This window comes from Erwinia persicina (assembly GCF_014838825.1).
In the GTDB taxonomy this organism is placed as follows: Bacteria; Pseudomonadota; Gammaproteobacteria; order Enterobacterales; family Enterobacteriaceae; genus Erwinia; species Erwinia persicina_A.
This window is the reverse complement of record NZ_JACYMO010000001.1, coordinates 626,593-684,263: the sequence shown is the minus strand read 5'-3', so window position 1 is coordinate 684,263 and position 57,671 is coordinate 626,593. Positions and strand designations below refer to the sequence as shown.

Sequence of the window (57,671 nt, the reverse complement as noted above, 5' to 3'; positions counted from 1 at the left end):
CATGCCAACACCCCTTCGCTGATCCGACACTACCGCGTGCTGGCAGGGCTGCGCATCCGCCTGTCCGATCGCGAAGCGCTGGGCTATTTGTCGATTGGCGTGATGGTAGCGCTGCTGTTTGGCCTGACCCTGATGCACATGGCCCGCAGCGGAGGGACCGACGCCGGACATATCTATTCGGTAATGACCTATATGTGGATGTTTGCCATGAGCCTGGACGATGGTCCGCAGCTGCTGGAGAAGTACTCCCAGCTGAAGGACATTGGCAAACGGGTGAATACCGGACGGCTGTAAGCGTCTAGCCGGACTCTCTCAGCACCAGCTCACCCGACACCACTATGCGCTGGGGTGGGAGCGCGTTCTGCCCGATTTTACGCAGGATCAGCGCGGCGGCCTGGCGGCCGGTTTCATCGCTGGCCGACGACACATAGGTAAAGGAAGGGGAGCTGAGGTTGATCTGCAACATATCTTCGAACCCGAGCAGCGAGACCTGCTGAGTCAGAAACACGTCTTTGCCGACGGTACGACCCACCTGATGAATACCGTTCAGGCAGCCAATGATCGCATGAGAAGAGTGGCACAGCAGGGCGGTGATCTTATTATTGCTCTCCAATAGTCGCCGGGTTGCCAGGCGTGCTGCATCTGTCTCCTCCCGGCAGGCGGGTGTGAACTCTTCCTTATAGACCAGACCATAATGCTGCAGGGCCATACGGTAGCCCGCCAGCCGCTGGTCGCGGATCAGGTCGTTTTCCTCACCGCCGATATAGGCGATATTACGGTGGCCGCGCTCGATCAGATAGCGGGTCGCCTGCGCAGCGGCCTGGCGGTTGTCGCGCATTACCAGATCGTACTGCCCCTCGATCATCGCCTGAGAAACGGTCACCAGCGGCAGCGCACAGTGGCGAACCGCCCCGGGCAGGGTTTGCCGGGTAACGCTGCTGGTCAGGTAGATCACCCCGGCAACCCCCTGACGGGTGAACGAGAGCAGACACTGTTCCAGCCGCGCCTCATCATCCTGGGGATGGGCCAGAAAAACCATATAACCCTGCTGCTCCAGCGCCTGGACAATGCTGGTGATCACTCTCAGGTTAAAGGTGTCGCTGAAGTCGCGGACAATCAGGCCAATCAGATTTGAGGTGCTGGCACGCAGGTTAGCTGCGGCCACGTTGTGTACGTAGCCCAGTTCAGCGATAGCGGCCTGGACCTTTTCAATGGTCTGCGTTGAGATCTTCCCTTTTTGGCGCAGCACCAGCGACACCGTGGAAACGGAAACACCGGCCTGTTTTGCCACATCAACAATGCTGACCTTCTTCATTGTATTCCTTGTAAAAAAATCGTCTCCCGTAGCATACAGGAGACGATAATTTGTGCCAGCTAGCGCCCGGTCACTGGGGCCATCTGTTGCGCAATAAACTGTGCTCTGGCCCCGAAGATTATCTGGATGCCATTATCCCCGACAAACACCACCCCGCGTGCGCCGAGGTGGTAAAGCCCGTCTTTGTCCACCAGTTCACTGTTTTCAACTTCCAGCCGCAGGCGCGTGATGCAGGCACCCACGCTGCTGATATTATGACTGCCACCCAGCAGACCGGTGATCTCGCTGGCCAGCTCTGCATCGCTTTTGTCACCGGCATTCGCCGTGATATCTGTGCGCCCCGGTGTTTTAACGTCAAAGCGGCGGATCACAAAGCGGAACACGACGTAGTAGATGGCCGCCATCGGCACGCCCACGATCACCGCGCTGAGATAGTGAGTCTGGAAGCCGTTAAAGGAAGGCAGGATGCCAAACGAGATATAGTCGATCAACCCGGCAGAAAATGACTTGGCAATATGCGCATCCAGCAGGTACATGCACATATAGGAGAGGCCCGCCATGATGGCGTTAAAGACATACAGGATCGGTGCCACAAAGATAAAGGTGAACTCTACCGGCTCTGTGATCCCGGTCAGGAAGCAGGTCAGCGCCGCCGAAAACAGGATACCTGAAGCGATTTTTTTGTTTTTGGTGTTGGCTTCATGGTACATCGCCAGACAGGCGGCTGGCAGGGCGAAGAGCATCAGCGGGAACTCACCCTGCATAAACTTACCGGCGTTCTGGTAGGTATTGCTGCTAAAGGATTTGGTGCCTTCTTCCAGCATTTTGAACCAGATGGTCTGATCGCCGTGAATAACCTGTCCGGCCTGGGTGGTGTAGTCACCGAAGGAGTACCAGAAAGAGGGGTACCAGATGTGGTGCAGCCCAAGAGGGATCAGCGCACGCTCGACCAGACCGAAGATAAAGGTCGACAGCGCCTGATTATCGCCGTTCACCACCACCGACAGCGCATCAATGCCGGCCTGAATATGCTGCCAGATGTGTGGCAGTACCAGCCCGAGCAGGAAAGAGAGGAAGGCGGTGGCAATGGCGACAAAGCGTTTACCAGAGAAGAAGCCGAGAAACTCAGGCAGCTGCAGTGTATGAAAACGGTTATAGCACCAGGCCGCCAGCACGCCACAAATCAGCCCGCCGAACACCCCCATCTGTAAGGTGGGAATGCCGATAACCATCGCGTATTTCCCACCGCTGGCCGCCATTTCCGGGGTGATTTGCATCACGGTGCCGATGGTCATATTGGTGATCAGGACGGACACGGTGGCGGCCAGAGCGGCAATGCCGGATTCAGACGCCAGGCCGACGGCAGAGCCGACGGCAAAAAGCAGCGGCAGGTTATCAAAGATCACACCGCCGGCATTCATCATCAGTGGCAGATGAAACTTATCCCCGAACGCCAGCAGCAGGCCCGCCGCTGGCAGCAGTGAGATCGGCAACATCAGCGCACGGCCAATCATTGATAATCTGGAAAGCGATTTAAAGAACCCGGTAAAAAAACGCATAGTGTCTCCCGCTGGGACAGAGTTTTAAGAGTAAAAGGGCAGGTGTGGTGCAAGTAGAACGTTTTAGTAGAACGTTCTACCTATAGTTATTGAGCGGGTTTACTTACGCAACGAAAATGTCACATTGGGTCAGATCAAATTGTTATTTTATGACGCAGCTCCGAAAAGAGCCGCGTCATAACAGGGATCAGCCGCGCGCCAGCTTAACGGTAAGCGCCACCGCGCCAAGGGCAATGATCACCAGAAATGCGCCGACGGCAATCATGGAACCGAAACCAAACTGATTAAACAGCATCAGGCCCGCGATGCCGCCGGTCAGGAAGGAAAAGATGGTGATCAGGTGGGTGATAAACTGTTTGCGCTGCGCGCTGACCTGTTTTGACGGGTCGTGGCGGAAGAGCACGGCCAGTAAAGAGCCGAGCGCAATGCCCGCATCCGTCAGCGTGCCGGTAATATGGGTGGAACGCACGCGTCCATTGGAGAGCTGAGTAGAAGTGGCGTTATGGATCCCCATTAAAAACCCGAGGAAGACGATCACTTCACGGTTATTAGCTGAAGAGTAGTACAGCAGTTCAAAGGCTGACATCGCTATCAGCAGAATCCCCTCCACCAGCAGGATAAGACTGAAGATGGTGCGTATATTTTGCCGGATACCGACAATCACCAGCAGGCGTGCGCTGACGCAGCCGCTGACAAACGCAACGATCATGGACAGCAGAAACGTCATATCGCGGATATCCACGCTGGACACCTCCGAGGAGAGCTGCGAGGTATTCCCTGACATATGGGACGGAAAAATGCCAAAGGCCCCCAGCGCCATCGCATTCAGCAGTCCGGCGCTGGTGGCCAGCACCAGCGCCAGGTAGCGATCTTCCGTATGCCGGCGCTGGCGTTTTCTTTTTATCATCATGTCTAACATTGGTATCAGGCCCCCTGAGAAAAATGACGGCGCGTCCGTCAGACCGCCGCCCTGGTGTTCAGGCAATGTAGCGCATCAGCGCGCAGCCTGTGGCTTCCATCAGCGATTTTTCCCCGATTCCAGACGGCTCCGAACGTGACGGTGAAGTTTCGTCTGCTTTATTCAGTTTCTGTCAGCCGAACCGGCACGCTGGCGCGGTATTCCACCGCCTTATCCGGGCCACACATCCGTTCTGAAGACGTGACCGTGGGCACATCTGGCGTCAATGCAGGCCGATAATCCGCCGTTTCACGTCAGCATCCCGCAGGTTTTTTGATCATCTGCCGATAGTGATCAGGGAATGGAATTCATACTGTCAGGGGGAGAACCGGATGATCATCAGTATTGCAGTGAATGAACTGCAGACAGGGATGTTTTTGCACAAGCTGGACGTGTTCTGGCTTAAGCATCCGCTGGTACACAATGAGATGCTGCTGACCGAGACGCGCCAGGTGCGGGCCATTCAGGAAAGCGGCGTGCGCGAGGTATGGATTGACCTGTCTCGCGGACGGTCCCCTGAGCTGTGCATCATGGCGGAGGAGGGGACACCACCGTCAGATCCTGACCACGCGGTCGCGTACGTTTCGCCGTCTGCAGACGCAGACAGTGCAGTGACCATGCACAGCGAAATGGCCCAGGCGCAAAAAATCTGTCTGGCGGCCAGGGGCCCGGTGATGACCATGTTTGGCGATGCCCGGCTCGGGAAGACGATTGATGCGCGAAGCACCGTTCCGCTGGTGAACGATATTGCCGGTTCGCTTAATCGTCATCCGGCGGCGCTACTCAGCGTGGTGCGCCTGAAGTCCCATGACGATTACACCTATCTTCACTCGGTAGCGGTGTGTGCGCTGATGCTGTCACTGGCCGATCAGCTGGAACTGGACGAAGCGCAGAAGAAAAGGGCGGGAATGGCAGGTCTGCTTCATGACGTCGGTAAAGCGGCGATTCCGCTGGCCATCCTGAATAAACCCGGCAGGCTGACGGAGGAGGAGTTCGATCTGATGAAGTATCACCCGGTGGCCGGTGCAGAGATTTTACGGCGCAGCGGAGCCGAAGATGACCTGCAGGATGTTGCTATGCATCATCATGAAAAGGTGAACGGCAGCGGATATCCCCATGGATTGCGCGCCGGGGCGATTACCCTGCTGTCGCGGATGGCCGCGATCTGCGACGTCTACGATGCCGTAACCTCCGACCGGCCCTACAAGGCAGGGTGGAATCCGGCCAGCGCCATGCACCAGATGGCCAGCTGGCCCGGGCATTTTGACCGTAAACTGCTCTACGCGTTTGTGAAAGCCGTCGGTATCTATCCGGTCGGATCGCTGGTCCGCCTCTCCTCCGGGCGGCTCGGGGTGGTGACGGAACCCGGGGAGCACTCGTTACTGCAGCCTAAAATCTGCGTTTTCTTTTCACTGAACAGCGGGAAGCGGCTGACGCCACATATTATCGATCTCGCCAGTCTCTACTGTGAAGATCATATTATCGGCCCGGAAGAGGCCAACCACTGGCCGGATATTGATGTGAATTCTCTGTGGCAGCAGCCAGTTAGCGCATGATTTCTGGCAGGTTCTGGAAACCCCGCTATACTTTAGGCTGATGTTGTCTGCACTGAGGGCTGACGCCGCCGTACTGCTGCCCTCGACTACGTCTGACGACAGGCTTAACACCACCGCCGCTCGTCAGACGACCGCTGTCCCCCTCATTGTCAGCAGCATCTCCCGATCGTTAACTCAGGAGGAATGTGTGACAACCCAAACAGATTTCGTTCCCCCCCTGCTGGCGGCCACCCGCTATGCCTTTTTCTTCGACGTGGACGGCACCCTGGCAGCGATTAAGCCACGCCCTGATGAGGTCTCTATTCCGGCACAGGTGCTGGATAACCTCAACCGGCTGGCACAGCGCTGCGAGGGGGCCGTGGCACTGATCTCCGGTCGTCCGATTGAACAACTGGATGCGCTGGCGTCCCCGCTGGTACTGCCGATGGCCGGTGTTCACGGTGCGGAGCGACGCGACAGCGAAGGGCAGATCACACGTCTCCGCCTGCAACCTGCCACCGTGACCGCGCTAAGTCAGGCGCTGAACACGGCCATGGCGGTACTGCCGGGCACCCAGTTGGAAAGTAAAGGCATGGCGTTTGCCCTGCACTACCGACAGGCCCCCCAGCACCAGCAGGCCGTGGAGCAGCTGGCCGACTCGCTGGTGGCGCGCTTTCCTGAACTGGTGCAACAGCCGGGTAAATGCGTGGTCGAACTGAAGCCGCGCGGCGTGAACAAAGGCGCGGCCATTGAAGAATTTATGCAGCACCCTCCTTTTGCCGGACGCGTTCCGGTCTTTCTGGGAGATGATTTGACCGACGAGGCAGGGTTTAACGTGGTCAATGCCATGGAGGGCATATCAATTAAAGTCGGTGCCGGAACCAGCGCAGCGCAGGGCCATCTCAGCGATGTTGCCGCCGTGTATCACTGGCTGGAACAGGCACGAATAAAACTAGATGAAGACGTGATAACGTCAGTAAGGAGTTAAGGTTATGAGTCGCTTAGTTGTCGTATCTAACCGTATTGCTATCCCGGATGGCAGTAAGGCCAGTGCAGGAGGGCTCACCGTCGGGATCGTCGACGCGTTGAAGACTACCGGGGGCGTGTGGTACGGCTGGAATGGAGATATCACTGAAATTGGTGAAGATGAAGAAGAGCTCAGTATGCTGGAGCAGGACGGCATCACCTATGCCTCTTTCGGTCTGAACCAGAACGATTATGACCTCTATTACCTGCAGTTCTCCAATGCCGTGCTGTGGCCTGCTTTCCACTATCGTCTTGACCTGGTCAATTTCCAGCGTGAGGCCTGGGATGGCTATCAGCGCGTGAATACGCAGCTGGCCCAGCGTCTGGTACCGCTGCTGCAGGAAGACGATGTGCTGTGGATCCATGATTATCATCTGCTGCCGTTTGCCGCTGAACTGCGCAAGCTGGGGGTGAATAACCGTATTGGATTCTTCCTGCATATTCCCTTCCCGACGCCAGAGATTTTCAACGCACTGCCGCCTCATGCCGATCTGCTGGAAATGATGTGTGATTACGATCTGCTGGGCTTCCAGACGGAAAGCGATCGTATGGCGTTCCTTGAGTGTGTGGCACTGCAGACCACGCTGAACAGTGAGGGTAAACAGCACCGGGCATTCGGCAATCGCTTCACTACGGAGGTCTATCCGATAGGGATCGAGCCCGACAGCATCAAAGAGATGGCAGAAGGGCCGCTGCCGCCGAAGATGGTGGCGATGAAAAAAGATCTCGGTGATGCAAAAAATATCATCGCCTGTGAGCGTCTGGACTACTCGAAGGGATTGCCGGAGCGCTTTCTTGCCTACGAAGCGTTGCTGGAGAACTACCCGGAGCATCGCGGCAAAATCCGTTATTCACAGATTGCCCCGACGTCGCGCGGTGACGTGCAGGCCTATCAGGATATTCGTCATCAGTTGGAAACGGAAGCCGGGCGGATCAACGGCAAGTACGGCACGCTGGGCTGGACGCCGCTGTACTATCTGAATCAGCATTTTGATCGCCGTCTGCTGATGAAGATTTTCCGGCTGACGGATATCGGCCTGGTGACCCCGCTGCGTGATGGCATGAATCTGGTGGCAAAAGAGTATGTCGCTGCACAGGACCCGGACGATCCTGGCGTGCTGGTGCTGTCACGCTTCGCCGGGGCGGCTAACGAACTGACGTCGGCGCTGATTGTTAACCCTTACGATCGCGATGAGGTAGCCGCTGCACTGAATCAGGCGCTGACCATGTCACGCACGGAACGTATCTCCCGCTATAACGACATGATGAACGTGCTGCGCCAGAACGACATCGCCCACTGGCGGGAAAGCTACCTGCAGGACCTGCAGGCGCTGCCGATTCAGGGGAGGGCCATTGAAAAGGAGAATAATGTGGCCGCTTTCCCGAAACTCGCCTGATCAGGCGGTCCAGTATAAATAAGAAAGGCAACTGAAAGGGGGCGTCGCCCCCTGTTTTTTTCCCGCCCCGCTTAACCATCCTTCATCGTCTCTACGTAATTTATGCGGTTAATTGTCGAAAAAACAGACACCCGGACCACAGAAAATCAAATAAATCTACTTTTCGCTAAAGATTCTACGCGGGTTGTCGATAATCATAAGGTTATTCCTAGTGTTTCCACCTATTCATTCATATCGCTTATGTAACGGCTGTTTACATCTTCTGGCAGACCCTAAACATAAGGGGTGAACTGCTTACAAACCGTTATCACTTCCTTTAAAAAACCTGAGCTGTGTCACATTTCTGCCTTCATGTAGTGGTCAAATATTCACCGTGAGTAACTAATCCTTACTGCCTTCCCCACGCCATTAATTAGCATAAAACTCTGCAAAAATACGCTTAAGTTATTATTATTCTCTATCAACTCGTCAGGCGACCGCTTGGCTTCGCTTTAATGTTCCATCTGAGGTTGTTTTGCCTGGCTAATGGTTGCTCACGGGGTGAAATTTACAAAAAATGAGCATAATGATTAGTTAGTGAGCTAATCAACAGCGTTACTGATGGGTTTTTGGGAATTATTTGCCTTAAAAGTGTGACCTGCGTCACACTTTATCTAAAATTTGGCTTGGCTCTCGTTGTATGTCGCGATCAGAGGGGATAGAGTTGCGTTGTTTTAGGAATAGTCCTAAAAGAATGTAACAAGAAGTCACGGAAGAAGTCAGGGATGAGATGGCTCAGGAATGGCCACTGGCAAAATGAATTCATGATTATTTCCTGGCTTGGTTCACCGAAAACAAGACAGCTTATTTATACGTTTGGCGTTTGCCACTAATTTTTTGCCATCTTTAGATTTACCAACCAGCAACCATGGTAGCGGCTTAAGCCGCACACGTTAAAAGTAGTGTCAGTCAGGATGGAAAAAAAAATGGGTACATCAGAATTACTCAAACATATTTACGACATCAATTTGTCTTATTTATTACTCGCACAACGTTTAATTAACCAGGAAAAAGCCTCTGCAATGTTCCGCCTGGGTATCGATGAGCCAATGGCCGATGCTCTTGCAGGTCTGACGTTGCCTGAAATGGTCAAGCTGGCAGAAACCAATCAACTGGTGTGTCAGTTCCGTTTCAACGATCACAAATCAATTAGCCGTTTAACTCAGGAATCACGCGTGGACGACCTGCAGCAGATCCATACGGGAATTCTGCTCTCCAGCCGTTTATTACGTGATGTATCGAAAGATGCAGAACCGAAAAAGAGGGCGGCAAGCTGATGAGTGAGAAAAGTATCGTTCAGGAAGCACGCGACATTCAGTTGGCGATGGAACTCATTACATTGGGTGCCCGCCTGCAGATGCTCGAAAGCGAAACGCAGTTAAGCCGCGGCCGCTTAATCAAACTGTATAAAGAGTTACGCGGTAGCCCACCTCCAAAAGGAATGCTGCCGTTCTCTACCGACTGGTTTATGACGTGGGAGCAGAATATCCATGCTTCTATGTTCTGTAATGCCTGGCAGTTCCTGGTGAAAACCGGGTTATGCACCGGGGTTGAGGCCGTGATTAAAGCGTACCGCCTCTACCTGGAGCAGTGCCCACAACAGGACGAGGGCCCACTATTAGCGCTGACACGCGCCTGGACCCTGGTCCGGTTTGTTGAAAGTGGAATGCTGGAATTAACTGGCTGTAAGTGCTGTGGCGGAAGCTTTATTAATCACGCCCATCAGCCCGTCGGCAGCTTTACCTGCAGCCTTTGCCAGCCCCCATCCCGGGCGGTAAAAAGACGTAAACTTATCGCAGAAACTGCCGATAACAATTCACAACTGCTGGATGAACAGGTTAAACAAGCCGTTTAATAGTGTTCGCCACGTGGAGTGAATCCAGCAGCGGTCTTTGACCGCTGCTTTTTTTTTGCCCACGCCTGGTGTCCCTACCTGAATAATCTGGCTTTCACCCACCCACACGTTTACAGCGTAAGGATTTTTCGTGCTGATTATATTGGGTTACATCCTTGTCCTCGGGTCGGTGTTAGGCGGCTTCGCAATGGTCGGCGGCCACCTCGGCGCGTTATACCAACCCTCAGAAGTGCTGATCATTGTCGGATCGGGCATTGGCGCATTTATCGTCGGTAATAACGGCAAGGCGATTAAAGCGACGGTAAAAGCGTTACCCCTGCTGATGCGCGGCTCGAAATATAACAAAGCCGTGTATATGGATCTGATGGCTCTGCTGTATCGCCTGATGGCGAAATCACGTCAGCAGGGCATGCTGTCGCTGGAGCGGGATATCGAAAATCCACAGGAAAGTGAGATTTTCGCTAATTACCCGCGCATTCTTGCCGATAAAAGATTAGTGGACTTTATTACCGACTATTTACGCCTGATGGTCAGCGGCAATATGAATGCCTTTGAGATTGAAGCGTTGATGGATGAAGAGATCGAAACCTACGAACACGAGTGTGATGTGCCGGCAACGGCACTGGCCACCATGGGGGATTCCCTTCCGGCCTTCGGGATTGTTGCTGCGGTAATGGGGGTCATCCATACCCTGGCGTCTGCAGACCGACCCGCGGCAGAGCTGGGTGCGTTGATTGCGAACGCCATGGTGGGAACCTTCCTCGGGATTTTGCTGGCGTACGGTTTTATCTCTCCGCTGGCGGGGGTATTACGCCAGAAGTGTGCAGAGAACACCAAGATGATGCAGTGCATTAAGGTCACGCTGCTTTCCAGCCTCAACGGTTATGCCCCGCAGATTGCGGTGGAGTTTGGTCGTAAGACGTTGTATTCGACCGACCGACCGTCGTTTACCGAGCTGGAGGAGCATGTCCGTAATGCGAAATCCACTAAGCAGACTTCGGACCAAGACGCATGAAGCATAACAATCACCCCATTGTGCTGGTAAAGCGGAAAAAGTCGAATAAACATGCCGGCTCGCACGGTTCATGGAAAATCGCCTACGCCGACTTTATGACGGCCATGATGGCTTTTTTTATGGTGATGTGGCTGATTTCTATCTCTAGTCCTCAACAATTGATTCAGATTGCCGATTACTTTAAGACGCCACTGAAAGTGGCGTTAACCGGCGGGCAGCGCAGCAGTGACAGCTCAAGCCCGATCCCTGGCGGTGGCCAGGACCCGACGGAAAAGAGTGGTGAAGTGCATAAAGTTGTCGATATGGATGCGCAGAAACGCAAGCTGGAGGAGATTCGTCTGAACCGCCTGCGTGAAAAGCTGGATCAGCTGATTGAAGCCGATCCCCGTCTGCGGGCGCTGCGTCCACACCTGATTATTAATATGGTTGAAGAGGGGCTGCGTATTCAGATTATCGACAGCCAGAACCGACCGATGTTTAAAACCGGTAGCGCAGAGGTTGAACCCTATATGCGCGATATTTTGCGCGCCATTGCCCCGATTCTGAATGATATTCCGAACCGGATCAGCCTGGCGGGCCATACCGATGATTTTCAGTATGCCGGGGGCGACCGTGGCTACAGTAACTGGGAACTCTCTGCTGACCGCGCCAATGCGTCGCGGCGCGAGTTGGTCCTGGGAGGGCTGGACGGTGGCAAGATGCTGCGCGTGGTGGGCATGTCTGACACCATGAAACTGAAAAATCGCGGCGGAAACGACTCGGTAAATCGACGCATCAGTCTGCTGGTGTTGAACCACGACACTGAAGCTCAGATTGAGCGGGAAAATGCCGAAAGTGATGCGGTACAGATTAATGATGCAAGTAGCCTTAAACAGATAGCGGCGCCGGAAGTTCCTTCCACAGCCACAAATAACCAAGACCCTCAACAATCACAGGCTGAGTCTGTCAGTACTGCTGCACCGGTAACCTCGTTACCGGCCGCACCGGCACCAACGACCCAGACCGATCGCGACTCACAGCCGAGGTGATACCGTGAGCATGGATATCAGCGATTTTTACCAGACGTTCTTTGATGAAGCCGATGAATTGTTGGCGGACATGGAACAACACCTGTTGGGTCTTGACCCGCAGGAACCAGATTCGGAACAGCTTAACGCTATCTTCCGTGCGGCCCACTCGATTAAAGGCGGGGCGGGTACCTTTGGTTTTACTGTGTTACAGGAAACCACGCATATTCTGGAAAACATTCTTGACGGTGCGCGCCGCGGCGAAATGCAGCTCAGTACCGATATCATCAACCTGTTTTTGGAAACCAAAGATATTATGCAGGAACAGCTGGATGCGTATAAAACCGCCTCAGAGCCCGATGCCGCTACGTTCGCCTACATTTGTCAGGCTCTGCGCCAGCTGGCGCTGGAAGCGAAAGGTGAAGCCCCGGTGTCTGAAATTTCTGCGGTGCCTGCGGGAGGAACGGCTTCCGTTGCTTCCAACGGTCTGCGTATTAAGCTGACAGCGCTGAAGGCGAACGAAGCCGACCTGATGCTGGAAGAGCTGGGTAATCTGGGTACGGTTTCTGATGCGGTAAAAGGCGCAGACTTCCTGGAAGCCACGCTGGACTCCTCCGTCGGTAAAGACGATATCGTTGCGGTGCTGTGCTTTGTGATTGATGAATCACAGATCCACTTCCCGCAGGCCGATGTGGTGGATATCGCCACCGCGATGGCCGACGCACCTGCTGTTGAGGCTGAAGCAGAGATGGAGGTCGCCGCGGAACCTGAGCTGGCTGCCGTCAGCGATGTGGTTCAGCTTAAGCGTGAACCTGCGAAGAAAGCGGCTAATCCCAAAGTCAGTGAGTCGACCAGTATCCGCGTCGCGGTAGAGAAGGTCGATCAGCTGATTAACCTGGTCGGCGAACTGGTGATCACCCAGTCGATGCTGGCGCAGCGTTCGGGTGAACTTGATCCGGTTAACCACGGCGAGCTGCTGAACAGCATGGGACAGCTGGAGCGTAACGCCCGCGATCTGCAGGAATCGGTCATGTCGATTCGTATGATGCCGATGGAATACGTTTTCAGCCGTTTCCCGCGTCTGGTGCGTGACCTGGCCAGCAAGCTGGGTAAAGAAGTGGAACTGACCCTGATGGGCAGCTCGACCGAACTGGACAAGAGCCTGATCGAACGCATTATCGACCCGTTAACGCACCTGGTGCGTAACAGCCTTGACCACGGTATTGAAACGCCGGAAAAACGTCAGGCGGCAGGGAAACATGCGGTCGGGAATCTGACGCTGTCTGCGGAACATCAGGGCGGCAATATCTGCATCGAAGTTACCGATGACGGGGCCGGCCTGAACCGCGAACGTATTCTGGCGAAAGCGCTTTCTTCCGGGCTGCCGGTTAGCGAATCCATGAGCGATGAAGAAGTCGGCATGCTGATCTTCGCGCCGGGCTTTTCGACCGCCGAGCAGGTTACGGACGTCTCCGGCCGTGGCGTTGGCATGGACGTGGTGAAACGTAATATCCAGGAGATGGGTGGGCACGTTGAAATCGCGTCCCGACAGGGTAAAGGCACGACGATCCGCATCCTGCTGCCGCTGACGCTGGCAATCCTTGACGGGATGTCCGTACGCGTGGCAAACGAAGTGTTTATCCTGCCGCTGAATGCCGTGATGGAATCCCTGCAGCCACTGGCAGATGACCTGAAAGCACTGGCAGGCGGTGAACGCGTGCTGGAAGTCCGCGGTGAATATCTGCCGCTGGTTGAGCTGTGGAACGTCTTTGAGGTCCAGGGGGCCAAAACCGAAGCCACGCAGGGGATTGTTGTCATCCTGCAGAGCGCCGGGAAACGCTATGCGCTGCTGGTCGATCAGCTGATTGGTCAGCACCAGGTGGTAGTGAAAAACCTGGAAAGCAACTATCGCAAAGTGCCGGGCATCTCCGCCGCTACCATCCTGGGTGATGGCAGCGTAGCGCTGATTGTGGATGTCTCTGCACTGCAGTCTCTGAACCGTGAAAAGCGTGTGGCGGGAGCCGCAGCCTGACAATAACTGATTAAGGGTAGAATTATGACTGGAATGGCCACTGTCACTAAACTCGCCGGCGAAACCGTGGGTCAGGAGTTCCTGGTGTTTACGCTGGGTGACGAAGAATACGGTATTGATATCCTGAAAGTTCAGGAGATCCGCGGGTACGATCAGGTGACGCGTATTGCTAACACCCCGGCGTTTATTAAGGGTGTGACTAACCTGCGCGGTGTGATCGTGCCGATTATTGACCTGCGCATCAAGTTCGCACAGCCGGGTGTGGTCTATAACGACAACACCGTGGTCATTGTGCTGAATCTGGAACAGCGCGTGGTGGGCATCGTCGTGGATGGCGTGTCTGACGTACTGTCCCTGACGCAGGATCAGATCCGGCCTTCCCCGGAGTTCGCCGTCACCATGTCGACCGAATATCTGACCGGTCTGGGTGCGCTCGGTGAGCGTATGCTGATCCTTGTCGATATCGAGAAGCTGTTAAGTAGCGAAGAGATGGCGCTGATGGATACACTGCGCAGCGCGTAGTAGCGAGAAGGGCGGATCGACGATCCGCCCTTTTATTATCCTCATCCCTTTTGTCACTGACCTTAACACCGAAAGAACAGACCTCTCCCTGACCCCCTCCTTGCTGTATTTGTCTTCTCCTGTTTTATTCCGTTGATATCTGAGTGTGGTCTGAGGTTTCGTGACAGGGTGAAAATATGCTCTGCGATGCTGTTAAATGCACCTTTTTGTCCCTGTAAATACAGGGTGTATAGGCGGAGTCAGTCCCAAAAAAGGAGGAAAATTCGCGTCTCTGCCTCTTTTAGTTAATTAACCCTTCACAACATAAAGATCGCCGTCTCCCGACCGATACCCCCAGTGTTATTCCATAAATTACACCAAAGGTTACCTATGTTTTCGCGTATTAAAGTCGTTACCAGTCTGATTCTGGTGCTGTTGATCTTCGGCATTCTCCAGCTGGCCGCCGGCGGCCTGTTTATCAACGCGCTCACCCACGATAAAAACAGCTTTGCCGTGTCCAAAACGGCCAATGATAATGTCTCCCTGTTTACCGATGCCTGGGTGACGCTCAACCAGACGCGTATCACGCTGAACCGCGGCATGTTGCGGATCCAGAGCGAAGCCGCCAACAGCGGCAGCAGCGCGTCCCTCGCCACGCTGAGCGCACAGGCCAAACAGCAGCTGATTGCCGCGCAGAAATCGTATGATGCGTTCCAGGCAACCCCGCCGACGCCGGGCATCGATCCACAGCTGACCGAACGCCTCCAGCAGCGCTATGCTGATTACGTTCAGGCGCTGGAAGTGATGACCGGGCAGATGGAGAACAAGCAGCTGGATGCGATGTTCAAACAGAACATCGAGAAGAAGCAGATCGCCATGCAGGGCGTCTATACCGAATGGCGTAATCTGCAAAATGAACTGAGTGCCAAAGGAGCCGTGCAGAACCAGCAGGCTTACGTGCATATGCTGTGGACCATCGGTGCCGTGATGGTGCTGGTGATGGCCCTGATTGTGCTGTGCTGGTTTGGCCTGCGTAACATCCTGATCCGTCCGCTGCAAGCCACCATTGGCCACATCCGTAACATTGCTGAAGGCGACCTGACGAAGCACATTGAAATCAGCGGGCGCAATGAAATGACCCAGCTGGCGTCCAGCCTGCATGATATGCAGCAGGCGCTGGTGAAAACGGTCAGCGTCGTGCGCGACGGCTCCGATGCGATTTATACCGGGGCCAGTGAAATTGCCGCCGGTAACAATGATCTCTCCGCGCGTACCGAAGAGCAGGCGGCCTCGCTGGAGCAGACCGCTGCCAGCATGGAACAGCTGACCGCGACGGTAAAACAGAATGCGGAAAATGCCCGTCAGGCCTCGCAGCTGGCGCTGAACGCGTCGGTGACGGCCCGTAAGGGTGGCCAGGTGGTCGATGGCGTGGTGAAAACCATGAATGACATCGCGGGCAGTTCGAAGAAGATTGCTGATATTACCAGCGTGATTGACGGAATTGCTTTCCAGACCAATATTCTGGCGCTGAACGCGGCGGTAGAAGCTGCCCGCGCCGGTGAGCAGGGCCGTGGATTTGCAGTGGTCGCGGGTGAAGTCCGCAATCTTGCCCAGCGCAGCGCCCAGGCAGCGAAAGAGATCAAGAGCCTGATTGAAGATTCTGTGGCACGCGTGGACAGCGGGTCAGTGCTGGTGGGTACCGCCGGTGAAACCATGACGGATATCGTCAACGCGGTCAGCCGCGTGACCGACATCATGGGCGAGATTGCGTCCGCCAGCGACGAACAGAGCCGCGGTATTGACCAGGTCGGCACGGCAGTGACTGAAATGGACCGCGTCACCCAGCAGAATGCCTCACTGGTTGAAGAGTCTGCCTCGGCAGCCGCTTCCCTGGAAGATCAGGCCAGCCGACTGACTCAGGCCGTCGCCGTCTTCCGCATTGCCCGCCAGGGAAGCGTGGCTCCGGCCCCGCTGAAGCGGCCAGTACTGAAACCTGTCACCGTCGGTAAGCCGCAGGCCGCCGCTGCTGCCGCGTCTGACAGTCACTGGGAAACCTTCTGACCACCCGTTGAACCGCAGAGGGCGGCCCGTTCGGCGGCCGCCCCGCACGGTGGATTACCCTGGCAATATGCGGGGAGAGAAAGGATAACGGAGGGTTTCATGCCTCTCTCTGCCAGATAACTGACTACCTTAACCGCAACGCGACCACATAAAGATCCGCAGCCGCCTGCCGATAACAGCAGCGTCAACTGTTTAATAAGGAACATTATGTTTAAGCGTATGAAGGTCGTCACCAGTTTGATTCTGGTGCTGGTGTTTTTCGGTTCATTACAGCTCATCACAGGGGGCTTGTTCTTCCAGGCCCTGAAAGGCGATAAAGACAACTTCGCCGTCTCCCAGCAGCTTCGTCTGCAACAGTCCGCACTCAACCAGTCATGGATCGCGCTGATTCAGGCGCGTAACACGCTCAATCGATCGGGGATCCGCTATACCCTGGATGCTAACCGTGAAGGGATCAGCGAGGCGGTGAAGCAGCTGCTGAGCGAGGCTCAGGGGCAGTTGACCCTGGCAGAAAAAAATTATGCACTGTGGCATTCCCGCCTGTCAGAACAGGGCAAAACGGCCGACAACGTACTGGCTATCCAGAAAAATTATGACATCCTCCACTCGGCGCTGAGCGAACTGATCCAGCTGATGAACGCCGGGAAAATTAATGAGTTCTTTGATCAACCGACCCAGGGCTATCAGGATGGTTTTGCTCATGCCTATGATGCCTGGCTGACGAATAATGACGCACAGGCCGCTGCGGGGGCAGAAGAAAACCTGCGCGCTTACGGGCAGGCGATCTGGATCCTCGGCCTTGCTCTGGTGGTGTCGCTATTAGTGATTACCGGTGTATGGAGCGGCATTCGCCATATCCTGCTGCGTCCGCTGCAAACCAGTATTGAGCATATCCGCCGCATCGCCAGCGGCGATCTGACGCGTCCCATTGCTGTGGAAGGGCGTAATGAAATGGCCCAGCTGGCGGCCAGCCTGCAGCATATGCAGGAGGAGCTGATCCGAACGGTCAGCGTGGTGCGCGACGGTTCTGACGCCATCTATACCGGGGCCAGCGAAATCTCCGCCGGGAATAACGACCTATCCTCCCGTACCGAACAGCAGGCCTCGGCGCTGCAGGAAACTGCCGCCAGCATGGAGCAGCTGACCGCCACGGTGAAACAGAACGCCGAAAATGCCCGCCAGGCCTCTCAGCTGGCCCTCAGCGCCTCGGAGACCGCGCAGAAGGGCGGGAAAGTGGTGGATGGTGTGGTGAAAACCATGAGTGACATCGCCGGCAGTTCGAAGAAAATCGCCGATATTATCAGCGTAATCGACGGTATTGCCTTCCAGACCAATATCCTGGCACTGAACGCGGCGGTGGAAGCCGCCCGCGCCGGTGAGCAGGGCCGTGGTTTTGCGGTGGTGGCCGGGGAAGTGCGCAACCTCGCTGGTCGCAGTGCCCAGGCGGCAAAAGAAATTAAGGGCCTGATTGAGGATTCTGTCTCGCGGGTGAATACCGGTTCGGTGCTGGTGGAAAGCGCCGGAGAGACCATGAATGATATCGTCAGCGCGGTGACCCGCGTCACCGACATCATGGGCGAAATCGCCTCCGCCAGCGACGAGCAGAGCCGCGGTATCGACCAGGTTGGCACGGCCGTTAACGAGATGGACCGCGTCACCCAGCAGAATGCCGCTCTGGTGGAGGAGTCAGCTTCCGCTGCCGCGTCGCTGGAAGATCAGGCCAGTCGGCTGACCCAGGCCGTGGCCGTGTTCCGCCTCAGTCAACAGAAAACCATACCGGCGGCTGTGCTGAAACGGCCCGCACTGAGCGCCTCTGCTGCGCCGAAGCTGGCGGCACCTGCTGCCACCGGGGATCACTGGGAAACCTTCTAGCAATACAGATGGGGCTGTTCTCAGCCCCGATATGCTTAAAAAAAAGACGAACACCTCCTCTGGCCCGCTATTCTGCGGGCTTTATTCATAACCTGGTAAAGATCCCGCTATCACTGCCGATAAATCACAGTAGCTATCCAACTGGGGAAAGGTATGTTCAAGCGTATGAAAGTGGTGACCAGCCTGGTGCTGGTCCTGGTAATATTTGGCTCTTTGCAGTTAATTTCTGGTGGGCTGTTTTTCCAGTCTCTGAAAGGGGATAAGGAAAACTTCAGTCTGACACAACAGATTCGCCGGGAGCAGGCCAATCTTACCTCCGCATGGATAGCACTGGTACAAACCCGTAACACACTGAACCGCGCCGCCACGCGTTATCTGCTGGATGAAAAAGGGCAGGGAACCGGCTCAACGGTACCTGATCTGGTTGCGCTGGCGAAATCGCAGCTGGCGACCGCAGAGCAGGAATTTGCCGAATACACCAAAGAACAGCCGGCGGATGTGGTTAACCTGCCGCACGTGCAGGGTGTGAATGACAACTACAAAATTTTGCACGCCGCCTTAACCGAGCTGATTCAGATGCTGACCAGCGGAGATTTTAAAGGTTTCGTGGACCAGCCAACGACGGGCTTCCAGAACGGGTTTGAGCAGGCGTATACCGTCTGGCTGAAAAATACCGATGCCATGCTGGCAGCCGGTGCGGCGCAGAATGAGAGCGCCTATCAGCGTGCCATCTGGGTACTGCTGACCATCCTGCTGGTGTCGGTGATCATCATTGCCACGGTCTGGACGGGGATCCATCAGATCCTGCTGCGCCCGCTGAAAGCCAGCATTGACCATATCCGTCATATCGCCAGCGGCGATCTGACGCAGCAGATCGATACAGAAGGGCGCAATGAAATGGCTCAGCTGGCGGTCAGCCTGCAGCATATGCAGCAGGAGCTGGTGAAGACGGTGAGCGTGGTGCGCGACGGATCTGACGCCATCTATACCGGTGCCAGCGAAATTGCAGCCGGAAATAACGATCTCTCCTCCCGTACCGAAGAGCAGGCGTCCGCGCTGCAGCAGACCGCTGCCAGCATGGAGCAGCTGACCTCCACGGTGAAACAGAACGCCGAAAACGCCCGTCAGGCGTCGCAGCTGGCCCTCAGCGCCTCTGAGACCGCGCAGAAGGGCGGCAAAGTGGTGGATGGCGTGGTGAAAACCATGAATGACATCGCCGGCAGTTCGAAGAAAATCGCCGATATTATCAGCGTGATCGACGGTATCGCCTTCCAGACCAATATCCTGGCGCTGAATGCGGCGGTGGAAGCGGCCCGCGCCGGTGAGCAGGGCCGTGGTTTTGCGGTGGTGGCCGGGGAAGTGCGTAACCTTGCCCAGCGCAGCGCCCAGGCGGCAAAAGAAATTAAAGGCCTGATTGAGGATTCCGTGTCACGCGTGGATACCGGCTCGGTGCTGGTGGAAAGCGCGGGAGAAACCATGAATGACATCGTCAGCGCGGTGACCCGCGTCACCGACATCATGGGTGAGATCGCCTCCGCCAGTGACGAACAGAGCCGGGGCATCGACCAGGTTGGTACGGCCGTTAATGAGATGGACCGCGTCACTCAGCAGAATGCGTCCCTGGTGGAAGAGTCGGCTTCCGCAGCGGCATCGCTGGAAGATCAGGCCAGCCGGCTGACTCAGGCCGTGGCAGTTTTCCGAATTCGTAAAGAAAATGTCACCGCGGCCGTTAATAACAACAGGGCGCAGGTTTCTCCGTTGCTGTCACCTCCGTCAGCATCGCGTAAAGCGCTGCCGGCCAGCAAATCAGATGATAACTGGGAAACGTTTTAATTCCTGAAGCGGGCATCACGTCACAAAGGGCCAGCCCGGTTAACGGGCGGTCCGATGAAAAAGAATCATTTTTGTTGCCTGTATCAGGTGACTTTCCGGGGAGTGCGCAATGTTAGGTCGTTTACGTATATCTGGCACCATCATCGCCCTGCTTGGCGTGTTTTGTCTGATGCAGATCGCCTCCAGCGGACTGTCCTTTAACTCTTTCCGCCTGGATGCTGACAATATTCACCAGGTTGAAATCAGCGGAGACCAGCGTGACGCGCTGGGTGAAAGCTGGGCAGCGCTGCTCAGCACCCGTGTGACACTGAGCCGTGCCGGCACCCGTGCAGCACTGAATGTGCCGCGTGAGCAGGTGGTCAGCCTGATGACCAAAGCGCAGAGTGACCTTGATCGGGCCGACAAAGCATTTAAAGAATTTAAAGCGATCCCTGTGGTCACCCCGGAAGGGCTGGCATTAGAAAAAGATATCGTGGTGGCCTATGACGTCTATTACAGCGAGCTGTCACAGCTGATCGCCTGGCTGCAGAACAATCAGCTGCAGGCGTTTCTTGATTCTCCCACGCAGGGCAAGCAGGACAAGTTCCAGGTGCAGTACCAGCGCTGGATGAAACACATCGATGAACTGCGTGACCACGCCGGGGCCGCCAGCAAAGGCTTCTACTTCCAGTCGAAGGTGATTTTCGCGGTTTCAGTGACACTGTCACTTTTGGTCACCCTGGCGGCGCTGTGGTGGGTGAAGCAGGCACTGATTGCGCCACTGGCGCGGATGCGCAGCCATTTTGAGCGCATTGCCTCCGGTAATCTGAACGGCGAAGTGGAAGCCGGAAGCCGCAATGAACTGGGCCAGCTGTTCACCAGCCTGCAGCATATGCAGCAGGCGCTGGCCTCGACCGTGCGTGACGTGCGTGACGGCAGCCGCGCCATGCAGACCGGTATTGGCGAGATCGCCGCCGGTAACAACGATCTCTCCGCCCGCACCGAACAGCAGGCGGCCTCACTGGCGCAGACAGCGGCCAGCATGGAGCAGTTGACGGCGACGGTATCTGCGAACGCCGATAACGCCCGTCAGGCTTCAGACCTGGCGCGTGAAGCTTCGGGAACGGCGCACAAAGGGGGCGCTCTGACCGGCAATGTGGTGACCACCATGAACGCCATCGCCGGCAGTTCAAAGCGGATTGCCGACATTACCAGTGTCATTGACGGTATTGCCTTCCAGACCAATATTCTGGCACTGAATGCGGCGGTCGAAGCGGCCCGCGCCGGAGAGCAGGGACGCGGTTTTGCGGTCGTTGCGGGTGAAGTGCGTAACCTCGCTCAGCGCAGCGCGCAGGCGGCGAAAGAGATTAAAACCCTGATTGAAGAGTCGGTCAGCCGGGTCGATCAGGGGGCTAAGCAGGTCGCTTCAGCCGGGGAAACGATGGATGAGATCCTCCAGTCGGTCAACCGGGTGAACGACATTATGGGCGAAATTGCCGCCGCCAGCGACGAGCAGCGACGCGGGATTGAACAGGTTGCACTGGCGGTAGGCCAGATGGATCAGGTGACCCAGCAGAATGCCGCCCTGGTAGAAGAGGGCGCGGCTGCAACGGGAGCACTGGAAGCACAGGCAGAATATCTGACAGCGGCGGTCAGCCGCTTCGCACTGGATGAGCGTGCAGAGTAAAGAGCGTTCCCGCGGCCAGACGGCCGCCGGGCACGAGACACCCTAATAATACCTTTATCCGCGCTTTGCAGGATGGCTACATGAAGAAATCGACGTTGTTAGCTCCACCGGAAAACGCAACGCTGCTGTCGCAGATGGTACAGCGCCTGCCGTTATCCGATACGCATTTTAAGCGTATCAGTCAGTTGATTTATCAGCGAGCTGGCATCGTTCTCGCCGATCACAAGCGAGAAATGGTCTATAACCGCCTGGTTCGCCGGCTGCGGATGCTGAATATCGACGATTTTGGTCGCTATATGGCCCTGCTGGAAAATGACCCTAACAGCGCCGAGTGGCAGGCCTTTGTGAATGCCCTGACGACCAACCTGACAGCCTTTTTCCGCGAAGCGCATCATTTCCCGATCCTGGCGGAACATGCGAAACGTCGCCAGGGGAACTACAGCGTATGGTGTGCGGCGGCCTCCACCGGTGAAGAGCCTTACTCCATTGCGATGACCCTGGCTGAAACCCTGGGGACCGGGCCGGGTAAGTTTCAGATCCACGCCAGCGATATTGATACCCAGGTGCTGGAAAAAGCGCTGGCGGGCGTCTATCGCCAGGAGGAACTGCGTACGCTCTCCCCGCAGCAGCTGCAACGTTTTTTCCTGCGGGGCACCGGGCCGCATGAAGGCATGGTGCGTGCCCGCCCTGAGCTGGCCAATATGGTGACCTTTGCCCAGCTCAATCTGCTGGCCAATGACTGGGCGCTGCCCGGACAGTTCGATGTGATTTTCTGCCGTAATGTCATGATCTATTTCGACAAAGAAACTCAGGAAAAGATTTTACGGCGTTTTGTTCCGTTACTGAAACCTGGCGGTTTGCTGTTTGCCGGTCACTCAGAAAACTTCAGCCAGATTAGCAAAGAATTTTATCTGCGTGGCCAGACGGTCTATGGACTGACTAAGGAAAGATAATGAGTAAAATCAGAGTGTTGTGCGTAGATGATTCGGCGCTGATGCGCCAGTTGATGACCGAAATTATCAACAGTCATTCCGATATGGAGATGGTGGCGTCTGCACCGGACCCGTTGGTGGCACGGGATTTGATCAAGCAGTTTAACCCGGATGTACTGACCCTGGACGTGGAAATGCCGCGCATGGACGGCCTCGATTTTCTGGAAAAGCTGATGCGCCTGCGCCCGATGCCGGTGGTGATGGTTTCGTCACTGACCGGCAAGGGGTCTGAAATTACGCTGCGTGCGCTGGAACTGGGAGCCGTCGACTTTGTCACGAAACCGTCGCTGGGTATTCGCGAAGGGATGCTGGCTTACAGTCAGATGATTGCCGATAAAGTGCGTGCCGCTTCACGCGCCCGTCTGCACACCCGTGGGCCACAGCCTGCGCCAGTGATGCTGAAAGCCGGGCCGCTGCTGAGTAGCGAAAAACTGATTGCCATCGGCGCGTCTACCGGCGGCACTGAAGCGATTCGTCATGTGCTGCAGCCGTTACCGGCTACCAGCCCGGCGCTGTTGATCACCCAGCATATGCCTCCGGGCTTCACCAAATCGTTTGCCGAACGTCTGAACAAGCTGTGCCAGATTACGGTGAAAGAAGCGGAAGACGGCGAACGTATCCTGCCGGGACATGCGTATATCGCACCGGGTGCGATGCATATGGAACTGACGCGCAGTGGCGCGAACTATCAGGTCAAATTGAATGACGGACCGCCGGTGAATCGTCATAAACCGTCGGTCGATGTGTTGTTTAACTCAGTGGCGCAGTTTGCCGGTCGTAACGCCGTTGGCGTGATCCTGACCGGAATGGGGAACGATGGTGCCGCAGGGCTACTGGCCATGAACAAAGCCGGTGCCTGGACCATTGCCCAGAACGAAGCGAGCTGTGTGGTATTTGGCATGCCCCGGGAGGCAATTGCCCTCGGGGGGGCCAGTGAGGTGGTGGATCTTCACCAAATCAGCCAGCACATGCTGGCAAAAATTAGCGCCGGACAGGCGTTGCGTATCTAACGCGGTCCTCGCGGGCTACATATTACGGGAGTAGGTATGGTTGATAAAAATATGCGGTTTCTGGTGGTCGACGACTTCAACACGATGCGTCGTATCGTCCGTAACCTGTTAAAAGAGCTGGGCTTCAGCAACGTTGAAGAAGCTGAAGACGGTGTGGATGCGCTGAACAAGCTGCGTGCTGGGGGCTTTGACTTCGTGGTATCTGACTGGAACATGCCAAATATGGATGGACTGCAGATGCTTCAAACCATCCGTGCCGACGCCGCGCTGAGTAAGCTGCCGGTGCTGATGGTCACGGCAGAAGCCAAGAAAGAGAATATCATTGCGGCTGCACAGGCGGGTGCCAGCGGCTACGTTGTTAAACCATTCACAGCGGCTACCCTGGAAGAGAAGTTAGGTAAGATCTTCGAAAAACTGGGTATGTAAGGAGCTGAGATGAACACTATTCCGAAACCAAATGTTGATGCAGCTTCGGCGCAGGACATAATCTCTAAAATTGGTTCACTGACGCGTATGCTGCGCGACAGTCTGCGTGAGTTAGGCCTTGATCAGGCTATCGCAGAAGCCGCAGAGGCGATCCCGGATGCCCGCGATCGTCTTGATTATGTGATTCAAATGACCGGCCAGGCGGCCGAGCGTGCACTAAACTGCGTCGAGGCCGCGCAGCCCCGTCAGACAGTGATGGAGAATGGGGCGAAAGCACTGAAAGTTCGCTGGGATGAATGGTTCGAAAACCCTATCGAGCTGTCAGATGCCCGCTCTCTGGTTTCGGATACTCGTGGTTATCTGGACGAAGTACCGGGGCATACAGGCTTCACCAATGCCCAGCTGATGGAAATCATGATGGCTCAGGATTTCCAGGATCTGACCGGGCAGGTGATCAAACGTATGATGGATGTGATCCAGGAAATTGAGCGTCAACTGTTGACGGTCCTCATGGAAAACATCCCTGACCAGAGCGCCCGCGTGAAGAAAGATACCGACAGCCTGCTGAACGGCCCGCAGATCAATGCTGCGGCTCCGAACGTGGTGGCAAGCCAGGATCAGGTTGACGATCTGCTGGACAGCCTCGGCTTCTGATAACAGAGGCGGAGCCATTCCGCCTCTGCTGATGCCAGTGCCCGCTCAACTGCGCGGGCACTGACTTTAGCCCATTCCCTAAATAACCCCCTATTTACCCGTTTACTCGTGGCATTACCCCTGCGCGAATTTGGCATTCTACTCTCAGTCATTCCGCACTGAAGGTTTTGCTACCGTGTCTCAGGATAGCGATCAGGAAAAAACAGAGTCCCCCACGGCCCATCGACTTGAAAAAGCACGAGAAGAAGGGCAAATCCCGCGATCGCGTGAGCTGACATCCATTTTGATGCTGGTGACCGGCCTGAGCATTCTGTGGGTCGGCGGCGAGTGGATGGGGCGGAAACTGGGTGCGCTGGTGGCCGATGGTCTGGTCTTTAATCACTCCGTAGTCAGCGATACCAGTCAGATGCTTCATCAGATAGCCAATCTGCTGATGCAGGCCGTACTGGCCATCCTGCCGATGATGTTCGGCCTGGTGGTGATGGCGATTGCTGCACCAATGCTGCTGGGCGGGCTGGTGATCAGCGGTAAGTCGATTAAATTCGATTTTGGCAAAATGAACCCGATAAAAGGCCTGGCGAAACTGGTGTCCGCACAGTCAGCGGCCGAGCTGTTAAAAGCGGTGCTGAAAGCGACCCTGGTGGGCGTGGTGACCTGGCTGTATATCTGGCATCACTGGGCAGAAATGTTGCGCCTGATCAGTGAATCGCCGGTGACGGCCCTGGCCAGCGCGCTGAATATGATCGCCATGTGCAGCATTCTGGTGGTGCTGGGGCTCTCCCCGATGGTGGGGTTTGACGTCTTCTTCCAGCTGTACAGTTACTTCAAAAATTTACGCATGTCTCGTCAGGATATTATGGACGAGCACAAGCAGCAGGAAGGCGACCCGCACGTTAAAGGGCGTATCCGTCAGCAGATGCGGGCGGCCGCCAGGCGGCGCATGATGCAGGACGTGCCGAAGGCGGACGTAATTGTCACCAACCCGACCCACTATTCGGTCGCGTTGCAGTACGACGAAAAGAAAATGAGCGCACCTAAAGTGCTGGCGAAGGGCGCAGGGGAAATTGCTCTGCGCATTCGTGAACTGGGTAAGGAGCACCGTATCCCGATCCTTGAAGCACCGCCGCTGGCACGTGCGCTGTATCGCCATAGTGAAATTGGTCAGCATATTCCCGGGACGCTTTATGCCGCGGTGGCTGAAGTCCTTGCCTGGGTGTGGCAACTCCGCCGCTGGAAAGTGGAAGGGGGGCTGATCCCGAAGAGACCTGTTAAATTGCCGGTGCCGGATGCGCTGGACTTCGCTGGAGAACAAAAATCTGATGGCTAATCTGGCCGCTTTACTTCGCTTACCCGCTAACATGAAAGACACGCAGTGGAAGGTGCTGGCCGGGCCGATCCTGATCCTGCTGATCCTGTCGATGATGGTGCTGCCGCTGCCGCCGTTTATCCTCGATCTGTTGTTTACCTTCAACATTGCCCTGTCGATCATGGTGCTGCTGGTGGCGATGTTCACCCAGCGTACGCTGGATTTCGCCGCCTTCCCGACCATTCTGCTGTTCTCCACCTTATTACGCCTGGCGCTGAACGTGGCCTCAACGCGTATCATCCTGATGGAAGGCCATACCGGGGCTGCTGCCGCCGGACAGGTGGTGGAAGCCTTTGGCCACTTCCTGGTGGGCGGGAATTTCGCCATCGGTATTGTGGTGTTTGTTATCCTGGTGATCATTAACTTTATGGTCATCACCAAAGGGGCCGGGCGTATTGCCGAGGTGGGGGCACGTTTCGTCCTCGACGGCATGCCGGGTAAGCAGATGGCGATCGATGCCGACCTCAATGCCGGACTGATTGGCGAAGAGGAGGCGAAAAAACGCCGTTCTGACGTGACCCAGGAAGCCGACTTCTACGGTTCGATGGACGGGGCCAGTAAGTTTGTTCGCGGTGATGCCGTCGCCGGTATCATGATCATGATTATCAACGTCATCGGCGGCCTGCTGGTGGGCGTGGTACAGCACGGGATGGACGCCGGACATGCGGCCGAAACCTATACGCTGCTGACCATTGGTGATGGTCTGGTCGCGCAGATCCCGGCGCTGGTGATCTCGACCGCTGCCGGGGTTATTGTCACCCGCGTCGGCACCGATCAGGACGTCGGTGAGCAGATGGTGGGCCAGCTGTTTAATAACCCGCGCGTGATGATGCTCAGTGCGGGCGTCCTCGGCCTGCTCGGCCTGGTACCGGGAATGCCGAACCTGGTCTTCCTGCTGTTTACCGCCGCCTTACTGGGCCTGGCCTGGTGGATACGCGGTAAAGAGATGAAGCCTCAAGGCAGCGAAGTGCCGGCCATGTCAATGGTCCGCCAGCCGGAAAGCGCCGCCAGCGTTGAAGCCACCTGGGGCGATGTCCAGCTGGAAGATTCCCTCGGGATGGAAGTTGGCTACCGGCTGATCCCGATGGTGGACAGCGCCCAGGACGGCGAGCTGCTGGGACGTATCCGCAGCATCCGTAAGAAATTTGCGCAGGAGATGGGCTTTCTGCCGCCGGTGGTGCATATCCGCGACAACATGGATCTGACGCCGGCCCGTTACCGTATTCTGATGAAAGGGGTGGAGATCGGCAGCGGTGACGCTTATCCGGGGCGCTGGATGGCGATTAACCCCGGCACGGCGGCAGGGACACTTCCGGGAGAAGTGACCGTTGACCCGGCCTTTGGTCTGGAGGCGATCTGGATTGACAGCGCGCTGAAAGAGCAGGCACAGATTCAGGGCTTCACGGTGGTGGAAGCCAGTACCGTAGTGGCCACGCATCTTAACCACCTGATCGGCCAGTACGCCAGTGAGCTGTTCGGCCGTCAGGAAGCGCAGCAGCTACTGGATCGCGTGACCCAGGAGATGCCGAAGCTGACGGAAGATCTGATCCCTGGCGTGATCACGCTGACCACGCTGCACAAGGTGCTGCAGAATCTGCTGGCGGAGCGTGTTTCTATCCGCGATATGCGCACTATTATTGAGACCCTGGCCGAGCACGCGGCGGTGCAGACCGATCCGCAGGAGCTGACTTCGGTGGTACGTGTGGCTCTTGGCCGGGCGATCACTCAGCAGTGGTTCCCGGGCAACGGGGAAGTGCAGGTCATTGGCCTGGATACCACCCTTGAGCGTCTGCTGCTGCAGGCGCTACAGGGCGGTGGAGGTCTGGAGCCGGGTCTGGCGGATCGCCTGCTGGCGCAGGCGCAAACTGCGCTGCAGCATCAGGAAGGGCTGGGCGCGCCGCCGGTGCTGCTGGTGAACCATCCGCTGCGTGCGCTGCTGGCCCGCTTCCTGCGCCGCTCGCTGCCGCAGCTGATGGTTATTTCAAATATGGAACTGACCGACAACCGCAATATCCGCATGACGTCCACTATTGGGGGGCACTGATGAAGACGCTGGCAGGACTGTTGCTGCTGCTGCCTTGCCTGAGCCTGGCGGCTGACGGTGGCTGGCAGGCGAGCGCAACGGGCCCGGCACTCTCAAACCGGGGCGTACAGGCGTCATCGCGCCCTCTCAGCCCGCCTGAAGTGGTGCCCGGTATGATGACTGATGTGGTGTGGCGCTATACGCTCAGTGCGCCTGCCCCTGCCGGTTTGCAGGTTCGCTTATGCTCAGAGAGCCGTTGTGTGCCGATTGAAGGGGCCAGCGGTTCAACGCGTGGGCTGACCAACGTGGCCGCCGGAGAGACGTTACGCTTTATCTATCAGGTAGAGGGAAAAGGGCGGGTGTTTCCGGTGTTGCGGGTGGTCAGCAATGAGGTGATGGTGAATTACCGCCAGGCGTCGGCGCTTCCTGCGGTTTATCCGCACTGATCACCGGGTCTGATCTCAGTTTCTGCCGGGTACTTTCGCGGTGGGAACTGCGTCTGGTTCCGGGGGGAAGGGCTGCTTTCTGCACCGGCACGAGCGCATCCCTGGCCGTGAGTCTGCTGGCCTCAAACTGACCGCTGAACATTTAGCGAGGGAAAGTTGAGGGCAGAGTTCCGGGGCGACCCTTGTTCCGGCCGCCCCTGAGCGCTTACATCCGTTCTACGGTTTCAATACCCAGCGTATCCAGACCCTGCTTCAGGGTTTTCGCCGTCAGCAGCGCCAGACGCAGGCGGCTCTGCTTTGTCGCCTCATCTTCAGCCGTCAGGATCGGGCAGTGCTCGTAGAAGCCGGAGAACAGCCCGGCGAGATCGTAAAGATAGCTACACATCACATGCGGCATCCCGTCGCGGGCAACCTGAGTAATGGTCTCTTCGAACTGCAACAGCCGGACGGCCAGCGCTGCTTCACGATCTTCCGCAATGGCGGTCGCGCCCGTAATGCCGTGCTCATCAATGCCGGCCTTACGGAACACCGACAGCACGCGCGTATAGGCGTACTGCATGTAGGGTGCCGTGTTACCTTCAAACGCCAGCATGTTGTCCCAGTCGAAGATATAGTCGGTAGTGCGGCTTTTCGACAGGTCAGCATATTTCACGGCCCCGATGCCGACGATATTCGCCAGCGCCTTCAGTTCGTCCGCAGGCATGTCCGGGTTCTTTTCGGAAACCAGCTTCGTCGCACGCTCAATGGCCTCATCCAGCAGATCGGAGAGCTTGATTGTGCCCCCGGCGCGGGTTTTAAACGGCTTACCATCTTTGCCCAGCATCATGCCGAACATATGGTGCTCCAGCGGGATGGAGGCCGGAACGTAACCGGCTTTCCGTACGATAGTCCAGGCCTGCATCAGATGCTGGTGCTGACGTGAATCGATGTAGTAAAGCACGCGATCTGCTTTCAGGGTTTCATAGCGGTATTTAGCGCAGGCAATATCTGTGGTGGTGTAAAGATAGCCGCCATCCTTTTTCTGGATGATCACCCCCATCGGCTCGCCTTCCTTGTTTTTGTATTCATCAAGGAATACGACCGTCGCGCCTTCGCTCTCTACGGCCAGGCCTTTGGCTTTCAGGTCGGCAACGATACCCGGCAGCATATCGTTGTACAGGCTTTCGCCCATCACATCGTTGCGGGTCAGGGTGACATTCATGCGGTTATAGATCAGCTGGTTTTGCGCCATCGTGATATCCACCAGGCGTTTCCACATCTTACGGCAGTATTCGTCCCCGCCCTGCAGTTTCACCACATAACCCCGTGCGCGTTCGGCAAATGCCGGGTCTTCGTCGTAGGTACGCTTGGCTTCACGGTAGAACACTTCCAGATCCGCCAGGGCGATCTCTTCATGCTGTTCGTTTTGCTGCTTCTCAAGGAAGGCAATCAGCATACCGAATTGCGTACCCCAGTCACCGACATGGTTGGCGCGGATCACGTTATGGCCGAGAAACTCCAGGGTCCGGACGGCGGCGTCACCAATAATGGTGGAACGAACGTGGCCAACGTGCATCTCTTTAGCCACGTTAGGCGCAGAGTAGTCAATCACCACAGTCTGAGGCTCAACGGGGGCGACACCCAGCTTCGGCGCGGCCAGCACGCTGTCGATCTGGGTGGACAGCCACTCGGGAGCGAGGAAAATATTGATAAACCCGGGGCCGGCAATTTCCACTTTTTTGGCAATGCCGGTGAGGTCGAGCTGCTCCAGCACTTTTTCGGCCAGCTGTCGTGGTGGCATCCCCAGGGTTTTGGCGACGGCCATCATGCCGTTAGCCTGGTAGTCACCAAACTGTGCTTTAGCCGACTGGCGTACCTGAGGTTCACAATCCTGGGGCGCACCCACTGCGATCATCGCCTGACTGACTTTTTCTGAGAGAAGAGCCTGAATATTCACCGAGTTACCTTAATTTTTTTGAAAGCCCTTGCGCCGCAGCGCAGGCCGTTGTCACCGCGCCGCCGTTAACAGGATAGAAGTGGCCCGTGGCGTCAGCGCTTAAAAAAGAAGGGGAAAAGTATACTGCATTTAGGAACAAGTTATCCAGGAACCTGCACGCCTGGATAACTTGCAGGATAAGCGTGGGAAAACCGTGCGGTGGGGCGGTGTTCTGGCAGACGGAATTAACGGCGGCGTTGCGGCCGGTGCGGACTCGCTACAGTCGTTTTTCCGTTTCGTACCCGCCAGTGGCGTACAATCGCCAATGCCATCATCGCGATCAGCACGGCGACAAGCAGTATCATAAGCATTGAGCTTTTCCTTGTGTTGATGGTCGGGACAAATCTATAAGAAAGCAGAATAGCCTACAATGGACCCTTTCCGATTTAGGAATTGTCGCATTGTATAAATTTAACTAAACTAAAACATAAACTTAAAGGCCATTTTCTAAAAATAAAACTGGTACTGAACCACCCGGTACTGGATGCTGCAGGGGCTAAAGGGGCAATTAATATGAATAATTCCGATAAGAGGGGAGTTTTCTATTCAATTACCTGGTCTTTAAATTCCTTCCCGGCGAAGGGTATTAATAAGAAAAATTACTGTAAACGAAGGATTTCAGCAGGATGAACATCAAAAATGTCGAGGAACTCAGCGATCTGGCTAATGATTTGCCGCGCTTTTTACACTCCCTTTACCATCTTGCCGACCGCCTGGAGCTCGGCCTTGACGGGTTAGAGGTGGATCATATTGCGGTCAGGTGCCATCAGAACACGACGGCTGAACGGTGGAAAAGGGGCTTGCTGCGCTGCGGTGCTCTCTTCTCTGAAAAGGAGATTGGTGGGCGGCCAGTGGCTTTGTTTGAATTAACCACCCCGCTTGAGGTGGGGCCCTGGCAGATTAGCCTGGTGGAGCTGCCGTGGCCGGGGCAGCGGCTTTACCGTCATGAAGGCTGGGAGCATGTAGAAGTGGTGCTGCGCGGTGATGTGCAGACGCTGGGTGCCCGTGCGCTGGCGCTGATGGGGGATGCAGGTCTGACCCGGCAGGGTATTTCGATTAAAACCAGTGCGCCCAAAGGCGCGGGTGAACGTCTGCCGAACCCGACCCTGGCGGTGACCGACGGCCAGGTGACCATCAAGTTCCATCCGTGGAGCCTGAAAGAGATCGTAGAGAGTGAAACCGCCGGCTGAAATTAACGCCCGATGGCCAGCGCCAGCGTCATGCGGCGTAATGCTTCGTCCAACATCGCACGCTGGCAGCCGAAGTTGAAACGAATAAATTTATCGTCGCCAAAGTCCCGGCCCGGTGAGAAGCCCAGCCCGTGTTTTTCGAAGAACAGCGCCGGGCTGGCAACTTTCAGCTTGCTGGCATCAATCCAGGCCAGATAGCTGCCTTCCGGGGCGACCATGCTCAGGCCCGGCAGTGTATTGACATGCCGGGTCAGGCAATCACGGTTGCCACGCAGGTAGTCCAGCTGTGCATCCAGCCAGGGCTGGCCGTCCCGCCAGGCAGCGGTCGCTGCGACAAAGGACAGCACGTCGACATCTGGCACCAGGCCTTTGCGCTGCCGGTTAAAGCGCTCACGCAGATCCCGATCGGGAATGATCGCCAGTGAAGCCCCCAGACCAGCAATATTAAAGCTTTTTGACGGCGACAGCAGGGTAACGGAGCGGCGGGCGGCATCTTCGCTGAGGCTGGCAAACGGGATATGCTTCACGCCCGGTTCCAGCAGCAGGTCGCAGTGGATTTCATCGGAGCAGACGACCAGGTCATGGCGCTGGGCAAAACGGAGCTGTGCCTCCAGCTCTGCGCGACGATACACCGTACCGCCGGGATTGTGCGGGTTACACAGTAATAACAGTTTTTCGTTACCGGTCATCTGTTCATCCAGCCTGTCCAGATCCATCACCCAGCGCTGGTCCTGCAACTGCATCGGTGCGCGAATCTGGGTGCGTCCGGCGAGTTTTGCCGCCTGCATGAACGGAGGATAAATCGGGGTCGGTGCGACAGTGCCCTGGTGCGGTTCGGTAAAGGCGCGCACGCTCAGGTTGAGACCGGTGACCACGCCGGGTAAAAATACCAGCCACTCCGGCTGTATATGCCAGCTGTAGCGCGCACTCATGCGCTCGATGACAAGGTGAATCAGCTCTTCGGGGGGCACCCCATAACCAAAGATCCCGTGTGAGATACGTGTCTGTAATGCTTCGGTAATACAGTCTGCTACGCGATAATCGGTGTCGGCGACCCACAGCGGAAGGATATCCCGATCACCATATTTTCGCCATTTCAGGCTATCGCTGTGACGGCGGTCTATCCGTTGGTCAAAATTGAATGCCATGATGCTGATTCCCGTTAAAATAAATACCTGCAATACCGATCAGACTAATCATCGGCATCGAAATAAACAACCAGCCAGCAGTGATAAACCGGAGGATGGGATGCGAAAACTGGAAATATGCTGCTACGGAGTGGACTGTGCCGTTACGGCAGAACGGGCAGGGGCTGACCGGGTAGAGCTGTGTGCGGCACCGGCAGAAGGGGGGCTGACACCGTCGGCGGGGGCACTGATGTCTGCACGGCAGCGTGTGTCCATTCCGGTTCACCCTATTGTCCGGCCGCGCGGCGGCGACTTCTGCTACAGCGAAATTGAATTCGAACAGATGAAGTCAGATATCGACTTCATCCGCGAACAGGGTTTTCCCGGTCTGGTGATCGGCCTGCTGGACGTTGACGGCCATATTGACCTGCCGAGGATGCAGCAGGTAATGAGGCAGTGCCAGGGTATGGAAGTGACGTTTCATCGCGCCTTCGACCTTTGCCACAGCCCGCTGCTGGCGATGACCCAGCTCACCGAACTGGGTGTGGCGCGTATTCTGACCTCCGGGCAGCAGCAGAGCGCAGAGAGTGGACTTCCACTGTTAAGGGAACTTACCCATAAAGCCCGTGGTCTGAAAGTCATGGCTGGCGCAGGCGTCCGCCTCAGCAATGTGCAAAAGTTTATTGATGCTGGCGTTATTGAACTCCACAGTTCCGCCAGCCAGCGTTTGGGGTCGTCCATGCGCTATCGTAAGGCCGGTGTGTCGATGTGTTCAGACGTCGAAAATGACGAATTCACCCGCACCTGTGTTGACGGTGACGTGGTGGCCGCGATGAAAAGCGCCATGTCTTTCGGTGCCCCGGTCAAAGTCGCCTGAGCGCGCGAATGATAATCCTCATGTTATGCGTCGCCCGCTTTCCATGATGATGCCCCCGATTTTGCCGCGCAGCACGCCGAACCCTGACGTGATGTTTGCAAGTACCAGACCCCAGCTACCTTTGTTGGGGTTTTTTTTGCTTCAGACGCCGGTTACAGGTGCGTTAATACACAAAAAAACTCTACACTGCCTGCATCTCTTTACTCTGTCATGGAAGTCGTGATGAAGATTCATTTTTTAAGGTATTCGCTGATCGCTACGCTGACGCTGCTGGTCACTCCGGCGCTGCAGGCGGCACCTGCCTGTCAGCCCGGGTATCAGCAGGTCAACAGTAATAACAGCATCGTCATGCTGGGCGGAACGGCGAAAGGGCCGATAAAGCAGTTTGTGTTGGGTGAATTTGGCAAGGATGTAAACCAGCAGAAGCGCATGATCGGGGAGTTTGATCGCTGCGGCGTTATGCAGCGGGCCGATCTCCGCTACGACAAACTGGAAGGCCGCCTGCAGATTGGGCTGGTGCAAAATTTTGAACGCGTCAGTGATGGCTGGCTCTCCCACTATGAGATGACGGTGTCTGAGCTGCGCGGCGGTGAACCCGTGGTGATCAATGACAAACGTGGCACCACGCACTACCGCACCGATAAGCGCGGTATGATCGTCAGTTCGGCCGATGCCTTTACGCTGAAGGGGGAAAGTGGGTTCACGGAAACTACGCACTTTTTTGACCGCCAGTCGCGTCTGATCCGCAGCACATCCCGGGGCACGGACACCAACAGCAACGGCGTACTCACTTACCGCTGGAATAAAAAGAATCAGCTGGTGGCTTCAGACTCTGAGCGGCAGAAAATGACCTGGGACTATGACAGTCGGGAGCGTGAGCTGCGGCTGAATACCCGCTCTGACAGCCCGATGAGCAGTATGACAACGCAGGACGAATGTCAGCTCTGGGACGATCAGGGCAATTGTACGCTCAGTTATGCTCGCGAGATGGAAGTGTTCCCCGGGGGAATTGTCCGGCGAAATATCACGGCGGCTTACCGCTATGAGTACTGGAAGTAGGCCGGTCTCGGCTAAAAAGGCCGGCCAGCGTGGCCAGCCTGTCACGGCAGTGCTTACTTCACCGACTGGCTAAAGGCATCGACGGCCAGAATGGCATGGGCCACGTCGACGGCGCTCAGGCCAGGGTTAAGATTTTTCAGGGTATCCCCGTCGTTACCGGCCAGTGCGCCAATTTTCACCAGGTTTTCCCAGCTCTCATTTTCCAGGTGCATCTCTTTCAGCGTGGTCGGCATGTTTATCGCGCGGTAAAAACGGACGTAGCGGGCAATCTCTTCGTCCGGGCGCTGTTCGAGGATCATCTGCGTCAGCGTGCCGTAGGCGACTTTTTCACCGTGCGTCAGATGATGGATATCCCCTTCAATCGCCGTAAAGCCGTTATGGATAGCGTGAGCACCCGCCAGACCGGCATTTTCAAAGCCCAGGCCAGAAAGGAGCGTATTGGCCTCCACCACCGCTTCCACTGCCGGCGTCACCAGCTGTTTTTCCACCGCCTGACAGGCACTCAGGCCCCAGGTGAGCAGGGTTTTCTCACAGGCTTCAGCAATGGCCATCCCGGCAATCGTCGGATCACCGTTGACCATGGATTTGCTGTGCGACCGCTTGACCGCCCGGGCTTCAACGTAGGTGGCCAGCCCGTCAGCGATGCCGGAGGCAAACAGACGCACCGGAGCACGAACGCAGACCTGAGTATCCACCAGCACCAGATCCGGATTTTTGTTATAGAAACGGTAGCTTTCAAATACACCGCTGTCGGAATAGATCACCGACAGCGCGCTGCAGGGGGCATCAGTGGAGGCAATGGTCGGCACGACGGCAACCGGCTGCTTCAGTTCGTCGGCGACCGCTTTCACCGTGTCAAGGGTTTTGCCACCGCCCAGGCCGACCACGATGCCGGTGCCTTTCTCTTTTGCCAGATTAGCCAGCCGGGTAATTTCGCTGCCTGAGGCTTCGCCGTTAAACGCCGCGTAGTGAAAGTCGATATTGCTGGCCGCCAGTGACGCTTTGACCGTTTCGCCGGTCAGCCCCCAGACGATATCGTCAGCCACCACGAAGGCGCTGCTGCCCAGTTCGGCAAGGTATTCGCCCAGGTGATCGAGCTGCCCGGCACCCTGAATGTATTTCCGTGGTGATGAAAAAACAAATTTACTCATACCAGTTACTCCTTTCAGGTGAAATGAACGCATAACTGACTTTAGACTAACCCCTTAGTATTAAGATTTTTACCCAAAATGAGGTATTTAATAAAAAAGGACAGGTTGATTGACGGGGATCAGAAATGGGACGGCGCAGTGACGAGGGGGGAAGGGAAATACAGGGCCGTCGTGTGACGATCGGCCCTGGCATGGTCAGGGTTTGGTCGCGACCAGTACCGCGCGCAGCGGGGCAGGGTAGCCCTCAACGGTTTTCGTCGGGTCATTCGGGTCGAGAAATTCGGCCAGCGACTCGCTGGTCATCCAGCTGGTGCGACGCTGTTCGTCAGTGCTGGTCACCGAGTAGTCGGCAATACGCACGTTAGTGAAGCCGCATTTCTCCAGCCAGTTTTTCAGCGCCCCGGTGGACGGGATAAAGTAAACGTTGCGCATCTGAGCGTATCGTTCACCCGGCACCAGCACCTGCTGGTCATCCCCTTCCACCACCAGCGTCTCCAGCACCAGCTCACCGCCGCTGACCAGCTGATTTTTCAGCTGGAACAGATGATCGAGCGGAGAGCGACGATGGTACAGCACGCCCATGGAGAACACGGTATCGAACGCTTTAAGCTCCGGTAACTGCTCAATGCCCAGCGGCAGCAGGTGCGCACGCTGGTCGTTGCCCAGCAGCTTACGCACTGCCTCAAACTGGCAGAGGAACAGCTGCATGGGATCGATACCCACCACCAGGTTCGCGCCGGCACCCAGCATCCGCCACATGTGATAACCACTGCCGCAGCCGACATCCAGCACCGTACGTCCGGCCAGCGGGGAGATATGCGGCAAAACACGCTCCCATTTCCAGTCGGATCGCCATTCGGTATCAATGTTCACCCCATAGAGTGAAAACGGCCCTTTACGCCACGGCATCAGGTTGCGCAGCAGCTTTTCAATCCCTTCGCGCTGGCGGGCCGACAGCTGGCTGCTGTCCGCAGTGACGCTGTGCAGCAGATCCAGCGTTTCCGGCGTCAGCGCTGGCAGGTGTTCAACCGACCGATCCCAGTTTTTAAAGTGCCCGTGCAGGGCTTCGCGCTGCCAGGCGGCGATTTGTGCGGGCAGTGTTTCCAGCCAGTGCGACAGCGGACTTTTGGCGATCAGTTGATAAAAATTTCCAAAATCCATCAGGCGTGACCTGCTTTTAAGGCCACCAGAGAGCCAAAGTTGAAACACTGGAACCACAGTTCGGCGTGCGGGAAGCCGGCCGTATGCAGGCGCTGTTTGTGGGTTTCCACGCTGTCAGTCAGCATCACATTTTCCAGCATGCTGCGCTTCTGGCTGATCTCCAGTTCGCTGTAACCGTTAGCCCGTTTAAAATCGTGGTGCATGTTAAACAGCAGCTCGCCCATATCAGGGTCAGCAAAGCTGAATTTTTCTGACAGGACCAGCGCACCACCGGGGCGCAGCCCCTGGTAAATCGTGTTCAGCAGCTGCTGACGCTCTTCAGGAGCAAGAAACTGTAAGGTGAAATTCAGTACAACCAGGGACGCATTTTCAATCGGGATCTGGCGAATGTCAGCCTCGATCACCTCCACCGGGGTGTCGGCACGGAACGCATCAATATGGCGTCGGCAGCGTTCTATCATCGCCGGAGAGTTATCCACGGCGATGATCTGACAGCCAGGGGCCTGAATGTGGCGACGCACCGACAGGGTGGCCGCGCCCAGCGAACAGCCCAGGTCATAAACCCGGGAGTCGGGCTGAACAAAGCGCCCGGCTAACATCCCAATCATTGAAATAATGTTGGAATAGCCGGGCACGGAGCGCTGAATCATGTCGGGAAACACTTCAGCAACGCGCTCATCAAACGTCCAGTCGCCCAGTTTGGCAATTGGCGCGGAGAACAGCGTATCGCGGTTAGACATAGTGGTAAGTCCGGGGAAGCTAACGGAAAGGGCATATTCTGGCAGAAAGCGATGCGCGCTGCACCTTTTCTGCCAGCCTGACCGTCAGGAAAGGCCAAACACCAGGTCCCAGGGCAGGAACAGCAGATTGACCAGCACCATTCCTGCCAGCGACAGGAGCGTCAGGATCATCCCATTACGTCGCCACAGTACGGTGCGGCTGCGCAGGCCCCACGCATGCATCATGCGGCCAAAGAAGAAAAACAGGCCCAGCAGGTGCAGCATCCAGATATCGGCACCGTTCATCTCCATCATCACCAGCAAAAACATGGCGATGGGAATATTTTCTACCGCATTGCCGTGGATGCGAATGGCCAGCTGCAGATCGGAGACGCCGCCATCACCTATCGATACCCGGTACTGTCGACGCAAACGCACGACGTCGAGTAAAAACTTCAGGATAAACAGCGAACCAAGTACCACGTAAAGTGCACTGACCATCTCTCACTCCATGATGTAAGAATTATCTTGCCGAACAGGGTAGCGAAGAAACTTCAGGCTGTCGCCTGCCCGTCGATCAAAACAGCATCTCCTGCTGTGGCCAGTCGGGGACATCACCGATGCCGGGCACTGCCTGCCGCAGGGCAGGCCAGAGCGCGCGCACCAGATCGGGAGCGAAACCCACATCCGGTGTATGAATAAACAGCCAGGGCTGGCCCGCTGCACACCACTGCGGCAGACGCTGTACCCACGCCTCAAACCAGCCCGCATTGGCGGTGAGGTTATCACCTCCGATAAAGCGGATCATCGGCGCATCCGCCGTCATCACGGCGTGAACGGGCAACTTCGGTTTTTTACGCTGCGCTTCGATAATTGCCGGAGAGGAGGGAATGGCGCTGTGAACCCCACGCGTATCGAGGATCACCCGGTTAACACCGCGCTGATGCAGTCCGCGATTCAGCGTCTGCTCTGCCTCACCCTTGGCGAAAAATTCAGGGTGGCGTACCTCAACACCGTAGCGGAACGCCGCCGGCAGTCCGTCCAGAAACTGCCAGAGTGCGGGCAGGTCAGCGGGTGAAAACGCTGACGGCATCTGCAGCCAGAACTGCCCCATGCGATCGGCCAACGGGGCGAGCAGATCAAAAAATTCGGCGGTCAGATCGCCACACTGTCGCAGCGCCGCCTGATGGCTGATGGTGGCCGGAAATTTAAAACAGAAGCGGAAGTCATCATGGGTCATGGCCCGCCAGCGCTGAACCACCTCCGGGCGCGGTAGCGCATACAGCGTGGTGTTGCCTTCGACACAGTTAAAGTAGCGGGCATAATCTTCCAGGGTGGTCATCCCCAGCTTTTTCCATTGTGAGTGCTGCCACTGCGGCAGGCCGAGATACAACGGCGTCATCGCATTTCCTGTTTAGGTGAACTGCGGGCGACTGTAACGTGCGGAGAGGGAGGAGCGCAACACAGATTGCGGAGGAGGGTGACCGGTTCCCTCCGGTCGGGACTGCCCTATTTTAGCGCGGCTATAATCTCCTCACTCTGGCGAACGCGGGCAATGCGCGGGAAGATCCATTCGACGCTGGCGTGATGCTGTTCCGCCGTCGCGGTGCTGCAGATGTCCTCGGCAATCACCAGATTGAAGCCCATTTCCCAGGCATTGCGGGCGGTTGACTCCACGCCGATATTGGTGGCAATGCCGCCCAGCACAAGGGTGTCAATGCCGCGTCGGCGCAGCTGTAGTTCCAGGTCCGTGCCGTAAAATGCACCCCACTGGCGTTTGATAACGGACAGATCGCTGGCCTGGGCATTCAGTGCATCAGGGTAGTCCCACCAGTTGTCCGGCAGCGCATCGCCGGCATGGGCGGCATCCACCGGCTGTGTCAGCGCCTCCGCAAAATCGGCAGACCAGCCAACGCGAACCAGCACTACAGGAGCATTAACGGCGCGAAAATGCGCGGCCAGCGTGGCCGAGCGGCGGACGACGTCATCGGCGGAATGCGGAGCATGGCCGAAGGGCAGAATGCCTTCCTGCAGATCGATCAGAACCAGAGCGGTGGTGTTGGGGTTAAGTTTCACTATCAGAATCTCCGCGAGAGAGTGGGAAACCGTCAAGAGTACAAATAAAAGGCCTCAGGCGGCGATGAAAATGATGTCGGTAAAGCGCAGTGTTTTGTTAGCGGTTATGTCGTGGTGATGATGTTTTGTTAACCATCTGCTCCTGTGAGAGAGCATATCGAGTTTTTTCTGCCCCTTTCCCGCGCCGACAGCACTTATCCTGTGAGCCATTTTCCATTATAATGGCAGCCATTTTTCGCGGCAGCAGCGCTCCTCAGAGCAGGATATTGACCATAAAGCTGTGCCAGCAGCGCTGAAGTTAAAAGGATATCATTATGCGTACTGAGTATTGTGGGCAGATCAATCTGTCTCATGTAGGCCAGCAAGTGACACTGTGCGGTTGGGTTAACCGTCGCCGCGATCTCGGCAGCCTGATCTTTATTGATATGCGTGACCGTGAAGGCATCGTGCAGGTGTTCTTTGACCCGGATCGTCAGGAGGCCTTCAAACTGGCCTCTGAACTGCGTAACGAGTTCTGCATCCAGTTAACCGGCACCGTCCGTGCGCGCGATGAGAAGAACAAAAACAGCGATATGGCGACCGGCGAGATCGAAGTGTTCGCCACCGATCTGACCATCATCAACCGCTCTGAACCGCTGCCATTAGACTCCAATATGGCCAACAGCGAAGAAGCGCGTCTGAAGTATCGCTATCTTGACCTTCGTCGTTCGGACATGGCGAACCGCCTGAAAGCCCGTGCGAAAATCACCAGCTTTGTGCGCCGCTTTATGGACGAGCACGGTTTCCTGGATATCGAAACCCCGATGCTGACCAAGGCGACGCCGGAAGGTGCCCGTGACTATCTGGTGCCAAGCCGCGTACACAAAGGCAAGTTTTATGCGCTGCCACAATCACCTCAGCTGTTTAAACAGCTGCTGATGATGTCCGGCTTTGACCGTTACTATCAGATCGTAAAATGCTTCCGTGACGAAGATTTACGTGCGGATCGTCAGCCTGAATTTACCCAGATCGATGTGGAAACCTCCTTTATGACCGCACCGCAGGTGCGTGAAATCATGGAGCGTCTGGTACGCAACCTGTGGGTCGACGTGAAGTCAGTGGAGCTGGGTGACTTCCCGACCATGACCTTCGCAGAGGCGATGCGCCGTTATGGTTCCGATAAGCCTGACCTGCGTAACCCGATGGAGCTGGTGGACGTAGCCGATCTGGTGAAAGACGTCGAGTTTAGCGTCTTCTCCGGCCCGGCCAATGATGCCAAAGGCCGGGTGGCGACCCTGCGTGTACCGGGTGGCGCACAGCTGAGCCGCAAGCAGATTGACGACTACACCAAGTTTATCGAAATCTACGGGGCCAAAGGCCTGGCGTGGATGAAGGTCAACGAGCGGGCTAAAGGTCTGGACGGTGTCGCCAGCCCGGTTGCCAAGTTCCTCAATGCCGGGATTGTTGAAGAGATTCTGGCGCGTAACGGCGCTGCCGACGGGGACATCATCTTCTTCGGCGCGGGCAGTGCGAAAGTGGTGGCTGATGCGCTGGGTGCCCTGCGCCTGAAGCTGGGTCGCGATTTGAAAATCACCAACGAAGCTGCCTGGGCTCCGCTGTGGGTGGTTGACTTCCCGATGTTTGAAGAAGACGGTGAAGGTGGCCTGACGGCCATGCACCACCCGTTCACCGCGCCAAAAGAGATGACGCCGGACGAACTGAAAAATGCCCCGGAAACCGCTATCGCCAACGCTTACGACATGGTGATCAATGGTTATGAAGTGGGCGGTGGTTCCGTGCGTATCCATAACGGTCAGATGCAGCAGACCGTGTTTGGCATTCTCGGTATCACCGAGCAGGAGCAACGTGAGAAGTTTGGCTTCCTGCTGGATGCGCTGAAGTTCGGTACACCACCGCACGCCGGTCTGGCCTTTGGTCTGGACCGTCTGGTGATGCTGCTGACCGGCACCGATAATATTCGCGACGTCATCGCCTTCCCGAAAACCACCGCAGCGGCCTGTCTGATGACCGAAGCGCCAAACTTTGCTAACCCGGCCTCGCTGGCCGAGCTGGGCATTGAAGTGGTGAAGAAAGTGAAAGATCAGCCGTCAGAGAACGAATAATGGCGTTTAAGCATCCGGTTTCGGTTCTGGTGGTGATCTATGCCCTGGATACCCGGCGGGTGCTGATGTTGCAGCGACGTGATGATGTGGACTTCTGGCAGTCGGTCACCGGCAGCCAGGAGCCCGGTGAAAGTCTGCTACAGACCGCACAGCGGGAAGTACAGGAAGAGATCGGAATTGATATTAACGCCGGACAGCTCACATTCGAGGACTGCCAGCGTCATATAGAATTCGAAATCTTTGCGCACTTTCGCCACCGCTATGCGCCGGAGACCACCCACAACCGGGAACACTGGTTTACGCTGGCGCTGCCTGTGGAATGCGACATCACATTGAGCGAGCATCTGGCCTTTCAGTGGCTGGATGCCCCGGCCGCCGCCGCGCTCACCAAGTCCTGGAGTAACCGCCAGGCAATTGAAGAATTCGTAGTGTAATTTTTGTTTTTTATCTTTTGAACTTAGCCAAACGTTCAGGCGTCTGTCGGTGCAGCGAGATTGCAGCCAGCAAGACAGCCTGTTCAGCGTTGATTTGGAGACAAGAGTAAATGGCAGGACATAGTAAATGGGCGAACACCAAGCACCGCAAGGCTGCTCAGGATTCCAAACGCGGTAAAATCTTCACCAAAATCATTCGTGAGCTGGTGACGGCCGCCAAACTGGGCGGCGGTGATGCAAACTCTAACCCGCGCCTGCGCGCGGCAATGGACAAAGCCCTGTCGAACAACATGACCCGTGACACCATGAACCGTGCTATTGCGCGCGGCGTGGGCGGTGACGATGACAGCAACATGGAAACCATCATCTATGAAGGCTACGGCCCGGGCGGCACCGCTGTCATGGTTGAGTGCCTGAGTGACAACCGCAACCGTACCGTGTCTGAAGTGCGTCATGCCTTCACCAAAACCGGTGGCAATCTGGGCACCGATGGTTCCGTGGCGTACCTCTTCACCAAAAAAGGGGTGATCACGTTCGCACCGGGCCTGGAGGAAGATACGGTGATGGACGCTGCGCTGGAAGCGGGTGCGGACGACGTGATGACCTGGGACGATGGCACGATCGATGTGTATACCGCCTGGGAAAATCTGGGCGCGGTCAAAGAGGCGCTGGAAGCGGCGGGTCTGAAGGCAGAAAGTGCCGAAGTCACTATGATCCCGTCCACCAAGGCGGATATGGATGCCGAAACCGCACCTAAACTGCTGCGTCTGATTGATATGCTGGAAGACTGCGACGACGTGCAGGAGGTTTACCATAATGGTGAAATTTCTGACGAGGTAGCGGAAACCCTGTGATACACCGACCATCACATCTGGTGAGCGCGTAATGGCTATTATTTTGGGGATCGACCCCGGTTCGCGCATCACCGGTTACGGTGTGATCCGGCAGGTGGGGCGGCAGTTAACCTATCTGGGCAGCGGTTGTATTCGTACCAGTGTGACTGATTTGCCGACGCGGCTGAAGCTGATTTATGCCGGAGTCAGCGAAATCATCACCCAGTTTCAGCCTGAGTTCTTCGCGATAGAGCAGGTCTTTATGGCGAAGAATGCGGACTCTGCGCTCAAGCTGGGGCAGGCACGGGGGGCGGCTATCGTGGCCGCCGTCAACCAGGATTTGCCGGTGTTCGAGTATGCCGCGCGCCAGGTTAAGCAGACCGTGGTGGGCATCGGCAGCGCCGAGAAAAGCCAGGTGCAGCACATGGTGCGGACGCTGCTTAAGCTGCCCGCCAATCCGCAGGCAGATGCGGCGGATGCGCTGGCGATTGCCATTACGCACTGCCACCTGAGCCAGAATGTTAACCGCATTGGTGAGGGAAAACTGAACCTTGCGCGCGGCCGCCTAAGTTAGCAGCGGAAGAGCGCGAATCAAAATCAGGCTGGATATTCATCCAGCCTTTTTTATGCTATAAACTCCACTCTGAATAGTTATCTGAAGGAAGCGAATGTGATAGGTCGTCTGAGAGGCATTATCCTGGAAAAACAGCCGCCTGTAGTGTTGCTGGAAGCCGGCGGTGTGGGTTATGAGGTGCAGATGCCAATGACCTGTTTTTATGAGCTTCCCGACCTCAATCAAGAAGCGATTATTTTTACGCACTTTGTGGTTCGTGAAGATGCGCAGCTGCTGTTTGGCTTCAACAGTAAACCGGCGCGTGCGCTGTTCCGTGAGCTGATTAAGGTCAACGGCGTCGGGCCGAAGCTGGCGCTGGCGATCCTCTCCGGCATGTCTTCCCAGCAGTTCGTCACCGCCGTTGAACGCGAAGAGATCGCCGCGCTGGTCAAACTGCCGGGCGTGGGTAAGAAAACTGCCGAACGCTTAGTTGTGGAGATGAAAGACCGCTTCAAAGGGATGCACGGCGATCTGTTTGCCACCGATGCGCCGTTTGCGCTCACCAGCGAAATGCCGGCCGAAGCCGCTAATGATGCTGAAAGCGAAGCCGTCTCTGCGCTGGTCGCCCTGGGCTACAAGCCTCAGGAAGCCAGCCGCATGATCAGTAAGGTAGGTAAACCGACCGCTGACTGCGAAACACTGATCCGCGAAGCCCTGCGCGCTGCTATTTAACTGAGGTAGAGCATGATTGAAGCCGATCGCCTCGTTTCCGCCGGGGTTGTTACCGAAGAAGAAGTCATTGATCGCGCCATTCGCCCGAAAATGCTGGCGGAGTATGTCGGCCAGCCGGTGGTGCGCGAACAGATGGAGATCTTCATTGAAGCCGCTAAAAATCGCGGTGATGCGCTCGACCATCTGCTGATTTTCGGCCCACCGGGCCTGGGGAAAACCACGCTGGCGAACATTGTCGCCAACGAGATGGGCGTGAATCTGCGGACCACCTCCGGGCCGGTGCTGGAGAAAGCAGGCGATCTGGCGGCTATGCTGACCAACCTCGAACCGCACGACGTGCTGTTTATCGATGAGATCCACCGGCTGTCACCGGTGGTGGAAGAAGTCCTCTATCCGGCTATGGAAGATTATCAGCTGGATATTATGATTGGTGAGGGGCCGGGCGCCCGGTCAATCAAGCTCGACCTGCCGCCGTTCACCCTGATTGGGGCCACCACCCGCGCCGGATCTCTGACCTCGCCGCTGCGTGACCGCTTTGGTATTGTGCAGCGCCTGGAGTTTTACCGGGTGGAAGACCTGCAGCATATCGTCGGCCGCAGTGCTTCCTGCCTGGGGTTGCCGCTGAGCGATGACGGCGCACTGGAAATCGCCCGCCGTGCCCGGGGAACGCCGCGTATTGCTAACCGACTGCTGCGGCGGGTGCGCGACTTTGCCGAGGTTCGTGCCGCCGGTAATATGAGCGGTGACGTTACCTCAAAGGCGCTGGATATGCTGAGTGTCGATACCGAAGGCTTTGACTATATGGACCGTAAGCTGCTGCTGGCGATCATCGATAAGTTCATGGGGGGGCCAGTGGGGCTGGATAACCTGGCGGCAGCAATCGGTGAAGAGCGCGAAACCATTGAGGACGTGCTGGAGCCGTATCTGATCCAGCAGGGGTTTATTCAACGCACCCCGCGTGGCCGTATGGCGACCGGGCATGCGTATAAACACTTTGGCATCACCCGCGAAGAGCAGTAGGTAGCGAACCCCGGGTACGAGGCGACCGGAAAAAGGTCTCCTCCCGGGAGGGAGAGGGGCTGCCCTTTTTCGGTCAGCCCGCCACCATCCTGATCACACCGCCGGCTTCTTCACCATACTGATGATAAACATCACTGCCGCGCCCAGTACCACGGACGGGCCGGCTGGCGTATCGTAAAACGCTGAGAACGTCAGACCCGCCGTCACCGCCAGAATACCGAACACTACGGCCAGCGCCGCCATCTGCTCAGGTGAACGGGCGAAGCGCCGGGCGGTCGCCGCCGGGATAATCAGCAGGGAAGTAATAATCAGTGCCCCGACAAACTTCATGGCAACGCCGATGGTCAGCGCGGTGATCAGCATCAGGATCATTTTCGTGCGCTGAATATTGACGCCATCGACCTGTGCCAGGTCAGGACTGATGGTGAGCGACAGCAGCGCGCGCCACTGCCAGGTCAGCAGCAGCAGCACCACGACCACGCCTGCCACAATTGTCCACAGGTCAGTGGGGGTCACCGCCAGCAAATCGCCAAACAGATAGGCCATCAGGTCTACCCGCACGTCGGACATCAGGCTGACGACCACCATACCCAGCGACAGCGCACTGTGCGCCATGATCCCCAGCAGCGTATCAATGGCCAGGTGAGGACGCCGCTCCAGCCAGACCAGCACCAGCGACAGCAGCAGCGTCACGGCGATCACCGCGTAAAAAGGGCTGACGTTAAGCAGCAGACCAAAGGCCACCCCCAGCAGTGAGGCATGCGCCAGCGTATCGCCAAAATAGGACATGCGCCGCCAGACGACAAACGAACCCAGCGGCCCGGCGGCCAGAGCCAGCAGGACGCCCGCCAGCCAGCCCGGTAATAACAGTTCAATCATGACGGCCCGTTCCTTTGCGCAGGATAATTCGTCCCTGAAGATCGTGACGGTGGTTGTGATGGTGACGATAAATGGCCAGCTGCTCCGCGCCGCGCGGGCCGAACATCGAAATAAATTCAGGGTGTCGGGAAACGGCCTCCGGGGTGCCGGAACAGCAGATATGATGATTGAGGCACAGTACCTCGTCGGTTTTAGCCATCACCAGGTGCAGGTCATGGGACACCATCAGCACGCCGCAGTTCAGCTCGCGGCGCAGCTGGTCAATCAGGTCGTACAGCGCAACCTGACCATTCACGTCCACGCCCTGTGTCGGTTCATCCAGCACCAGCAGCTGCGGCTGATTAAGCAGCGCCCGCGCCAGCAGGACGCGCTGCATCTCCCCGCCTGACAGTTTCTGCAGCGGGTACTCCAGAAGCTGTGCGGCCTGGACTCGCTTCAGCGCCGGCAAAATATCCCCGCGCTTTACCCCTGGGCGCAGGCGCATAAAACGGTCGACGGTCAGGGGCAGGGTGACATCAAGGTGGATTTTTTGCGGCACGTAGCCGATGCGTAGCTGCGCCGGACGCAGCACAGTGCCGGTGGTGGGTGCAATCAGCCCCAGTACCACGCGCACCAGCGTCGATTTGCCCGCGCCGTTCGGCCCCAACAGAGTCAGGATACGCCCGGGCTGCAGCGAGAGTGAAACGTCGGACAACACGCGGCGCTGACCGAAGCTCACAGAAATTTTATCAAGAGCAATCAAAGATGACATGTTCATTACGGGTTGCAGAAATTTACGGATGTTATAATATCACAATCCATCGACACTTCACGATGGATTGAATCATTATGTTACATAAAAAAACGCGTGTATTTTCAACGCTGGCTGGCCTGAGTATCGCCGCTTCGCTTGCCCTTCCTGCCAAGGCCGATGTTGTGGCCTCCGTTAAGCCCGTCGGCTTTATTGCAGCAGCCATCGCTGATGGTGTCACCCCGGTACAGGTTCTGCTACCCGATGGCGCTTCCGAACATGATTACGCCTTACGTCCTTCTGACATTAAACGCTTGAAGAGCGCGGATTTAGTCGTCTGGGTGGGCCCGGAAATGGAAGCCTTTATGACCAAATCCGCCGCCGCTTTACCTGCCGGCAGGAACGTACAAATGAGCGATCTTCCCGGGGTGAAACCCCTGTTGCTCAAAGGTGGAGAAGACGAAGAAGAAGAAGAACATGAGGGGCATTCAGGGCACTCACATGGGGCAGCTGACAGCCACGATCACCACCACCACGGTGAATATAATATGCATCTGTGGATGTCCCCGGAAATTTCGAAGAAAACTGCGATTGCAATCCATGCAAAATTATTGGAACTTATGCCGCAAAGCAAGGACAAACTAGACGCAAACCTGCAGCACTTTGAGGCAGAACTGGCGTCAGCCGATGCGAAAATCAGTAATCAGTTGGCCCCGGTGAAAGGGAAAGGGTATTTCGTTTTTCATGATGCTTACACCTACTTTGAAAAACACTTCGGTCTGACCCCATTAGGTCATTTTACCGTCAACCCTGAAATCCAGCCCGGCGCACAACGTTTACATCAAATACGAACACAGTTGGTTGAGCAAAAAGCGACCTGCGTTTTTGCTGAGCCACAATTCAGGCCGGCCGTGATTGAAGCCGTTGCCAGAGGGACCACCGTGCGTTCGGGCACACTGGATCCACTCGGGACGGACATCACCCCAGGTAAAGACAGCTATGTGACATTCCTCTCACAGCTGTCCAGCCAGTATGCGAGCTGCCTGAAAGGAGAATAGAGGATCATTTAAGTGCAGCAGATATCCCGCGCTGTCGCCCTGGCGTTTAATAACCTTCCGCGGCCCCATCGCATTATGTTGGGGTCTTTGACCGTGGTGACGCTGGCCGTCACCCTGTGGCGGCCTTACGTTTATCATCCGGGTAATGAAAGCCCCATTGTCAAAACGGTCGAACTCGAAAAAAACCAGTTACGAACCCTTCTTCCGGAAGCCAGCGAACCGATAGATCAGGACACCCCTTCTCCGGCTGACGACCTGCCCAAAGATGAAATTGACGAAGATGTTGCTGACGAAAGCGGCACGCACGATTACGTCATTTCTACCGGTGATACCCTGAGCAGCGTACTTAACCAGTACGGCATTGATATGTCTGATATCAGCCAACTGGCGAAGAGCGATAAAGATCTGCGTAATCTGCAAATTGGTCAGCAGCTCTCATGGACGCTGAACGATAACGGTGAACTGCAACGCGTGACCTGGGAAGTGTCCCGCCGTGAAACCCGGACTTACGATCGTTCGGGTAACGGCTTCAAACCCTCATCGGTGATGCAAAAAGGCGAATGGCAGAACAACGTTCTGAAAGGCGTTGTTAACGGCAGCTTTGTCAGCAGCGCGAAAAAAGCGGGTCTCACCAGCAGTGAAATCAGTTCGGTGATCAAGTCACTGCAGTGGCAGATGGATTTTCGTAAGCTGCGTAACGGCGATCAGTTCTCCGTTCTGATGTCGCGTGAAGTGTTGGACGGTAAGAACGAGCAGAGCGAACTGGTCGGCGTACGACTGAACAGCGGCGGCAAGGATTACTATGCTATCCGTGCCGAGGACGGCAAGTTCTACGATCGTAATGGCTCCGGGCTGGCGCAGGGCTTTATGCGTTTCCCGACGGTGAAACAGTATCGCGTGTCATCGAACTTTAATCCGCGTCGTGTAAACCCGGTAACAGGTCGCGTTGCGCCGCATAAAGGCGTGGACTTCGCCATTCCGGTTGGAACGCCGGTGCTGGCCGTGGGTGACGGTGAAGTGATTGTGGCTAAACGCAGCGGCGGGGCAGGTAACTACGTTGCTATCCGTCATGGCCGCCAGTATATGACACGCTACATGCACCTGAAAAAACTGCTGGTCAAACCGGGTCAGAAAGTTAAACGTGGCGACCGGATTGCTCTTTCCGGTAACACCGGGCGGTCTACCGGGCCACATCTGCACTTTGAAATCTGGATCAATAATCAGGCCGTTAACCCACTGACGGCGAAAATGCCGCGTATGGAAGGTCTGTCCGGTAAAGACCGCCGCGATTACATCGCTAAAGTCCGTGACGTCGTGCCACAGTTACGCTTTAAGTAACCTTGCTGCACCATAAAAAAGCCGATGGGTGATGCCATCGGCTTTTTTTTAGTGAAAAATGAGCATTCTTGCCAATAACTTTGCAAAATGCCTCGTCAGCACTATCATAAGCCCGTTATTGTCCGAGGCGAGTGCATGGAAAACACAAAAAAAAGTCAGATTGAATTTATACCCACTTTTAAAAGAAGTTTTTTATTACCGCGTTACTGGGGAAGCTGGTTGGGCGTAGGCGCGTTTGTTGGTCTCGCCCTGTTAACACCGCGTGTGCGGGATCCCCTGCTGGGCTCGCTTGGCCGGCTGGCGGGAAAATTCGCCCGCAGCGCACGTCGTCGTGCGCAGATCAACCTGCTGTACTGCATGACTGATAAATCCGAAAGCGAGCGCGAAGCGATCATCGATGAGATGTTTGCCGTCGCCCCGCAGTCGATGGCGATGATGGCCGAACTGGCCCTGCGCCCGGAACACGCTAAAAAGCGCATCCGCTGGCACGGCAGAGAAATTATCGAAGAACTACAGCGTGACGGGAAAAATGTCATTTTTCTCGTGCCTCACGCCTGGGCTGTTGACCTGCCTGCGATGGTACTGGCGTCTGAGGGGCAGCCGATGGCGGCCATGTTCCACAACCAGAGTAACCCGGTGATGGATTATGTCTGGAACCGTGTGCGCCGCCGTTTTGGCGGGCGTATGCACGCGCGCAACGACGGGATCAAACCCTTTATTATGTCTATCCGCCAGGGATACTGGGGCTATTACCTGCCTGACCAGGATCACGGCGCGGAGCAGAGTGAGTTTGTTGAATTCTTTGATACCTATAAGGCTACGCTGCCTGCGGTAGGGAGAATGATGAAAGTCTGTCGCGCGAAAGTTGTGCCGTTATTCCCGTCCTATGACAGTAAAACCCATTGTCTGGACATCTACCTGCGACCGCCGATGGACGACCTGCCAGATGCTGATGATGTCTCTCAGGCCCGCCGACTGAATGAAGAGGTGGAAGTCTTTGTCCGTCCTCATCCGGAACAGTACACCTGGATCCTGAAGCTGCTGAAAACCCGTAAGCCGGGTGAGAAAGAGCCGTACGATCGCCAGGAGCTTTATCCAAAGAAGTGACAGGCAAAACAGGGGGCAACACTTCTGCCCGTTACCCCCTGTTTTTCAGTTAAGTACCGACCGGCGCTGCCACTCCTTTAGAAAGCCCCTCACCAGAATAAACCACACGACGCCAAAGGCCAGGTTGACCAGGCTGAACGCGCGGGACCCGTCGCTGAAATAAGCAAATTTCGCCAGTTCGATCCCCAGAGCAAAGACCAGAATACTGATCATGCCGAGCATGGCGGCCACGCTGCCTTTTCCTGCCTCGCTGGAAAAAAGCGTCAGGCGATAGAGCCCGGCGTTGACCAGCCCGGTACCAAAGCCGTACAGGCTCAGTCCGGCCGTGAGCCAGAGATAGCTGTGATTATCGATCGCCGAGGCCAGCGCAGCGATGCCCAGACCCAGCAGGATTGGCCAGGCCCCGAAGCGCAGTGGGCGATCGATGGGCAAGCGTGATGCCAGCTTACCCAGCGTCAGGTTACCGGCGATCATCGCCACAAACACCGGCAGTTGCAGCAGGGCATAATCAAGACGGGACAGCCCCTCATCATGGATCAGGATCACCGGTGAGAGCGCCACCCAGGCGAGGCACGGGATGCTCACCAGGCCGATAGCCAGAGAGCCGCTCATTACCTGACGATCTTTAAACAGCGCCAGATAGCCTTTACCCAGGGACGACAGGGAGATCGAAACCTGCTTATCCCCGGCGGTTTCTGGCATGGTTCGCCACAGTCCGACCAGGGCGACAGCGGTGACGATAGCGAACAGCCAGAACATCGTGCGCCAGTCGCCGATTTCCAGGAAGGCCGCACCGGCCAGCGGGCCCGCCAGGGGAGCCAGCAAGGCGACGTTGGCCATCAACGCCATCATTCGCACGCTCAGGGCTTCATTGAAGGCCTCCTGAATGGCGGCATAGCCCACAGCGCCGATAAAGCACAGGCTGATCCCCTGCAGAAAGCGCAGCAGAATGAATTGCTCAATGCTCTGTACCCAGTGGGTGGCCATGCAGGTGAGCATAAAGAAGGTGACGCCTGCCAGCATCACCGGCCGGCGTCCCAGTTTGTCCGACAGCGGCCCCAGCAGCCACTGTAAAACAATGCCGCCGACCAGATAGGCCGTCAGCGAGGCCGAAACCCACTCCGGCCCCACACCAAATTCACGGGTGACCAGCAGCATTCCCGGCTGGATCATATCGTGAGCAATATAGGTCGCAAATTCGAACAAAACTAATGACAGGGGAAAAATAAGGTGCCGACGGGTAAGGGTCGACACGGGGACATATGACGCCATTCTGGCTCCCTCCAGGGTATGTCAAAACGTTCAAAACGTGCAGTCGCCTGAACAGGCTCGCTAACATACCGCATTTTCACCTGTGCAGACTGCACTAATGTGAATAAAAGCGTGATGACAGCGCACGGACAGGGCGACAGAAAAACGAGGGGGAAAGAGGAGGACACTTCCTGCCCGGGCTGACAGTGCCCGGGCAGGTCACAGCGTATTATTCAACGCGCAGCACGCGGCTGGTGTTGGTTGTACCCGTGGTGCTCATCACATCGCCCTGAGTGACGATAACCAGATCGCCTGACATCAGGAATCCTTTCTCACGCAGCAGGTTGACCGCATCGTGTGCCGCCGCCACGCCGTCGCTGTTGCTGTCGAAAAACACCGGCGTCACGCCACGATACAGTGCAGTGAGGTTCAGCGTGCGCTCGTGGCGCGACATGGCAAAAATCGGCAGGCCGGAGGTGATACGTGAAGTCATCAGCGCGGTACGGCCGGATTCGGTCATGGTAATAATCGCGGTGACACCCTGCAGATGGTTCGCCGCATACATGGCCGACATCGCGATGGCTTCTTCGATATTATCGAACTGCACGTCAAGGCGGTGCTTGGAGACGTTGATGCTGGGGATCTTCTCCGCGCCCAGGCAAACCTTCGCCATGGCAGAGACGGTTTCGGCGGGATACTGACCTGCTGCCGTTTCCGCTGACAGCATCACCGCATCGGTGCCATCGAGCACGGCGTTGGCCACGTCCATGACTTCCGCACGGGTTGGCATCGGGTTAGTGATCATCGACTCCATCATCTGGGTGGCGGTAATGACGGAACGGTTCAACTGGCGGGCGCGGCGAATAAGGGCTTTCTGGATCCCGACCAGCTCAGGGTCGCCAATTTCAACGCCCAGGTCACCCCTGGCGACCATCACCACATCCGAGGCCAGAATAATGTCATCCATCGCTTCCTGGCTGGCTACGGCTTCTGCGCGCTCTACCTTGGAGACAATCATGGCCTCACAGCCAGCTTCGCGCGCCAGACGGCGGGCATAGTGCAGATCTTCACCACAGCGCGGGAAGGATACCGCCAGATAGTCGACGCCAATTTTAGCGGCGGTCAGAATATCCGCTTTGTCTTTTTCCGTCAGGGCTTCGGCCGACAGGCCACCGCCCAGCTTGTTAATCCCTTTGTTATTGGACAGTGGGCCACCGACGGTCACTTCGGTAAACACTTTCATGCCCTGAACTTCCAGCACTTTCAGCTGAACGCGGCCGTCGTCGAGCAGCAGAATATCACCAGGAACAACGTCAGCTGGCAGGCCTTTGTAGTCGATGCCGACTTTCTCACGGTCGCCTTCGCCTTTACCCAGGCTGGCATCCAGCAGGAAGCGCTCACCAATATTCAGGAAAACTTTGCCTTCTTTAAAGGTCGATACACGGATCTTCGGGCCTTGTAAGTCCCCCAGAATAGCCACGTGGCGGCCGAGTTTAGCGGCAATTTCACGCACTTTATCCGCACGCATCTGGTGATCTTCGGCGGTGCCATGCGAGAAGTTCAAACGAACGACGTTGGCGCCGGCAGCGATGACTTTTTCAAGGTTATTATCGCGATCGGTGGCGGGGCCCAGTGTGGTGACAATCTTGGTTCTTCTGAGACGTCTTGAGGTGGACTTTGGGATTACGGCTGGAGACGACTGGTTAATCATTTAGGGTACACCTTTTGTGAATTGTTATGTCGAATCTATGACTAAATATACTCGTCTGTGTCGCAAGGTCTGTCAGCTCTCTTGGGCACATAAGAGGATAAACAGGCGGGCTGACCACGGCAAGACACATGTCAGATTCCATCATGCCATAGCCGCACCTCATATCACAATCTGTCCGCTCGTTAAACAGAGAGCGTTTCAACCGTCATAACGATGATAAAAATTCTAACTTATGTGCCAAACATCTCTGGCCGGATGCTGGCGACTTGTGGATGCCTACATCGGTTTATCAAGTGAAAGCTGTAAATTTCAGACGGGATTGCGTCAAAAAAACCAGCATAACGTGCTTAACGTTATGAAAAAAAATAAGTGCTGAAGGGTTTTAATCTCTTTGATGCCCACTTTTATATTAGAGCTTTCAATATGGTATTTTTTTGATTTAATATGTCTCTTTCTGATTTGTATTTTCTCCATTATTTCATCCTGCGCCAGGCTAAACTTTAAGTGATTAAACGCTTTTCAGAAAAGCATTCAGCCTTTATGATTAACGAAGAAATATATTTATTCTGGGGCGTGTGTTTTAACTTAAAAGATTTTATCATTAGGTGATGTATGAATTTTAAAAGGTTTTTTTAATTTTAATTATGATGATATTTTTTATTAAAGGTGCAGGTGCCGGGATGGTTCCTATCTATAATAATATGGATCATCGACTTGTTGAGAGTGAAGGATTGCACCGGGTCGCCTACGGGATGCCAACGTTTATTGACGTGGGGCCATGGACAGAGAGACCGCTGGGAAGTCGTGATTTTTTCAAATGATGATTTTTAAAAACATAAACGGCAAGGAGGTTTCAAGCGGCAGAGGTACATTTGTTGCACAACCTAAAGATAACCCTGCTATGAAGACCGTCGGGGACCTGTTAGTTTACGGTGCCAATAAAGTATATGCAGATTCCCCAGGCGATTACGTTTTCTTCGGAACTCAGCCCAATGATGGTACTAACTACTGTATTGCTGCAACGGTATATTCATACGATCTGGTTCAATATACGTATGCCCCCGGAACCTGCCGGTATCTACCTGCATACCCCTCTGAATGTAAAATACTGACTTCCGAAATAGTGCTCGACCACAAAACGGTTGTGGTGGACAGAATGGCAGAGTCCATAGCGGAAAGTAATTTATGGGTTAACTGTACACTAAAAGGGACCGTTCAGTTTTCGTTATCGGACAGAAAGACCACGCTGGATATTGGCGGTGGTACCTCCACCATTAGCATCAACAATAAGCCCCTGCTGAACTATATTGATGTGCAGGCGGGTGATAACTATTTGAAAATCACCTCTGAACTGAAAAATGTTCAGCCAGGTCAGTGGCAGTCGAGCGCTGTTCTGATAGTCAATGTCGTTTAGCTGTCGCAGACTCTGGATAACAAAGCGGGGCAACAGAGTTTGCCCCGCCGGTCTGCCATCAATAAGAAGATGTCATACTACGGACCAGCAAGGCGTGAGAGCGCGCTGTCTTTATCAAACCGGGACTCCCGCAGTGCCTCTTTCACCCGTTTGAGATTATCACGAAATTTTTCACCGCGACGCAGAGTAAAACCGGTGGCCAGCACGTCAATCAGCGTGAGCTGCGCCAGGCGGGAAACCATCGGCATATAAATATCGGTATCTTCAGGAACGTCCAGCGTTAGGGCTAAGGTTGCTTCACGGGCCAGAGGAGAGTCAGGGGAGGTGATGGCCAGCACGCTGGCATCATTTTCCCGCGCCATCATCGCCAGTTCAACCATACTTTTGGTCCGGCCGGTATGGGAAATCAGCACCATTACGTCGCCTTCTCCGCTATTCATACAGCTCATGCGCTGCATGACAATATCATCAGAATAGATCACCGGCACATTGAAACGAAAAAATTTATTCATTGCATCATGCGCCACGGCGGCAGAGGCCCCGAGGCCAAAGAAAGCGATTTTTTTCGACTGGGTCAGCAGGTCCACGGCGCGATTGACGGCACCAGTATCCAGGCCCTGCCTGACCCGATCCAGTCCGGCCATTGCCGATTCGAAAATTTTCCCGGAATATGACTCCACGGTGTCGTTTTGTTCGACGTGGCGGCTGACATAGGGCGTTCCGCTGGCGAGGCTCTGCGCCAGCTGCAGTTTAAAGTCCGGGAAGCCTTTCGTTTTCAGTCGGTGACAGAAACGGTTCACCGTCGGTTCACTGACCGCCGCTGTGCGGGCCAGCAGGGCAATACTGGAATGCATCGCCGTGGCAGGAGAACCGAGGATAACCTCGGCCACTTTCCGTTCTGACTTGCTCAGATTTTCCAGCTCTGCGTGGATTTTTTCCAGCATATTCATAGCGCTACCTGTTCATACATTCTGACGATTTCAATCAAAGGAGAAATCGATGTCATTTTGTAGAGAATATACAATGCACGACAGCCCGGGTGGCAGTAGCATAACGACATTCATTGACATTTATTGCCAGAGTTTGAGCTGTGTCTGATTTTCAGAATGGTAAGAACAGTAACAAAAATGACGAAAAATTACGCATAAACTGCTGGCCGACCGGGGAAGGTTGCCTCTAAATTAAGCACTGACTGAATACATTGTGCCGCAGCGGCTTCGTCTGGTTTACGCGGAGCAGGCAAAAGCAGTACATTGTATTGAAACAAAATTACAATAAGAGTCTGTCCGACTACGGAATTTCAGGGACAGGCTAATCCTGCAACGAGGAGAATGAAATGGCGGTTACACAAACAGCCCAGGCATGCGATCTGGTGATTTTCGGTGCCAAAGGCGATCTCGCGCGCCGGAAACTGTTGCCCTCACTGTACCAACTGGAAAAAGCCGGTCAGATTCATGAAGATTCCCGCATTATCGGCGTAGGTCGTGCCGAGTGGGATAAGGCTGCCTATACCAAAGTGGTACGCGAGGCACTGGAAACCTTTATGAAGGAGAAAATCGACGAAGCGCTGTGGGACAAACTCAGCAACCGCCTCGATTTCTGCAACCTGGATGTCAATGACAGCGGTCATTTCCCCCGCCTTGGTAAGATGCTTGACCAGAAGAAACGCGTCACCATTAACTACTTTGCGATGCCGCCAAGCACCTTTGGTGCAATCTGTAAAGGCCTGGGCCAGGCAAAGCTGAACGCCAGTCCGGCGCGTGTCGTGATGGAAAAACCACTGGGTACCTCGCTGGCCACCTCGCAGGAAATCAACGACCAGGTGGGTGAATACTTCGAAGAAAACCAGGTGTTCCGTATTGACCATTACCTGGGTAAAGAGACGGTGCTCAACCTGCTGGCACTGCGCTTTGCCAACTCCCTGTTCGCCTCCAACTGGGATAACCGCACCATTGACCACGTGCAGATCACCGTGGCGGAAGAAGTGGGCATCGAAGGCCGTTGGGGTTACTTTGACCAGGCCGGTCAGATGCGCGACATGATCCAGAACCACCTGTTACAGGTGCTGACCATGGTCGCCATGTCGCCACCGGCCGACCTGTCTGCGGATCGTATTCGTGACGAGAAGGTGAAAGTGCTGCGCTCCCTGCGCCGCATTGACCACACTAACGTGCGCGAAAAAACGGTGCGCGGTCAGTACACTTCCGGTTTTGTGCAGGGCAAAAAAGTGCCGGGCTATCTGGAAGAAGAGGGCGCGAATAAATCCAGCACCACGGAAAGCTTCGTCTCTATCCGCGTGGATATCGACGACTGGCGCTGGGCGGGGGTTCCTTTCTATCTGCGTACCGGCAAACGCCTGCCGGCCAAGTGTTCAGAAGTCGTGGTTTATTTCAAAAACCCGGCGCTGAACCTGTTTAAAGAAACCTGGCAGGAACTGCCACAGAACAAACTGACTATTCGTCTGCAGCCGGACGAAGGCATGGACATTCAGATCCTCAACAAAGTGCCAGGGTTGGATCACAAACACAATCTGCAAACCACTAAGCTGGATCTGAGCTTCTCCGAAACCTTCAATCAGTCACATCT

The 57,671-nt window shown here is 55.9% G+C and carries 51 protein-coding genes (2 of these 51 only partly in view); 35 read left to right on the top strand and 16 right to left on the bottom strand.

The annotated features are described in order from the left end of the window. Window positions 1–294, top strand: partial view of an ABC transporter six-transmembrane domain-containing protein gene (locus IFU29_RS03180; RefSeq protein WP_191932626.1) — the 3' end only. It extends 600 nt beyond the left edge of the window; only the last 294 of its 894 coding nucleotides appear in the window; its start codon lies beyond the left edge, outside the window; it ends in the stop codon at window positions 292–294. Between the two features lie 4 nt (window positions 295–298). Here IFU29_RS03180 and malI read toward each other — a convergent pair whose 3' ends face one another. The 3 genes from malI to IFU29_RS03165 all read right to left on the bottom strand — a co-directional run bounded on the left by malI (window position 299) and on the right by IFU29_RS03165 (window position 3,793). Then, window positions 299–1,315, bottom strand: a complete 1,017-nt coding sequence (malI, locus tag IFU29_RS03175) for a Mal regulon transcriptional regulator MalI (RefSeq protein ID WP_191932625.1) — start codon at window positions 1,313–1,315, stop codon at window positions 299–301. Between the two features lie 59 nt (window positions 1,316–1,374). Next, on the bottom strand, window positions 1,375–2,874 hold the full coding sequence (locus tag IFU29_RS03170; protein WP_191932624.1) for a PTS transporter subunit EIIC: 1,500 nt from the start codon (window positions 2,872–2,874) through the stop codon (window positions 1,375–1,377). A 187-nt stretch (window positions 2,875–3,061) separates the two neighbouring features. After that, a complete protein-coding gene (locus IFU29_RS03165; RefSeq protein ID WP_191932623.1) occupies window positions 3,062–3,793 on the bottom strand; it encodes a YoaK family protein in 732 nt (243 codons plus the stop codon). A 371-nt stretch (window positions 3,794–4,164) separates the two neighbouring features. On the opposite strand from IFU29_RS03165, the gene IFU29_RS03160 reads away from it, so the two are divergent. The 20 genes from IFU29_RS03160 (at window position 4,165) to flhE (ending at window position 28,588) form a co-directional block, all read left to right on the top strand. Beyond that, window positions 4,165–5,388: an HD-GYP domain-containing protein gene (locus IFU29_RS03160; protein WP_191932622.1), complete on the top strand. Its 1,224-nt coding sequence runs from the start codon at window positions 4,165–4,167 to the stop codon at window positions 5,386–5,388. 187 nt (window positions 5,389–5,575) lie between these two features. Beyond that, window positions 5,576–6,355 (top strand): trehalose-phosphatase, encoded by a 780-nt coding sequence (gene otsB, locus IFU29_RS03155; RefSeq protein ID WP_191932621.1) that lies wholly within the window; start codon window positions 5,576–5,578, stop codon window positions 6,353–6,355. Window positions 6,356–6,359: 4 nt separating this feature from the next. Beyond that, complete coding sequence (gene otsA / locus IFU29_RS03150) at window positions 6,360–7,790, top strand: alpha,alpha-trehalose-phosphate synthase (RefSeq protein ID WP_191932620.1); 1,431 nt, start codon at window positions 6,360–6,362, stop codon at window positions 7,788–7,790. 965 nt (window positions 7,791–8,755) lie between these two features. Continuing rightward, window positions 8,756–9,106, top strand: a complete 351-nt coding sequence (flhD, locus tag IFU29_RS03145; protein WP_191932619.1) for a flagellar transcriptional regulator FlhD — start codon at window positions 8,756–8,758, stop codon at window positions 9,104–9,106. After that, window positions 9,106–9,684 (top strand): flagellar transcriptional regulator FlhC, encoded by a 579-nt coding sequence (flhC, locus tag IFU29_RS03140; RefSeq protein ID WP_191932618.1) that lies wholly within the window; start codon window positions 9,106–9,108, stop codon window positions 9,682–9,684. Before flhD ends, flhC begins: the two co-directional genes overlap by 1 nt. A 130-nt stretch (window positions 9,685–9,814) precedes the next feature. Continuing rightward, on the top strand, window positions 9,815–10,699 hold the full coding sequence (motA, locus tag IFU29_RS03135; RefSeq protein ID WP_062746345.1) for a flagellar motor stator protein MotA: 885 nt from the start codon (window positions 9,815–9,817) through the stop codon (window positions 10,697–10,699). Then, window positions 10,696–11,727 (top strand): flagellar motor protein MotB, encoded by a 1,032-nt coding sequence (motB, locus tag IFU29_RS03130; RefSeq protein WP_191932617.1) that lies wholly within the window; start codon window positions 10,696–10,698, stop codon window positions 11,725–11,727. The genes motA and motB overlap by 4 nt, the downstream gene beginning before the upstream one ends. Before the next feature lie 10 nt (window positions 11,728–11,737). Next, entirely contained in the window at window positions 11,738–13,738 is a 2,001-nt protein-coding gene (gene cheA, locus IFU29_RS03125; protein ID WP_191933107.1) for a chemotaxis protein CheA, read from the top strand. Window positions 13,739–13,762: 24 nt separating this feature from the next. Then, complete coding sequence (gene cheW, locus IFU29_RS03120; RefSeq protein ID WP_062746338.1) at window positions 13,763–14,260, top strand: chemotaxis protein CheW; 498 nt, start codon at window positions 13,763–13,765, stop codon at window positions 14,258–14,260. Between the two features lie 369 nt (window positions 14,261–14,629). Next, complete coding sequence (locus tag IFU29_RS03115) at window positions 14,630–16,300, top strand: methyl-accepting chemotaxis protein (protein ID WP_191932616.1); 1,671 nt, start codon at window positions 14,630–14,632, stop codon at window positions 16,298–16,300. A 207-nt stretch (window positions 16,301–16,507) separates the two neighbouring features. After that, window positions 16,508–18,172, top strand: coding sequence for a methyl-accepting chemotaxis protein (locus IFU29_RS03110; RefSeq protein ID WP_191932615.1), 1,665 nt, complete (start codon window positions 16,508–16,510; stop codon window positions 18,170–18,172). A 153-nt stretch (window positions 18,173–18,325) separates the two neighbouring features. Beyond that, on the top strand, window positions 18,326–20,005 hold the full coding sequence (locus IFU29_RS03105; RefSeq protein ID WP_191932614.1) for a methyl-accepting chemotaxis protein: 1,680 nt from the start codon (window positions 18,326–18,328) through the stop codon (window positions 20,003–20,005). 109 nt (window positions 20,006–20,114) lie between these two features. After that, window positions 20,115–21,671 carry a methyl-accepting chemotaxis protein gene (locus IFU29_RS03100; RefSeq protein WP_191932613.1) on the top strand — a complete coding sequence of 519 codons (1,557 nt, stop codon included), beginning with the start codon at window positions 20,115–20,117 and terminating at the stop codon, window positions 21,669–21,671. Window positions 21,672–21,751: 80 nt separating this feature from the next. Then, a complete protein-coding gene (gene cheR, locus IFU29_RS03095) occupies window positions 21,752–22,624 on the top strand; it encodes a protein-glutamate O-methyltransferase CheR (protein WP_118664003.1) in 873 nt (290 codons plus the stop codon). Next, a complete protein-coding gene (locus tag IFU29_RS03090) occupies window positions 22,624–23,673 on the top strand; it encodes a protein-glutamate methylesterase/protein-glutamine glutaminase (protein ID WP_062746328.1) in 1,050 nt (349 codons plus the stop codon). Before cheR ends, IFU29_RS03090 begins: the two co-directional genes overlap by 1 nt. Before the next feature lie 36 nt (window positions 23,674–23,709). Then, window positions 23,710–24,099: a chemotaxis response regulator CheY gene (gene cheY / locus IFU29_RS03085; protein WP_191932612.1), complete on the top strand. Its 390-nt coding sequence runs from the start codon at window positions 23,710–23,712 to the stop codon at window positions 24,097–24,099. 9 nt (window positions 24,100–24,108) lie between these two features. Further along, window positions 24,109–24,753 carry a protein phosphatase CheZ gene (cheZ, locus tag IFU29_RS03080; protein ID WP_062746324.1) on the top strand — a complete coding sequence of 215 codons (645 nt, stop codon included), beginning with the start codon at window positions 24,109–24,111 and terminating at the stop codon, window positions 24,751–24,753. 175 nt (window positions 24,754–24,928) lie between these two features. Then, window positions 24,929–26,080 carry a flagellar biosynthesis protein FlhB gene (flhB, locus tag IFU29_RS03075; RefSeq protein ID WP_191932611.1) on the top strand — a complete coding sequence of 384 codons (1,152 nt, stop codon included), beginning with the start codon at window positions 24,929–24,931 and terminating at the stop codon, window positions 26,078–26,080. Next, the gene (flhA, locus tag IFU29_RS03070) at window positions 26,073–28,163 is read left to right on the top strand and encodes a flagellar biosynthesis protein FlhA (RefSeq protein WP_191933106.1); all 2,091 of its coding nucleotides are present in this window, start codon (window positions 26,073–26,075) and stop codon (window positions 28,161–28,163) included. Before flhB ends, flhA begins: the two co-directional genes overlap by 8 nt. Next, window positions 28,163–28,588 (top strand): flagellar protein FlhE, encoded by a 426-nt coding sequence (gene flhE / locus IFU29_RS03065; protein ID WP_191932610.1) that lies wholly within the window; start codon window positions 28,163–28,165, stop codon window positions 28,586–28,588. Before flhA ends, flhE begins: the two co-directional genes overlap by 1 nt. A 205-nt stretch (window positions 28,589–28,793) precedes the next feature. Here flhE and argS read toward each other — a convergent pair whose 3' ends face one another. Further along, window positions 28,794–30,524 carry an arginine--tRNA ligase gene (gene argS / locus IFU29_RS03060; protein ID WP_191932609.1) on the bottom strand — a complete coding sequence of 577 codons (1,731 nt, stop codon included), beginning with the start codon at window positions 30,522–30,524 and terminating at the stop codon, window positions 28,794–28,796. A 665-nt stretch (window positions 30,525–31,189) separates the two neighbouring features. Here argS and IFU29_RS03055 point away from each other — a divergent pair. Next, window positions 31,190–31,753 carry a VOC family protein gene (locus IFU29_RS03055; RefSeq protein ID WP_191932608.1) on the top strand — a complete coding sequence of 188 codons (564 nt, stop codon included), beginning with the start codon at window positions 31,190–31,192 and terminating at the stop codon, window positions 31,751–31,753. 2 nt (window positions 31,754–31,755) lie between these two features. On the opposite strand, the gene IFU29_RS03050 is transcribed toward IFU29_RS03055, so the two are convergent. After that, a complete protein-coding gene (locus IFU29_RS03050) occupies window positions 31,756–32,901 on the bottom strand; it encodes a MalY/PatB family protein (protein WP_191932607.1) in 1,146 nt (381 codons plus the stop codon). A gap of 100 nt (window positions 32,902–33,001) precedes the next feature. Between IFU29_RS03050 and cutC the strand changes: the two genes are divergently transcribed. Both cutC and IFU29_RS03040 read left to right on the top strand, forming a co-directional pair. Further along, window positions 33,002–33,757, top strand: a complete 756-nt coding sequence (cutC, locus tag IFU29_RS03045; RefSeq protein WP_191932606.1) for a copper homeostasis protein CutC — start codon at window positions 33,002–33,004, stop codon at window positions 33,755–33,757. Window positions 33,758–33,979: 222 nt separating this feature from the next. After that, a complete protein-coding gene (locus IFU29_RS03040) occupies window positions 33,980–34,816 on the top strand; it encodes a hypothetical protein (RefSeq protein ID WP_191932605.1) in 837 nt (278 codons plus the stop codon). Between the two features lie 53 nt (window positions 34,817–34,869). Here the strand turns inward: IFU29_RS03040 and IFU29_RS03035 are convergent, their stop codons facing one another. From IFU29_RS03035 to IFU29_RS03010, 6 genes are all read right to left on the bottom strand, one after another. Continuing rightward, a complete protein-coding gene (locus IFU29_RS03035; RefSeq protein ID WP_191932604.1) occupies window positions 34,870–35,967 on the bottom strand; it encodes a glycerol dehydrogenase in 1,098 nt (365 codons plus the stop codon). A 195-nt stretch (window positions 35,968–36,162) separates the two neighbouring features. Further along, window positions 36,163–37,131 (bottom strand): tRNA 5-methoxyuridine(34)/uridine 5-oxyacetic acid(34) synthase CmoB, encoded by a 969-nt coding sequence (cmoB, locus tag IFU29_RS03030; protein WP_191933105.1) that lies wholly within the window; start codon window positions 37,129–37,131, stop codon window positions 36,163–36,165. Beyond that, entirely contained in the window at window positions 37,128–37,868 is a 741-nt protein-coding gene (gene cmoA, locus IFU29_RS03025; protein WP_191932603.1) for a carboxy-S-adenosyl-L-methionine synthase CmoA, read from the bottom strand. Before cmoA ends, cmoB begins: the two co-directional genes overlap by 4 nt. A gap of 84 nt (window positions 37,869–37,952) precedes the next feature. After that, the gene (locus IFU29_RS03020; protein WP_191932602.1) at window positions 37,953–38,348 is read right to left on the bottom strand and encodes an MAPEG family protein; all 396 of its coding nucleotides are present in this window, start codon (window positions 38,346–38,348) and stop codon (window positions 37,953–37,955) included. A 76-nt stretch (window positions 38,349–38,424) separates the two neighbouring features. Continuing rightward, a complete protein-coding gene (locus IFU29_RS03015) occupies window positions 38,425–39,249 on the bottom strand; it encodes a DUF72 domain-containing protein (RefSeq protein ID WP_191932601.1) in 825 nt (274 codons plus the stop codon). A gap of 107 nt (window positions 39,250–39,356) precedes the next feature. After that, complete coding sequence (locus IFU29_RS03010) at window positions 39,357–39,926, bottom strand: hydrolase (protein WP_191933104.1); 570 nt, start codon at window positions 39,924–39,926, stop codon at window positions 39,357–39,359. A gap of 311 nt (window positions 39,927–40,237) precedes the next feature. Between IFU29_RS03010 and aspS the strand changes: the two genes are divergently transcribed. The 6 genes from aspS to ruvB all read left to right on the top strand — a co-directional run bounded on the left by aspS (window position 40,238) and on the right by ruvB (window position 45,597). Beyond that, a complete protein-coding gene (gene aspS, locus IFU29_RS03005; protein WP_191932600.1) occupies window positions 40,238–42,025 on the top strand; it encodes an aspartate--tRNA ligase in 1,788 nt (595 codons plus the stop codon). Further along, window positions 42,025–42,459: a dihydroneopterin triphosphate diphosphatase gene (gene nudB, locus IFU29_RS03000; RefSeq protein WP_191932599.1), complete on the top strand. Its 435-nt coding sequence runs from the start codon at window positions 42,025–42,027 to the stop codon at window positions 42,457–42,459. The genes aspS and nudB overlap by 1 nt, the downstream gene beginning before the upstream one ends. 110 nt (window positions 42,460–42,569) lie before the next feature. After that, window positions 42,570–43,313 carry a YebC/PmpR family DNA-binding transcriptional regulator gene (locus IFU29_RS02995; protein WP_191932598.1) on the top strand — a complete coding sequence of 248 codons (744 nt, stop codon included), beginning with the start codon at window positions 42,570–42,572 and terminating at the stop codon, window positions 43,311–43,313. A gap of 31 nt (window positions 43,314–43,344) precedes the next feature. Next, complete coding sequence (ruvC, locus tag IFU29_RS02990; protein WP_118664008.1) at window positions 43,345–43,866, top strand: crossover junction endodeoxyribonuclease RuvC; 522 nt, start codon at window positions 43,345–43,347, stop codon at window positions 43,864–43,866. 96 nt (window positions 43,867–43,962) lie between these two features. After that, entirely contained in the window at window positions 43,963–44,577 is a 615-nt protein-coding gene (gene ruvA, locus IFU29_RS02985) for a Holliday junction branch migration protein RuvA (protein ID WP_062746285.1), read from the top strand. Between the two features lie 12 nt (window positions 44,578–44,589). Next, window positions 44,590–45,597 carry a Holliday junction branch migration DNA helicase RuvB gene (gene ruvB / locus IFU29_RS02980; RefSeq protein WP_191932597.1) on the top strand — a complete coding sequence of 336 codons (1,008 nt, stop codon included), beginning with the start codon at window positions 44,590–44,592 and terminating at the stop codon, window positions 45,595–45,597. A 93-nt stretch (window positions 45,598–45,690) separates the two neighbouring features. Here ruvB and znuB read toward each other — a convergent pair whose 3' ends face one another. Continuing rightward, entirely contained in the window at window positions 45,691–46,476 is a 786-nt protein-coding gene (gene znuB / locus IFU29_RS02975; protein ID WP_191932596.1) for a zinc ABC transporter permease subunit ZnuB, read from the bottom strand. Then, complete coding sequence (znuC, locus tag IFU29_RS02970; RefSeq protein ID WP_191933103.1) at window positions 46,469–47,227, bottom strand: zinc ABC transporter ATP-binding protein ZnuC; 759 nt, start codon at window positions 47,225–47,227, stop codon at window positions 46,469–46,471. The genes znuB and znuC overlap by 8 nt, the downstream gene beginning before the upstream one ends. A gap of 77 nt (window positions 47,228–47,304) precedes the next feature. On the opposite strand from znuC, the gene znuA reads away from it, so the two are divergent. From znuA to lpxM, 3 genes are all read left to right on the top strand, one after another. Then, window positions 47,305–48,264, top strand: coding sequence for a zinc ABC transporter substrate-binding protein ZnuA (gene znuA / locus IFU29_RS02965; RefSeq protein ID WP_191932595.1), 960 nt, complete (start codon window positions 47,305–47,307; stop codon window positions 48,262–48,264). Between the two features lie 12 nt (window positions 48,265–48,276). After that, entirely contained in the window at window positions 48,277–49,602 is a 1,326-nt protein-coding gene (mepM, locus tag IFU29_RS02960) for a murein DD-endopeptidase MepM (RefSeq protein WP_191932594.1), read from the top strand. Window positions 49,603–49,737: 135 nt separating this feature from the next. Next, window positions 49,738–50,709, top strand: a complete 972-nt coding sequence (gene lpxM / locus IFU29_RS02955) for a lauroyl-Kdo(2)-lipid IV(A) myristoyltransferase (RefSeq protein WP_191932593.1) — start codon at window positions 49,738–49,740, stop codon at window positions 50,707–50,709. 45 nt (window positions 50,710–50,754) lie between these two features. On the opposite strand, the gene IFU29_RS02950 is transcribed toward lpxM, so the two are convergent. Together IFU29_RS02950 and pyk are read right to left on the bottom strand one after the other, a co-directional pair. After that, window positions 50,755–51,981, bottom strand: a complete 1,227-nt coding sequence (locus tag IFU29_RS02950) for an MFS transporter (RefSeq protein WP_191932592.1) — start codon at window positions 51,979–51,981, stop codon at window positions 50,755–50,757. A 208-nt stretch (window positions 51,982–52,189) separates the two neighbouring features. After that, the gene (gene pyk, locus IFU29_RS02945; protein ID WP_191932591.1) at window positions 52,190–53,671 is read right to left on the bottom strand and encodes a pyruvate kinase; all 1,482 of its coding nucleotides are present in this window, start codon (window positions 53,669–53,671) and stop codon (window positions 52,190–52,192) included. Window positions 53,672–54,488: 817 nt separating this feature from the next. Here pyk and IFU29_RS02940 point away from each other — a divergent pair. Beyond that, complete coding sequence (locus IFU29_RS02940; RefSeq protein ID WP_191932590.1) at window positions 54,489–55,085, top strand: hypothetical protein; 597 nt, start codon at window positions 54,489–54,491, stop codon at window positions 55,083–55,085. A 77-nt stretch (window positions 55,086–55,162) separates the two neighbouring features. On the opposite strand, the gene IFU29_RS02935 is transcribed toward IFU29_RS02940, so the two are convergent. Beyond that, the gene (locus tag IFU29_RS02935; protein ID WP_191932589.1) at window positions 55,163–56,035 is read right to left on the bottom strand and encodes a MurR/RpiR family transcriptional regulator; all 873 of its coding nucleotides are present in this window, start codon (window positions 56,033–56,035) and stop codon (window positions 55,163–55,165) included. A 386-nt stretch (window positions 56,036–56,421) separates the two neighbouring features. On the opposite strand from IFU29_RS02935, the gene zwf reads away from it, so the two are divergent. Further along, window positions 56,422–57,671, top strand: partial view of a glucose-6-phosphate dehydrogenase gene (gene zwf, locus IFU29_RS02930; RefSeq protein WP_062746267.1) — the 5' portion only. 226 nt of this gene lie beyond the right edge of the window; only the first 1,250 of its 1,476 coding nucleotides appear in the window; it begins with the start codon at window positions 56,422–56,424; its stop codon lies beyond the right edge, outside the window.

Coding starts and splice junctions, on each gene's coding strand:
- malI (WP_191932625.1), bottom strand. CDS start 1,315: ATGAAGAAGGTCAGCATTGTTGATGTGGCAAAACAGGCCGGTGTTTCC.
- IFU29_RS03170 (WP_191932624.1), bottom strand. CDS start 2,874: ATGCGTTTTTTTACCGGGTTCTTTAAATCGCTTTCCAGATTATCAATG.
- IFU29_RS03165 (WP_191932623.1), bottom strand. CDS start 3,793: ATGTTAGACATGATGATAAAAAGAAAACGCCAGCGCCGGCATACGGAA.
- IFU29_RS03160 (WP_191932622.1), top strand. CDS start 4,165: ATGATCATCAGTATTGCAGTGAATGAACTGCAGACAGGGATGTTTTTG.
- otsA (WP_191932620.1), top strand. CDS start 6,360: ATGAGTCGCTTAGTTGTCGTATCTAACCGTATTGCTATCCCGGATGGC.
- flhD (WP_191932619.1), top strand. CDS start 8,756: ATGGGTACATCAGAATTACTCAAACATATTTACGACATCAATTTGTCT.
- flhC (WP_191932618.1), top strand. CDS start 9,106: ATGAGTGAGAAAAGTATCGTTCAGGAAGCACGCGACATTCAGTTGGCG.
- motB (WP_191932617.1), top strand. CDS start 10,696: ATGAAGCATAACAATCACCCCATTGTGCTGGTAAAGCGGAAAAAGTCG.
- cheA (WP_191933107.1), top strand. CDS start 11,738: ATGGATATCAGCGATTTTTACCAGACGTTCTTTGATGAAGCCGATGAA.
- cheW (WP_062746338.1), top strand. CDS start 13,763: ATGACTGGAATGGCCACTGTCACTAAACTCGCCGGCGAAACCGTGGGT.
- IFU29_RS03115 (WP_191932616.1), top strand. CDS start 14,630: ATGTTTTCGCGTATTAAAGTCGTTACCAGTCTGATTCTGGTGCTGTTG.
- IFU29_RS03110 (WP_191932615.1), top strand. CDS start 16,508: ATGTTTAAGCGTATGAAGGTCGTCACCAGTTTGATTCTGGTGCTGGTG.
- IFU29_RS03105 (WP_191932614.1), top strand. CDS start 18,326: ATGTTCAAGCGTATGAAAGTGGTGACCAGCCTGGTGCTGGTCCTGGTA.
- IFU29_RS03100 (WP_191932613.1), top strand. CDS start 20,115: ATGTTAGGTCGTTTACGTATATCTGGCACCATCATCGCCCTGCTTGGC.
- cheR (WP_118664003.1), top strand. CDS start 21,752: ATGAAGAAATCGACGTTGTTAGCTCCACCGGAAAACGCAACGCTGCTG.
- IFU29_RS03090 (WP_062746328.1), top strand. CDS start 22,624: ATGAGTAAAATCAGAGTGTTGTGCGTAGATGATTCGGCGCTGATGCGC.
- cheY (WP_191932612.1), top strand. CDS start 23,710: ATGGTTGATAAAAATATGCGGTTTCTGGTGGTCGACGACTTCAACACG.
- cheZ (WP_062746324.1), top strand. CDS start 24,109: ATGAACACTATTCCGAAACCAAATGTTGATGCAGCTTCGGCGCAGGAC.
- flhA (WP_191933106.1), top strand. CDS start 26,073: ATGGCTAATCTGGCCGCTTTACTTCGCTTACCCGCTAACATGAAAGAC.
- flhE (WP_191932610.1), top strand. CDS start 28,163: ATGAAGACGCTGGCAGGACTGTTGCTGCTGCTGCCTTGCCTGAGCCTG.
- IFU29_RS03055 (WP_191932608.1), top strand. CDS start 31,190: ATGAACATCAAAAATGTCGAGGAACTCAGCGATCTGGCTAATGATTTG.
- IFU29_RS03050 (WP_191932607.1), bottom strand. CDS start 32,901: ATGGCATTCAATTTTGACCAACGGATAGACCGCCGTCACAGCGATAGC.
- cutC (WP_191932606.1), top strand. CDS start 33,002: ATGCGAAAACTGGAAATATGCTGCTACGGAGTGGACTGTGCCGTTACG.
- IFU29_RS03040 (WP_191932605.1), top strand. CDS start 33,980: ATGAAGATTCATTTTTTAAGGTATTCGCTGATCGCTACGCTGACGCTG.
- IFU29_RS03035 (WP_191932604.1), bottom strand. CDS start 35,967: ATGAGTAAATTTGTTTTTTCATCACCACGGAAATACATTCAGGGTGCC.
- cmoA (WP_191932603.1), bottom strand. CDS start 37,868: ATGTCTAACCGCGATACGCTGTTCTCCGCGCCAATTGCCAAACTGGGC.
- IFU29_RS03020 (WP_191932602.1), bottom strand. CDS start 38,348: ATGGTCAGTGCACTTTACGTGGTACTTGGTTCGCTGTTTATCCTGAAG.
- IFU29_RS03015 (WP_191932601.1), bottom strand. CDS start 39,249: ATGACGCCGTTGTATCTCGGCCTGCCGCAGTGGCAGCACTCACAATGG.
- aspS (WP_191932600.1), top strand. CDS start 40,238: ATGCGTACTGAGTATTGTGGGCAGATCAATCTGTCTCATGTAGGCCAG.
- nudB (WP_191932599.1), top strand. CDS start 42,025: ATGGCGTTTAAGCATCCGGTTTCGGTTCTGGTGGTGATCTATGCCCTG.
- IFU29_RS02995 (WP_191932598.1), top strand. CDS start 42,570: ATGGCAGGACATAGTAAATGGGCGAACACCAAGCACCGCAAGGCTGCT.
- ruvC (WP_118664008.1), top strand. CDS start 43,345: ATGGCTATTATTTTGGGGATCGACCCCGGTTCGCGCATCACCGGTTAC.
- ruvB (WP_191932597.1), top strand. CDS start 44,590: ATGATTGAAGCCGATCGCCTCGTTTCCGCCGGGGTTGTTACCGAAGAA.
- znuB (WP_191932596.1), bottom strand. CDS start 46,476: ATGATTGAACTGTTATTACCGGGCTGGCTGGCGGGCGTCCTGCTGGCT.
- znuC (WP_191933103.1), bottom strand. CDS start 47,227: ATGTCATCTTTGATTGCTCTTGATAAAATTTCTGTGAGCTTCGGTCAG.
- znuA (WP_191932595.1), top strand. CDS start 47,305: ATGTTACATAAAAAAACGCGTGTATTTTCAACGCTGGCTGGCCTGAGT.
- lpxM (WP_191932593.1), top strand. CDS start 49,738: ATGGAAAACACAAAAAAAAGTCAGATTGAATTTATACCCACTTTTAAA.
- IFU29_RS02950 (WP_191932592.1), bottom strand. CDS start 51,981: ATGGCGTCATATGTCCCCGTGTCGACCCTTACCCGTCGGCACCTTATT.
- pyk (WP_191932591.1), bottom strand. CDS start 53,671: ATGATTAACCAGTCGTCTCCAGCCGTAATCCCAAAGTCCACCTCAAGA.
- IFU29_RS02940 (WP_191932590.1), top strand. CDS start 54,489: ATGATGATTTTTAAAAACATAAACGGCAAGGAGGTTTCAAGCGGCAGA.
- IFU29_RS02935 (WP_191932589.1), bottom strand. CDS start 56,035: ATGAATATGCTGGAAAAAATCCACGCAGAGCTGGAAAATCTGAGCAAG.